Annotated in this window: 54 protein-coding genes, 2 pseudogenes and 1 other annotated feature (2 of these 57 running past the window's edge); of the genes and pseudogenes, 48 read left to right on the top strand and 8 right to left on the bottom strand. The window is 35.0% G+C overall.

Annotated elements, in window-relative coordinates; all coding sequences use genetic code 11:
• A protein-coding gene (locus tag C7K42_RS02450) for a ClC family H(+)/Cl(-) exchange transporter (protein ID WP_014124847.1) crosses the window boundary here: on the bottom strand, positions 1–1,187 show its 5' portion. It extends 349 nt beyond the left edge of the window; only the first 1,187 of its 1,536 coding nucleotides appear in the window; it begins with the start codon at positions 1,185–1,187; its stop codon lies off the left edge, out of view.
• A 191-nt stretch (positions 1,188–1,378) separates the two neighbouring features.
• On the opposite strand from C7K42_RS02450, the gene pcrA reads away from it, so the two are divergent.
• The 18 genes from pcrA to holA all read left to right on the top strand — a co-directional run bounded on the left by pcrA (position 1,379) and on the right by holA (position 22,698).
• Complete coding sequence (gene pcrA, locus C7K42_RS02445; protein WP_014124846.1) at positions 1,379–3,628, top strand: DNA helicase PcrA; 2,250 nt, start codon at positions 1,379–1,381, stop codon at positions 3,626–3,628.
• 14 nt (positions 3,629–3,642) lie between these two features.
• A complete protein-coding gene (gene ligA, locus C7K42_RS02440; protein WP_014124845.1) occupies positions 3,643–5,685 on the top strand; it encodes an NAD-dependent DNA ligase LigA in 2,043 nt (680 codons plus the stop codon).
• Between the two features lie 88 nt (positions 5,686–5,773).
• Entirely contained in the window at positions 5,774–6,079 is a 306-nt protein-coding gene (gene gatC, locus C7K42_RS02435; protein WP_103099536.1) for an Asp-tRNA(Asn)/Glu-tRNA(Gln) amidotransferase subunit GatC, read from the top strand.
• On the top strand, positions 6,079–7,548 hold the full coding sequence (gene gatA / locus C7K42_RS02430; RefSeq protein ID WP_103091698.1) for an Asp-tRNA(Asn)/Glu-tRNA(Gln) amidotransferase subunit GatA: 1,470 nt from the start codon (positions 6,079–6,081) through the stop codon (positions 7,546–7,548). Before gatC ends, gatA begins: the two co-directional genes overlap by 1 nt.
• Positions 7,549–8,979 carry an Asp-tRNA(Asn)/Glu-tRNA(Gln) amidotransferase subunit GatB gene (gene gatB, locus C7K42_RS02425; protein WP_061840261.1) on the top strand — a complete coding sequence of 477 codons (1,431 nt, stop codon included), beginning with the start codon at positions 7,549–7,551 and terminating at the stop codon, positions 8,977–8,979.
• Between the two features lie 9 nt (positions 8,980–8,988).
• Positions 8,989–10,023 (top strand): diacylglycerol kinase, encoded by a 1,035-nt coding sequence (locus C7K42_RS02420; protein WP_014124841.1) that lies wholly within the window; start codon positions 8,989–8,991, stop codon positions 10,021–10,023.
• Positions 10,024–10,158: 135 nt separating this feature from the next.
• Entirely contained in the window at positions 10,159–11,526 is a 1,368-nt protein-coding gene (gene rlmD, locus C7K42_RS02415; protein ID WP_103096828.1) for a 23S rRNA (uracil(1939)-C(5))-methyltransferase RlmD, read from the top strand.
• A gap of 434 nt (positions 11,527–11,960) precedes the next feature.
• Positions 11,961–12,629, top strand: a complete 669-nt coding sequence (locus C7K42_RS02410) for an SDR family oxidoreductase (protein ID WP_069028950.1) — start codon at positions 11,961–11,963, stop codon at positions 12,627–12,629.
• 113 nt (positions 12,630–12,742) lie between these two features.
• Positions 12,743–13,243, top strand: a complete 501-nt coding sequence (locus C7K42_RS02405) for a GNAT family N-acetyltransferase (RefSeq protein ID WP_103083509.1) — start codon at positions 12,743–12,745, stop codon at positions 13,241–13,243.
• Between the two features lie 13 nt (positions 13,244–13,256).
• A complete protein-coding gene (locus tag C7K42_RS02400; protein ID WP_069028948.1) occupies positions 13,257–13,817 on the top strand; it encodes a DNA-3-methyladenine glycosylase I in 561 nt (186 codons plus the stop codon).
• A gap of 257 nt (positions 13,818–14,074) precedes the next feature.
• Positions 14,075–15,544 (top strand): ABC transporter substrate-binding protein/permease, encoded by a 1,470-nt coding sequence (locus C7K42_RS02395; protein WP_069028947.1) that lies wholly within the window; start codon positions 14,075–14,077, stop codon positions 15,542–15,544.
• Positions 15,537–16,259: an amino acid ABC transporter ATP-binding protein gene (locus C7K42_RS02390; RefSeq protein ID WP_014124830.1), complete on the top strand. Its 723-nt coding sequence runs from the start codon at positions 15,537–15,539 to the stop codon at positions 16,257–16,259. The genes C7K42_RS02395 and C7K42_RS02390 overlap by 8 nt, the downstream gene beginning before the upstream one ends.
• Before the next feature lie 22 nt (positions 16,260–16,281).
• A complete protein-coding gene (locus C7K42_RS02385) occupies positions 16,282–17,433 on the top strand; it encodes a pyridoxal phosphate-dependent aminotransferase (RefSeq protein ID WP_103083510.1) in 1,152 nt (383 codons plus the stop codon).
• Between the two features lie 118 nt (positions 17,434–17,551).
• The gene (locus tag C7K42_RS02380; RefSeq protein WP_103083511.1) at positions 17,552–18,163 is read left to right on the top strand and encodes an HAD-IA family hydrolase; all 612 of its coding nucleotides are present in this window, start codon (positions 17,552–17,554) and stop codon (positions 18,161–18,163) included.
• Between the two features lie 96 nt (positions 18,164–18,259).
• The gene (locus C7K42_RS02375; RefSeq protein ID WP_103083512.1) at positions 18,260–18,868 is read left to right on the top strand and encodes a helix-hairpin-helix domain-containing protein; all 609 of its coding nucleotides are present in this window, start codon (positions 18,260–18,262) and stop codon (positions 18,866–18,868) included.
• A 30-nt stretch (positions 18,869–18,898) separates the two neighbouring features.
• Positions 18,899–19,384: a ComE operon protein 2 gene (locus C7K42_RS02370; RefSeq protein ID WP_041591822.1), complete on the top strand. Its 486-nt coding sequence runs from the start codon at positions 18,899–18,901 to the stop codon at positions 19,382–19,384.
• Positions 19,385–19,577: 193 nt separating this feature from the next.
• Positions 19,578–21,626 carry a DNA internalization-related competence protein ComEC/Rec2 gene (locus C7K42_RS02365; RefSeq protein WP_180991164.1) on the top strand — a complete coding sequence of 683 codons (2,049 nt, stop codon included), beginning with the start codon at positions 19,578–19,580 and terminating at the stop codon, positions 21,624–21,626.
• Positions 21,627–21,684: 58 nt separating this feature from the next.
• Positions 21,685–22,698 carry a DNA polymerase III subunit delta gene (gene holA / locus C7K42_RS02360; RefSeq protein ID WP_014124824.1) on the top strand — a complete coding sequence of 338 codons (1,014 nt, stop codon included), beginning with the start codon at positions 21,685–21,687 and terminating at the stop codon, positions 22,696–22,698.
• Between the two features lie 52 nt (positions 22,699–22,750).
• Here holA and rpsT read toward each other — a convergent pair whose 3' ends face one another.
• Positions 22,751–23,005: a 30S ribosomal protein S20 gene (rpsT, locus tag C7K42_RS02355; RefSeq protein ID WP_014124823.1), complete on the bottom strand. Its 255-nt coding sequence runs from the start codon at positions 23,003–23,005 to the stop codon at positions 22,751–22,753.
• Between the two features lie 261 nt (positions 23,006–23,266).
• Between rpsT and C7K42_RS02350 the strand changes: the two genes are divergently transcribed.
• Positions 23,267–24,286 carry an inorganic phosphate transporter gene (locus tag C7K42_RS02350; RefSeq protein WP_014124822.1) on the top strand — a complete coding sequence of 340 codons (1,020 nt, stop codon included), beginning with the start codon at positions 23,267–23,269 and terminating at the stop codon, positions 24,284–24,286.
• Between the two features lie 13 nt (positions 24,287–24,299).
• A complete protein-coding gene (locus tag C7K42_RS02345) occupies positions 24,300–24,923 on the top strand; it encodes a DUF47 domain-containing protein (RefSeq protein ID WP_014124821.1) in 624 nt (207 codons plus the stop codon).
• Between the two features lie 47 nt (positions 24,924–24,970).
• On the opposite strand, the gene C7K42_RS02340 is transcribed toward C7K42_RS02345, so the two are convergent.
• The 3 genes from C7K42_RS02340 to C7K42_RS02330 form a co-directional block, all read right to left on the bottom strand.
• Positions 24,971–25,804, bottom strand: a complete 834-nt coding sequence (locus tag C7K42_RS02340; protein WP_014124820.1) for an undecaprenyl-diphosphate phosphatase — start codon at positions 25,802–25,804, stop codon at positions 24,971–24,973.
• Between the two features lie 127 nt (positions 25,805–25,931).
• Positions 25,932–26,627: a histidine phosphatase family protein gene (locus C7K42_RS02335; protein ID WP_014124819.1), complete on the bottom strand. Its 696-nt coding sequence runs from the start codon at positions 26,625–26,627 to the stop codon at positions 25,932–25,934.
• A 20-nt stretch (positions 26,628–26,647) separates the two neighbouring features.
• Entirely contained in the window at positions 26,648–27,268 is a 621-nt protein-coding gene (locus C7K42_RS02330; protein ID WP_014124818.1) for an MBL fold metallo-hydrolase, read from the bottom strand.
• 146 nt (positions 27,269–27,414) lie between these two features.
• Between C7K42_RS02330 and C7K42_RS02325 the strand changes: the two genes are divergently transcribed.
• The 27 genes and pseudogenes from C7K42_RS02325 to C7K42_RS02205 all read left to right on the top strand — a co-directional run bounded on the left by C7K42_RS02325 (position 27,415) and on the right by C7K42_RS02205 (position 54,916).
• Entirely contained in the window at positions 27,415–29,763 is a 2,349-nt protein-coding gene (locus tag C7K42_RS02325) for a helicase C-terminal domain-containing protein (RefSeq protein WP_103091690.1), read from the top strand.
• A 142-nt stretch (positions 29,764–29,905) separates the two neighbouring features.
• Complete coding sequence (locus tag C7K42_RS02320; RefSeq protein ID WP_103091689.1) at positions 29,906–30,241, top strand: metal-sulfur cluster assembly factor; 336 nt, start codon at positions 29,906–29,908, stop codon at positions 30,239–30,241.
• Between the two features lie 427 nt (positions 30,242–30,668).
• Positions 30,669–31,604 carry a dihydroorotate oxidase gene (locus C7K42_RS02315; protein WP_103091688.1) on the top strand — a complete coding sequence of 312 codons (936 nt, stop codon included), beginning with the start codon at positions 30,669–30,671 and terminating at the stop codon, positions 31,602–31,604.
• A gap of 11 nt (positions 31,605–31,615) precedes the next feature.
• Positions 31,616–32,125: a GNAT family N-acetyltransferase gene (locus C7K42_RS02310; RefSeq protein WP_103091687.1), complete on the top strand. Its 510-nt coding sequence runs from the start codon at positions 31,616–31,618 to the stop codon at positions 32,123–32,125.
• A gap of 223 nt (positions 32,126–32,348) precedes the next feature.
• Positions 32,349–33,224, top strand: a complete 876-nt coding sequence (locus C7K42_RS02305; RefSeq protein ID WP_103091686.1) for a coiled-coil domain-containing protein — start codon at positions 32,349–32,351, stop codon at positions 33,222–33,224.
• On the top strand, positions 33,221–34,129 hold the full coding sequence (locus C7K42_RS02300; protein WP_103083515.1) for a hypothetical protein: 909 nt from the start codon (positions 33,221–33,223) through the stop codon (positions 34,127–34,129). The genes C7K42_RS02305 and C7K42_RS02300 overlap by 4 nt, the downstream gene beginning before the upstream one ends.
• Before the next feature lie 55 nt (positions 34,130–34,184).
• On the top strand, positions 34,185–34,925 hold the full coding sequence (locus C7K42_RS02295; protein ID WP_159459065.1) for a methyltransferase domain-containing protein: 741 nt from the start codon (positions 34,185–34,187) through the stop codon (positions 34,923–34,925).
• 9 nt (positions 34,926–34,934) lie between these two features.
• Positions 34,935–36,356, top strand: a complete 1,422-nt coding sequence (locus C7K42_RS02290) for an AcpB/EbpR/MafR family transcriptional regulator (RefSeq protein ID WP_103091684.1) — start codon at positions 34,935–34,937, stop codon at positions 36,354–36,356.
• Between the two features lie 15 nt (positions 36,357–36,371).
• Entirely contained in the window at positions 36,372–37,727 is a 1,356-nt protein-coding gene (locus tag C7K42_RS02285; RefSeq protein ID WP_103091683.1) for an FAD-dependent oxidoreductase, read from the top strand.
• 129 nt (positions 37,728–37,856) lie between these two features.
• On the top strand, positions 37,857–38,885 hold the full coding sequence (locus tag C7K42_RS02280) for a YibE/F family protein (RefSeq protein ID WP_014124808.1): 1,029 nt from the start codon (positions 37,857–37,859) through the stop codon (positions 38,883–38,885).
• A complete protein-coding gene (locus C7K42_RS02275; RefSeq protein WP_014124807.1) occupies positions 38,882–39,640 on the top strand; it encodes a YibE/F family protein in 759 nt (252 codons plus the stop codon). The genes C7K42_RS02280 and C7K42_RS02275 overlap by 4 nt, the downstream gene beginning before the upstream one ends.
• Before the next feature lie 141 nt (positions 39,641–39,781).
• On the top strand, positions 39,782–41,122 hold the full coding sequence (locus C7K42_RS02270) for a TrkH family potassium uptake protein (RefSeq protein WP_014124806.1): 1,341 nt from the start codon (positions 39,782–39,784) through the stop codon (positions 41,120–41,122).
• A gap of 156 nt (positions 41,123–41,278) precedes the next feature.
• Positions 41,279–41,950: a hypothetical protein gene (locus tag C7K42_RS02265; protein ID WP_014124805.1), complete on the top strand. Its 672-nt coding sequence runs from the start codon at positions 41,279–41,281 to the stop codon at positions 41,948–41,950.
• The gene (locus C7K42_RS02260) at positions 41,950–42,804 is read left to right on the top strand and encodes a sce7725 family protein (RefSeq protein ID WP_014124804.1); all 855 of its coding nucleotides are present in this window, start codon (positions 41,950–41,952) and stop codon (positions 42,802–42,804) included. Before C7K42_RS02265 ends, C7K42_RS02260 begins: the two co-directional genes overlap by 1 nt.
• Before the next feature lie 89 nt (positions 42,805–42,893).
• Positions 42,894–43,538, top strand: a complete 645-nt coding sequence (locus tag C7K42_RS02255; protein WP_069028937.1) for a YdhK family protein — start codon at positions 42,894–42,896, stop codon at positions 43,536–43,538.
• Between the two features lie 105 nt (positions 43,539–43,643).
• On the top strand, positions 43,644–45,050 hold the full coding sequence (locus tag C7K42_RS02250; RefSeq protein ID WP_103099537.1) for an aldehyde dehydrogenase family protein: 1,407 nt from the start codon (positions 43,644–43,646) through the stop codon (positions 45,048–45,050).
• Between the two features lie 120 nt (positions 45,051–45,170).
• Positions 45,171–45,566, top strand: a pseudogene (locus tag C7K42_RS13015) (FAD-dependent oxidoreductase); the annotation flags it as partial.
• Positions 45,567–45,817: 251 nt separating this feature from the next.
• Positions 45,818–45,863: a sequence feature (sodium ion sensor (DUF1646 type); this cis-regulatory element may regulate processes involved in with the transportation of sodium ions), on the top strand.
• 57 nt (positions 45,864–45,920) lie between these two features.
• Positions 45,921–48,683, top strand: a complete 2,763-nt coding sequence (locus C7K42_RS02240; RefSeq protein ID WP_103083522.1) for a cation-translocating P-type ATPase — start codon at positions 45,921–45,923, stop codon at positions 48,681–48,683.
• Between the two features lie 235 nt (positions 48,684–48,918).
• The gene (locus C7K42_RS13445; RefSeq protein WP_307718636.1) at positions 48,919–49,089 is read left to right on the top strand and encodes a hypothetical protein; all 171 of its coding nucleotides are present in this window, start codon (positions 48,919–48,921) and stop codon (positions 49,087–49,089) included.
• A 12-nt stretch (positions 49,090–49,101) separates the two neighbouring features.
• A pseudogene (locus C7K42_RS02235) lies at positions 49,102–50,142 on the top strand (catalase); the annotation flags it as partial.
• 33 nt (positions 50,143–50,175) lie between these two features.
• Positions 50,176–50,631 (top strand): catalase-related domain-containing protein, encoded by a 456-nt coding sequence (locus tag C7K42_RS13440; protein ID WP_307718638.1) that lies wholly within the window; start codon positions 50,176–50,178, stop codon positions 50,629–50,631.
• Between the two features lie 156 nt (positions 50,632–50,787).
• A complete protein-coding gene (locus tag C7K42_RS02230; RefSeq protein WP_061840232.1) occupies positions 50,788–51,993 on the top strand; it encodes an NAD(P)/FAD-dependent oxidoreductase in 1,206 nt (401 codons plus the stop codon).
• Between the two features lie 165 nt (positions 51,994–52,158).
• On the top strand, positions 52,159–53,124 hold the full coding sequence (locus C7K42_RS02225; RefSeq protein ID WP_103083521.1) for a D-2-hydroxyacid dehydrogenase: 966 nt from the start codon (positions 52,159–52,161) through the stop codon (positions 53,122–53,124).
• A gap of 140 nt (positions 53,125–53,264) precedes the next feature.
• Positions 53,265–53,564, top strand: a complete 300-nt coding sequence (locus C7K42_RS02220) for a hypothetical protein (RefSeq protein ID WP_014124792.1) — start codon at positions 53,265–53,267, stop codon at positions 53,562–53,564.
• A gap of 37 nt (positions 53,565–53,601) precedes the next feature.
• Positions 53,602–54,072: a YbaK/EbsC family protein gene (locus tag C7K42_RS02215; RefSeq protein ID WP_103099539.1), complete on the top strand. Its 471-nt coding sequence runs from the start codon at positions 53,602–53,604 to the stop codon at positions 54,070–54,072.
• 11 nt (positions 54,073–54,083) lie between these two features.
• Positions 54,084–54,539 (top strand): GNAT family N-acetyltransferase, encoded by a 456-nt coding sequence (locus C7K42_RS02210; RefSeq protein WP_014124790.1) that lies wholly within the window; start codon positions 54,084–54,086, stop codon positions 54,537–54,539.
• 125 nt (positions 54,540–54,664) lie between these two features.
• Entirely contained in the window at positions 54,665–54,916 is a 252-nt protein-coding gene (locus C7K42_RS02205) for a type II toxin-antitoxin system RelB/DinJ family antitoxin (protein WP_041591960.1), read from the top strand.
• Positions 54,917–55,154: 238 nt separating this feature from the next.
• On the opposite strand, the gene C7K42_RS13435 is transcribed toward C7K42_RS02205, so the two are convergent.
• From C7K42_RS13435 to C7K42_RS02190, 3 genes are read right to left on the bottom strand one after another with little or no spacing between them, the layout of a single operon-like run.
• A complete protein-coding gene (locus C7K42_RS13435) occupies positions 55,155–55,382 on the bottom strand; it encodes a GNAT family protein (protein ID WP_157728004.1) in 228 nt (75 codons plus the stop codon).
• Positions 55,352–55,627, bottom strand: a complete 276-nt coding sequence (locus tag C7K42_RS02195) for a GNAT family protein (RefSeq protein WP_061840227.1) — start codon at positions 55,625–55,627, stop codon at positions 55,352–55,354. The genes C7K42_RS13435 and C7K42_RS02195 overlap by 31 nt, the downstream gene beginning before the upstream one ends.
• A gap of 59 nt (positions 55,628–55,686) precedes the next feature.
• Entirely contained in the window at positions 55,687–56,658 is a 972-nt protein-coding gene (locus tag C7K42_RS02190) for a hypothetical protein (RefSeq protein WP_014124786.1), read from the bottom strand.
• 145 nt (positions 56,659–56,803) lie between these two features.
• On the opposite strand from C7K42_RS02190, the gene C7K42_RS02185 reads away from it, so the two are divergent.
• Positions 56,804–57,671: the 5' portion of a cytochrome P450 gene (locus tag C7K42_RS02185; protein ID WP_014124785.1), read on the top strand. It continues 401 nt past the right edge of the window; 868 of the gene's 1,269 nt are visible here — the first part of the coding sequence; it begins with the start codon at positions 56,804–56,806; the stop codon falls past the right edge of the window.

The following is a 57,671-nucleotide window of genomic DNA, read 5'->3' as shown; positions in this document are numbered from 1 at the left end:
AGTGGCATTAAGTGATTGATCGAGCCGACCATTTCCGTGACAAGAATAATCGCTGTAAGAGGTGCTTTTCCAATAGCTGTAAAATAACCAGCCATTGAAATAATAATAAAGTTTTTTAAATAATATTCTTCAACACCTAAATAGCTAATTGAAAATTCCCCAAAGAGTGCTCCTAAAATAGCACCTAATGACAAAATAGGTAAAAATATCCCTCCTGGAAGATTGGAACCATAAGAGATCATGGAAAAGATGTAACGTAATAAAAATAAGAACAAAAGTAGAAGAAGTGGAAAATGATTTTCTTCCAAACTTAAAATAATTTGATTACCCCCACCTAAAAGTTGTGGAAGATAAAAGCCAATTGGAATCACTAGTACTAAAGGGACAATCCCGTAAAAAGCAGCGGGAATAGGTAATTTGTTAAACCACTTTGGCAGATCGAGTAAATTTTTTTGATAGAGTCTGCCTAAAACACCTAAAATTATTCCTAGTATCATGAGTAAACCATAATATTTTAAAGGTAAATCCTGCATATGTCCCAAATACAAAACAGGCTGTAGCCCGAATATATAAAGAGAAATAAAATTAGCAATAATTGCTGAGACAAGAGAAGTTAACCAGATCAGTGGGGAAAAGGTATGATGAATCTCTTCGACAATAAATAATACCGCTGCGATAGGCGCATTAAAAGCGGCCGCTAAACCGGCGCTAGCGCCGCTAGAAATTAAAATCTTTTGCTCGTATTTAGGAGAGTGGTACATATTACTTAATCCTTGTCCCACAGAAGCGCCTAATTGGATCGAAGGACCTTCACGTCCCAGAAATAAACCAGTCCCTACTGAAAGGATACCACCGACAAATTTACGCCAAAGAACTGGAAACCAACGATAATGAACTTCTTCTTCTAACATGCCTTCAACTTGTGGAATTCCACTGCCGGTAATATGAGGTTGTCCCTTAATCAGATAACCTACAAATAATGCGATAACAACAGATATTACGCCCCAAAGAATAAGCCATAGAGGCTCATTCTGCGAAAACACATAGAAATTTTGGACATATTCGGTCATTTTTTCAACCGCTAGACGAAAGATACTTCCTAAAACTCCAGAAATAAGTCCGACGATCACACCCTTTAAAATAAATATCGATCTTGTTTGTTCAATTTTATTAAATTTATTTAACATTTTTTCACCTTCGTTATAAGTTTACCGCGCTTTTTCTTTAAGGACAAATATTTTTTTATAATAACTAAAAAACAAATGGTATCATTTGTTTTTAAACGTTGTCAAAAAGCAGGGAGTGAGCACTGTTCGGTTTATTGAAAGAAAAGAACATGCTATAATTGAATGGATTGAAAAAGAAAGGATGTTTATCGGTGCCATCCCAAAAAGAATTATTAAAAAACATGAATCAAAAACAAGAAGAAGCAATCACAACAACTGAAGGTCCATTACTTTTAATGGCAGGTGCGGGTAGTGGGAAAACACGTGTACTAACACATCGTATCGCTTATTTAATTGAAGAAAAAAGTGTAAATCCTTGGAATGTTTTGGCGATTACTTTTACAAATAAAGCTGCCAAGGAAATGAAAGAACGGGTGAAAGCTTTACTAGATGTTCAAGCAGAAGGTGTTTGGGTCTCGACCTTTCATTCAATGTGTGTCCGTATTTTAAGAAGAGATGTAGATCTTATCGGCTATTCACAAAACTTTACAATAGTGGATCCTGCCGAACAACGCACATTAATGAAAAATGTGTTAAAAACACTCGACATCGATCCTAAAAAATATGATCCGCGAGGGATTTTAGGAAACATCTCCAACGCCAAAAATGCTTTACTTACACCTGAAGAGTATCAACAAACGCAAGGGAGCTATTTTGAAGAGATTGTAGGACGTTGTTATGAAGTATATCAAAAAGAACTACGCAAAAATCAAAGCATGGACTTTGACGATTTAATCATGAATACTATTACATTACTTAAAAATAATGAAGAAGTTTTACAGTATTATCAAAATAAATTTCAATATATCCATGTAGATGAATATCAAGATACCAACCATGCGCAATACATTTTAGTTAACCTTTTAGCTAAACGATTAAAAAATTTATGTGTGGTAGGAGATGCTGATCAAAGTATTTATGGTTGGCGTGGCGCAGATATGCAAAATATTTTGGACTTTGAAAAAGATTATCCTGAAGCACAAACGATTTACTTAGAACAGAATTATCGTTCGACTAAAAATATTTTACAAGCTGCTAATCAAGTCATCACAAACAATCAAAACCGTAAAGATAAAAAATTATGGACAGATAATACAGCTGGACAAACAATCTCTTACTATCGGGGAGATTCTGAGCGAGATGAAGCGCAATTTGTAGTTAAAAATATCCAGCAAACCATTGACACTGAAGGAAAAGAATATGGAGACTTTGCTGTATTATATCGTACAAATGCACAATCTCGTGTCATTGAAGAGATGTTATTAAAAGCTAATATTCCTTACACTATGGTGGGAGGACATAAATTCTACGATCGGAAAGAAATCAAAGATGTCCTAGCTTACTTAAATGCGATTGCTAATCCTGAGGACTCACTGAGTTTAGCGCGTATTATTAATGTACCCAAACGTGGTATTGGACCGGGAACGTTAGAGAAGTTAAATGATTTTGCCGATTTTAACGGCATGCCGCTTTTAGAAGCAACGGAAAATATTGAATTGTCGAATATAAGTGGTAAGGTAATGAAAAAATTAAAAGCATTCGGCGATATGATGGTTAATTTTAATCAAATGATTCCCTATTTGTCCATGACAGAATTAACAGAAGAGGTATTACAAAAAAGCGGGTATTACGATGAGTTAAAATCTCAAAATACACTTGAAGCCCAAGCCCGTCTGGAAAACTTAGATGAATTTCTTACTGTTACACAAGAATTTGATAAGCAGTATGAAAATCAAGCAGAAGAAGACAGAGAATCACCAGAAAATAAGTTGACTGTTTTTCTTAATGACTTATCTTTGCTTTCTGATGTGGATCAATATGAAGAAGAAAGCTCAGAAGTCACTTTAATGACCCTGCATGCGGCAAAAGGTTTAGAATTTCCGGTGGTTTTTCTCATCGGAATGGAAGAAAATATCTTCCCGCTGGCTCGTGCAGCGATAGAAGAAAGCGAATTAGAAGAGGAACGTCGCTTAGCATATGTTGGTATTACACGTGCGGAGGAAAAACTATACTTAACAAATGCTCTTTCTAGAATGTTATACGGAAAACCACAATACAATCGTCCTTCACGCTTTATAGAAGAAATTGATCCAGAATTATTGTCTTCTGATCAACCGGTTATTTACAAAAATCAACGTATTTCTGCAAGGGAGCCTCAAGAGCGCCAAAATTTTGCTGCTAAAAGAAATGCTGGAAGTAAAGCAGTCTCCACTAAAAATCCAACAGTTGCAGAAAATACAGATTGGCAAATTGGGGATAAAGCCAAACATAAAAAATGGGGAGTAGGCACGGTCGTAAAAGTTAGTGGGAATCAAAAAGACGTAGAACTTGATATTGCTTTTCCTAATATGGGAATTAAACGATTATTGGCAGCTTTTGCGCCAATTGAAAAAGTGGAATAAAGGAGACAAGAAAAATGGTTGAAGACTCAGTGGTAAAAAGAGCCAAAGAACTAAGAGAGCAATTAAACCAGTATTCCTACGAATATTATGTAAAGGATGCCCCCAGTGTCGAAGACTTTGTCTATGATTCTTTATATCAAGAGCTTGTTGACATTGAAAATAGGCATCCTGAATTAGTAACCGAAGACTCGCCCACTCAACGCGTAGGCGGTAGGGTATTAGAAGGTTTTGAAAAAGTTGTTCATAATGTTCCTTTGTATAGTTTAAACGATGTTTTCAATAAAGAAGATATTACAGCTTTTGATCAACGTGTACAAAAAGCTTTAGGCCATCAAGTATCTTATACCTGTGAGTTAAAAATCGATGGTTTATCTGTTTCTTTACGCTATGAAGATGGAAAGTTAGTGCAAGGAGCAACTCGCGGCGATGGCTCGGTCGGTGAAGACATTACAGAAAACCTTAAGACAGTGCGCTCTATTCCATTAAAATTAAAAAATTCAGTTACTTTGGAAGCCCGGGGCGAATGTTACATGCCCAAAAAGTCTTTTATGCGTTTGAATCAAAATCGCGAAGAAGAGGGGCAAGATATATTTGCGAATCCCAGAAACGCTGCGGCTGGAAGTCTACGGCAATTAGATACTAAAATAACCGCTAAACGAAATTTAAGTACATTCTTATACTCTGTGGCAGATACCAATTCTCTTTCTTCTTCTTCCCAATACGAGGCCTTACAAGAATTAGAAGATTTAGGTTTTCAAACTAACCAAGAACGCAAGCTTTGTCGCTCCATTGATGAAGTCTGGGATTATATTGAAGACTTCCAAGAAAAACGTGGAGATTTGCCCTATGAGATCGATGGTGTGGTGATTAAAGTAAACGACTTTGATCAACAAGAGACACTGGGTTATACTGTCAAAGCTCCTCGCTGGGCCATTGCTTATAAGTTCCCGCCTGAAGAGGCTCAGACAGTTATCAGAGACATTCAGTGGCCAGTGGGGCGTACAGGCGTTTTAACCCCAACGGCGATCATGGATCCTGTGAAAGTAGCAGGAACGACTGTAAGCCGGGCAAGTCTGCATAATGATGATTATATTCAAGAAAAAGATATTCGAATAAATGATAAAGTCGTCATTTACAAAGCTGGCGATATTATTCCTGAAGTCGCTCACGTAATTTTTGAAGAACGGGACAAAGACAGTGAGCCTTATCAGGCACCGGAAACTTGTCCAGTTTGTGGCAGTAAAGTGGTCCATTTGGATGAAGAAGTTGCACTGCGCTGTATTAATCCAAAATGTCCAGCACAAATCAAAGAAGGGCTTAATCACTTTGTTTCAAGAAACGCGATGAATATCGAAGGCCTAGGTCCGCGAATATTAGATCAGATGTATGAAAATCGCTTGGTTAAAGATGTGGCTGATCTATATTATCTGGAAAAAGAAGATTTACTAGGCCTTGAAAAAATTAAAGATAAATCAGCGAACAATATTTTAAACGCCATTGCAGAAAGTAAAGGTCGTTCAGCTGACCGTTTGATTTTTGGTTTGGGTGTGTGGCATGTTGGAGCTAAGGCAGCTAAAATATTACTTGAGCATTTTAAAACCGTCCGCGCCTTGCAAAAAGCTTCAAAAGAAGAAATCAATTCTCTTTATACCTTGGGAGAAACAATTGCTGATAGCGTTGTGACCTATTTTTCTAAAAAAGAAATGGATGAACTACTAACTAAATTAGAAAAAGCGGGGGTCAATTTTGAATACTTAGGTAAGACTTCTAGTGAATTAGCGGAAGTAGCGTCTGTTTTTAAAGATAAGACGGTTGTATTAACAGGGAAATTAAATCAGTATACTCGCTCAGAAGCTAAAAAACAGATTGAAAATCTGGGAGGTAAAGTCACTGAGAGTGTTTCTAAAAATACAGATATCGTTGTAGCTGGCGAGGATGCAGGGAGTAAATTAACCAAAGCGCAAGATTTAAATGTTACCGTTTGGCAGGAAGATCAGATGGTTGAAGCATTGGAAAATAGTTCGACCAAAAAAAATAATAATGTAAACTTTTTTTGATAATTATTCAATGATTTTCAATAAAGTGATATAATACAGTGAAAATAATTTGTAAAAATATAATGAAGATACAATTGAGGGGGATATTATGGCGATCCGTGAAGAACAAGCAAAACATGTAGCCGCATTAGCAAAACTATCTTTTTCAGAAGATGAATTACATCAGTTTACTGAGCAATTAGGAGAAATTATTGATCTAGTCGAAACGCTAGAAGAAGTAGATACAACTGATGTCGCACTTACTTCTAATGTCAATGATGAAATTAATGTAATAAGAGAAGATCAACCATTAAATGGTACTGATCGCAACGCTTTAATGAAAAATGCACCAGAATCCGAAAATGGTTTTATAAAAGTACCTGCGATTCTTGATGAAAAGGAGAGTGAAGCATAATGTCTAAAATTTACGGTAAAACATTGGAAGAATTACATGCTTTACTCGTGTCAAAAGAAATAACAGTGGTTGAATTAATTCAAGAAACTTTTGATCGTATTAAAGAAGTAGAAACAGATATTGATTCTTTTATCACTTTAAATGAAGAAAAAGCTTTAGAAATGGCAAAAGCAATTGATGCAAAAGGTGTTAGTGAAGAAAATATCCTAGCAGGACTTCCGATCGGAATCAAAGATAATATCGTAACTAAAGATCTTCTGACAACTGCCGCTTCTAAGATTTTATACAATTTTGAACCAATATATGACGCGACTGTCATGGATAAAGTTTATCAATCCGATATGATTCCTGTAGGAAAATTAAATATGGACGAATTCGCTATGGGTGGTAGTACGGAAAATTCTTACTTTAAAAAAACAAAAAATGCATGGGATCAAACAAAAGTTCCGGGGGGTTCTTCAGGCGGTTCTGCTGCAGCGGTAGCCAGCGGTCAAATCCCGCTTTCTTTAGGGACTGATACGGGAGGTTCAATTCGCCAACCAGCAGCATTTAACGGTATTGTTGGTATGAAGCCAACTTATGGACGCGTTTCTCGTTTTGGTCTGATTGCTTTTGGTTCTTCTTTAGACCAAATTGGACCATTGACACGTACGGTTAGAGATAACGCTTTGGCTTTAAACGCAATTAGTGGTTTTGATGAAAAAGATGGAACTTCTTCTGGAAAAAGCGTGCCTGATTTTACAGCCGAACTAGATAGCGGGATCGAGGGGATGAAAATCGCTTTGCCTAAAGAATATTTAGATGAAGGCGTAGATTCTGATATTAAGGAGGCTGTTTTAAAAGCAGCAGACACTTTCCGTAAACTGGGCGCAACAGTAGAAGAAGTCAGTTTACCTCATTCTAAATATGGTGTAGCTGCCTATTATATTATCGCTTCTTCTGAAGCTAGTTCTAATTTACAGCGTTATGATGGTATTCGTTATGGTTATCGCAGTGAAAATGCAGCAACCTTAGAAGATGTCTATGTTAACTCACGTAGTGAAGGTTTTGGCGATGAGGTGAAGCGTCGTATCATGTTAGGAACCTTTTCTTTGAGCGCTGGTTATTATGATGCTTTCTTTAAAAAGGCGGCACAAGTTCGTACGCTGATTAGAGAAGATTTTAAAAATGTATTTGCTGATTATGATTTGATTCTGGGCCCAACTACACCAACAGTTGCTTTTGGCTTAGGTGAAAAGATCGATGATCCAGTGACGATGTATACTAACGATGTCTTGACCATTCCAGTGAACCTTGCTGGTTTGCCAGGTATGTCACTTCCTTGCGGCTTTTCTAATGACTTGCCAATCGGACTACAATTAATTGGAAATCATTTCGATGAAGAAACAATCTACAAAGCAGCGTATTCTTTTGAACAAACAACGGATTTCCATAATAAAAAATCTGAAATATTTGAAAGGAGTAAGTAAATGAACTTCGAAACTGTGATCGGACTTGAAGTCCACGTAGAATTAAAAACCAATACGAAGATTTTTTCTCCTGCTCCTGCTCATTTTGGAGCAGAACCCAATAGCAATACTAATGTTATCGACTGGGGATATCCAGGTGTTTTGCCAGTAATAAATAAATCTGCTTTAGAATATGGCATGAAAGCCGCTTTAGCTTTGAACTGTGATATCTCACAAGAAACCCATTTTGACCGAAAAAATTATTTCTATCCAGATAATCCAAAGGCCTACCAAATTTCTCAACTTGATGATCCTATTGGTCATGATGGCTGGATTGAAATTGATGTTGAAGGTCAAAAGAAAAAAATTCGGATTGAACGTGTCCATCTAGAAGAAGACGCGGGGAAAAATATGCATGGTATCGGTGGCTATTCTTATGTTGATTTAAACCGCCAAGGCACACCGCTTATCGAAATTGTTTCTGAAGCGGATATGCGTTCTCCTGAAGAAGCTTATGCTTATCTAGACGCTTTACGCTCAATTATCCAATTTACCGGTGTTTCTGATGTGAAAATGGAAGAAGGGTCACTACGTTGTGATGCGAATATTTCATTACGTCCTTTAGGCCAAGAAGAATTTGGTATTAAGACTGAATTGAAAAACCTAAATTCTCTAAACTTCGTGCGAAAAGGTTTAGCTTTTGAAGAAAAACGTCAAACCAAACTTTTACTATCTGGCGGTTCTTTACAACAAGAAACACGCCGTTTTGATGAAGCAACAGGCGAAACAGTGTTAATGCGGGTAAAAGAAGGTTCGTCTGATTATCGTTACTTCCCGGAACCAGACATCCCGAATTTTGAAATTGATAATGCTTGGGTAGATAAGATCAGAGAATCACTACCAGAAATGCCTAAAGATCGTCGCCAACGCTATATCAATGAACTGGGCATACCAGAATATGACGCCAAAGTGCTTACGTTATCAAAAGAAATGTCGGATTTCTTTGAAGAAACCATTCAACAAGGCGCGGATGCTAAGCAAGCTTCAAACTGGCTGATGGGAGATGTTTCAGCTTACCTTAATAGCGAAAAACTAGATTTAGCCGATACACAATTGACAGCAAGTAATTTAGCTGGCATGATACAGTTGATCAGTGATGGTACGATAAGTTCTAAAATCGCTAAGAAAGTTTTCCAAGAGTTAATTGAAAAAGGCGGCGAACCTAAAGAAATCGTAGAAGCCAATGGTTGGATACAATTATCAGATCCAGCACAGTTACTGCCAATGATCAATGAAGTTTTAGATAATAATCAACAATCGATTGATGACTTTAAAAATGGAAAAGACAAAGCGATTGGCTTTTTGGTAGGTCAAATTATGAAGTCCACTAAAGGTAAAGCCAATCCAGGTGTAGTCAATAAACTGTTAAAAGAAGAACTAGAGAAACGATAAGAGGTAATCATGGAAAGAGCGCGGGTAATTTATAATCCAACTTCAGGAAAAGAGTCTATGAAAAGAAACTTGGCTGACATTTTAGCTGTTTTGGAAAAAGCAGGCTATGAGGCAAGTGCGTTTGCTACGACTTCGATTCCATATTCTGCAACAAATGAAGCAAGAAGAGCAGGGCAAGCTGGCTTTGATCTCATTGTTGCAGCAGGTGGTGATGGCACAATCAACGAAGTAGTCAATGGAATAGCTCCTTTAGAAAGACGTCCAAAAATGGCGATTATTCCTGGAGGTACAACAAATGACTATGCTAGAGCCTTAAAAATTCCAAGAGACAATATAAAAGCGGCTGCTGAAGTTATTTTAAAAAATCAGACAGTAAAAATGGATGTCGGTAAGACGCCTAACAATTATTTTATTAATATTGCAGCGGGTGGACATTTAACAGAATTAACCTATGAAGTTCCTTCAGAGTTAAAAAGAGTGTTTGGTTATCTAGCTTATTTAGCAAAAGGCGCGGAGTTACTGCCGCAAATTAGACCCATCAAAATGCACTTGAAATTTGATGAAGGAGAATATGATGGCAAAGCTTCTATGTTTTTCTTAGGGTTAACAAATTCTGTCGGTGGGTTTGAACAAATTGTTCCTGACGCTAAACTTGATGATGGCAAATTTTCTTTAATTATCGTAAAAACCGCGAATATCTTTGAAGTTTTACATTTAGTAGCGATTATGCTCAGAAATGGAAAACACATTGAAGACCCCCGAGTGATTTATACGAAGACGACTAAATTAGAAGTTTCCGTACCGCAATCACAAAAACGATTAATGATCAATTTAGATGGAGAATACGGTGGCGATGCACCTATGACTTTTGAAAATCTGCACCAGCACATTGAAATGTTTGCCGATGTAGATGAGATACCAGATAGTGCCGTATCGACTGAAGAAGAGCTGGAAGAAATCAGTGAAGGATTCATCAAAGAAGTCGAACGTTTAAATGATGAAGAAATCGATGATGAAAACAAAGAAAATGATGAAAATAGCTAACTTTAAGCTATTAACGAATATTTGTATTGAAAAAAGGGAGCACATGAAGTGTTTCCTTTTTCTTCATTTATGGATAAATAGGTGCTATAATTTATTTCTGAGCGTTCTAAATGGTTTGAGAAGGAGAAAACATTTATGGAAGAAATGCCTGTTAAAAAAAATCAGGAGTTAGAAGTAACGGTCGTTGATTTATCTCATTTAGGCATGGGCGTTGCAAAGGTCGATGCCTATCCAATTTTTGTCGAAAATGCTTTACCACAAGAAAAAATACTAGTTAGAATTGTTAAAGTAGGTAAAAAGTTTGGTTTTGGAAAGATGCTTTCTATTATCCAGAAAAGCCCTTACCGTCAAGAAGTAGAAAATGAAGATCTATTACGAACAGGTATTGCACCGCTTAGTCATTTAAAGTATGAACAACAGTTGGCATTTAAAAAAGCACAAGTTAAAAATGTTTTAAAAAAGACAGCTAGAATGCCTGAGATCCAAGTTGAAAAAACGATAGGCATGCGGCAACCCTTTGGTTATAGAAATAAAGCACAAATTCCCATTCGTAAAATTGATGGTATTTTACAAACAGGCTTTTATCGTAAGAATAGTCATGAATTAGTACCTATCGATCATTTTTTTATTCAAGATCCAGCAATTGATGCAGCGATTATAGTTATTCGAGAAATTTTACAACAATTTGAAGTAAAAGCCTATAACGAAAAAAATAATAGCGGATTTTTACGACATATTGTTATTCGTCGTGGCTATCAAACACATGAAATGATGGTTGTTTTAGTCACTCGTAAAGAACATTTTGTCCAAGGAGAAAAAATTGCGCAGGCTATTCAAGAAAAACTGCCAGAAGTTGTTTCTATTATGCAAAATGTGAATCCAAAACAAACCAATGTAATTATGGGCACCCAAGAAAAAGTTTTACTAGGACGCAATGATATCTATGATCGTTTATTAGGAAAAACTTTTCGCATTTCAGCTAAATCATTTTATCAAGTAAATACCCCTCAAGCTGAAGTTTTATATCAAAAAGCCTTTGAATTAGCTGATTTAAAAAAATCAGATGTTGTCATTGACGCTTATTCAGGAATCGGAACCATTGGATTGTCACTAGCCAATCAAGTCAAACATGTTTATGGCATGGAAACAATTACACAGGCAGTAATAGACGCCCAAGAAAATGCGAAATTAAATAATATCGACAACGCCGATTATGTTACTGGTAAAGCTGAAGACGTCATGCCAAAATGGCAAAAAGAAGGCATTCAGCCGGAAGTGATTTTTGTCGATCCGCCGCGTAAAGGATTAGATCAATCTTTTATTGAAACTGCCTGTCAGATGAAACCAGAAAAATTTATCTATATTTCATGTAATCCGGCAACGATGGCAAGAGATCTAAAAGTATTTGCAGAACAAGAGTACTTTACAGATAGTATCCAACCCGTTGACTTATTTCCGCAAACGCATCATGTGGAAACAGTGATGATGTTAAAACAGAAATAATTAAAGTAAGAAGAAATGTTTACTTTAGTTTTTAAGTAAACATTTCTTCTTTATAACATAATACTGATATTTAACAAACAATTGCTTAACTTAATCTTTAGTTTCAGCAGTAATATTTAGTTTAAAAATTCGTCTATTCAAATATACGAATGTAGGCATTTTCTCTTTTTAAAAGGCTAACCATATGATATTTACAACAAATGAATTGTAAGGAAAAGTATTTAAAGCAACGACCTTCATGTTTTAATATCAAGCTTACTTAGCTCAGTTCGTGAGTGGATAATGTTTTCACTTTTTATTAGTCCTTCAATGACTCGATAAATGATAAAAACAACTAAGTTCCACTATTTAAATACAAACTTCAAATCAGATCTTGGTAAAAATAATTCACTTGATGTTATGATTAAGTATAGAAGTGAAGAGGAGATGTTTTAATGAAAGTATTAGTTATTGGTGCCCATGGTAGTGTTGGTAAAATCTTGGTAAAAAAACTACAAGAATCCCAAAACCACTTTCCAATTGCCATGGTACGTAAAAAAGATCAGTTAGAAGCCTTCAAAGAGCAAGGTGTAGAAGCTGTTTTGGCAGACTTGGAAGGATCTATTAGTGATATCAGTCAAGCAGCTAAAGATGCTGATGCTATTGCATTTACCGCAGGTTCTGGTGGTAGCACTGGTGCAGATAAGACCATGTTTGTCGATCTAGATGGTACGGTAAAAGCCGTAGAAGCAGCTAAGGATGCTGGTATTGATCGTTTTGTTATTGTTAGTGCACTGGGTAGTCAACAATGGTTAGAAGATCCTCATCCAGACTGGTTAGATCAATTAGGTCCTTATTATCCTGCGAAATTTTACGCCGACCAATGGCTTAAAAATAGCGGCTTAGATTATACAATCGTACGTCCAGGCCTTCTTTCCGATGATGAAGCTGCAGGAAAAGTTAAATTAGCCAAAACACTCGTTGAAAGCGGGAAGATTACTCGCAGTGACGTTGCACAAATTATTGTTGATAGTATAGATAATGATGACACTCGTAAAAAAGAATTCGACGTCATAAATGGTGACACTCCGATCAAAGAAGCATTAAAAGAGTTAGAACAATAAATAAGTACTAAATTAATATGAAAAGCAATTGTGTTCTTTTTAAAAGAGCCTAATTGCTTTTTTTGTCATTCTATAGAATAATAGTGGAATAACTAACTGCTAAGGAGGTATTTATGCAATACAAAATTCGCGCAATGGAAGAAAAAGATTGGTCGTCTGTCTATGATATCTATCGCCAAGGAATGGAAACAAATTTAGCAACTTTCACTGTTGAAAATTTAAGTTATGAAGAATTCGATCACGAGCGTCTAAAAGAAGGCCGTTTTGTACTATTAGATGAACAAAAAGTTGCAGGTTGGACAACTTTGAAACAAGCTTATACGATTCCTCAATACCATGGAGTAGCGGAAGTTAGTATCTATATCGATCAAAATTACCAAGGAAAGGGTGTAGGATCAAGATTATTAAATCATCTAGTTGATTATTCAGAAAGAATCGGTTTGTGGACTTTAGAAGCTGATATTTTTGCTAACAACTATGGCAGCCAGCGTCTACATGAAAAATGTGGCTTTCGTAAAGTTGGTTATCGGGAAAAATTAGGAAAAGATCAATATGGTGTATGGCGTGATTCTGTATTAATGGAGCGCAGAAGTAAAAAAGTAGGTATTGAATGAAAGGAGCTAATGAATGACAGTTCGTTGTGATTGGGCTAAAACAAGTCCTTTAATGCAAGATTATCACGATTATGAGTGGGGAAAAACTACGCAAGATGATAGGAAACTTTATGAATTGCTTCTATTGGAAAGTATGCAAGCAGGCTTGAGTTGGTCAACTATTTTAGATAAAAGAGAGAATTTTCGCTCAGCTTTTGACCAATTTGATTACACAAAAGTTGCAAATTATAATGACAATAAGATTGCGGAATTGTTAACTAATCCCAAAATCATTCGTAATCATTTAAAAATAAACGCTGCAGTGAATAATGCCCAAATGATTTTAAATATGCAGGAAAAATATGGGAGTTTTTCAACTTATATTTGGTCTTTTGTTGAAAATCCTATCATTAACCACTGGCAAAGCATGGAAGAAATACCAGCAAGTAGTAACTTGTCAAAACACATAAGTAAAGAATTAAAAAAAGTAGGATTTAAATTTGTGGGGCCTACCATTATTTATTCTTTCATGCAGGCAATCGGAATGGTCGATGATCATATAGAGACATGTTCATTTAAATACGAAAATAAATAAACATTGCATTTTTATTCACGGATCTTTTTTGTATAATAAATGAATATATGCATTTTTAATAGGATGTATATAAATTTAATGAACATGTAGTTAGCTACTTTATCCAACACATATATACTTTAATATGGGATATTCAGAAAAATGTATAAAAATAAAATAAAAAATACTTTCTCTTTTGTTCAAATTATGATAAGATAAATTGCAATTAATAAATGAATTTTTATGCAATTATTTTAAATAAGAAGGGTAGATAGCAAATGGGAAAGTTTAAAAGGGTATTTTTAGTTTTATTACCGTTGTTTCTATTGTTTGCACAGCTGTTTCCGATAACACAGGTAGCAGCTGAGGAAGAACAAGATGAACATTATGAGGCTATTCAAGATCGTGGGGAGCTAGTTGTTGGCTTGTCAGCTGACTATGCACCTTATGAATTTCATGCTACAGTAAATGGAGAAGATGAAATCGTAGGTTTTGATATTTCTATCGCACAAAAGATTGCGGATGATATGGGCGTAGATTTACGTGTCGAAGAAATGGGCTTTGATGCTTTACTGGGCGCTTTAGATACAGAAAAAATTGATTTGATTATTTCTGGTATGTCGCCAACACCTGAACGTTTACAGGAAGTGGATTTTTCTGAACCATACATGAATTCACAGCAACGTTTAGTGGTAAGAGAAGAAGACCAAGATAAATACACTAGTGGTGAGCAATTTGAAGATGTTCCGGTTAGTGTTCAAAAGCAAACTACTCAAGAAGAACTAGCAAATGATGAATTAAAAGACGCACAAGTCACTTCCTTGCAAAAAATTCCAGATGTTGTAATGAACCTAAAAAACGAGAAAGTAGATGCTGCTATATTAGAAGGTCCGGTGGCTGAAGCTTATGTAGAAGAAAACGACGATCTGGCTTTATCTGATCTAGAATTTGAAGAAGGAGACAAAGAAACAGCGGTCGCCTTTCCTAAAGACTCGCCAGTGTTAGCTGAAAATATTAATGGTTCTATTCAAACAATCAATGATGAAAACTTAATGGAAGGCTATCAAGAAGAAGCTAATGAATTGATGTTTAGTGAGGAAGACCAAGGTTTTTTTGCTAAATATTATCCTTACTATCTTTCAGGAACTGGCTATACTATTCTTTTAGCGATCATTGGCGTAATTTTTGGTATCATTCTCGGTGTCATTTTTGCTTTGATGAAATTGTCTTCTATAAAAATTTTACGAGTATTAGCTTCCATCTATATTGAGTATGTTCGAGGAACGCCTTTATTAGTACAAATCTTTATTGTTTATTTCGGAACAGGAATCTTAGGTCTTGATTTTTCACGTTTTGTGGCTGGCTGTATTGCATTATCGCTTAATAGCGCCGCTTATGTCGCAGAAATTATTCGCGCTGGGATCAACGGTGTAGATAAAGGGCAAATGGAAGCTGCGCGCTCACTTGGTATGGATCGTACAGAGTCTATGCGTTATATTATTTTCCCGCAAGCAATTAAAAATATCCTTCCAGCTTTAGGGAATGAATTAGTTACCGTCATCAAAGAATCTTCAGTGATTTCAGTAATTGGTGTTTCCGAGCTGATCTTTCAAGCTGGGAATGTACAAGGTGCAAGTTTTAAACCCTTCTTGCCTTATCTAATTGTTTCGCTGATTTACTTTGTATTGACGTTTACGCTTTCTCGTTTGTTAGGATTTGCTGAAAGGAGAATGAAGACAAGTGATTAATATTGAAAATTTGCATAAATCATTCGATAAAAACGAAGTGTTAAAAGGAATTGACTTATCAGTTGATGCTGGTGAAGTTGTCGTGGTTATTGGCCCATCCGGTAGTGGCAAAAGTACTTTCTTACGTTGTTTAAATTTATTAGAACAACCCACCGAAGGAACGCTTTTATTTGAAGGTAATGATCTTTTAGCAAAAGAAAATGACATTGATAAATTAAGACAAAAAATGGGGATGGTCTTTCAAAATTTTAATTTATTTCCCCATAAAACGGTTTTAGAAAATATTACGATTAGTCCTATTAAAGTAAAGGGACAAAGTGCAGAAGAAGCAAATAAAAAAGCACATGAATTGTTGGACTTAGTAGGTTTAACTGATAAAGATGACAGTTATCCAGCGAGTCTTTCAGGGGGACAGCAACAAAGAGTAGCCATTGCAAGAGCCCTGGCGATGGATCCTGATGTTATGTTGTTTGATGAACCTACTTCTGCTTTGGACCCAGAGATGGTAGGCGAAGTGTTATCTGTTATGAAGACCTTAGCTGAAGAAGGAATGACGATGATCGTTGTCAGTCACGAAATGGGTTTTGCAAAAGAAGTCGCTGATCGAGTGATTTTCATGGATGATGGTATCGTTCAAGAAGAAGGTTTACCCGAAGAGATTTTTGACCATCCAAGAAACGAACGAACACAAAGCTTTTTGAAAAAAGTATTATAAAGTAAGTGGGAGGAAATTACTCATGAATCGCTATAATTTAGCAAAAAAGTATCAAGAACCAGAAGAAAATATTATGATGGACATTGGGGCATTGGCGAAAAGTCAGGAAGGATTGATCGATTTATCGATTGGTGATCCCGATTTAATTACAGATGAACGTATCATTGAACAAGCAGCCCAAGATGCCAAAGCTGGACATACGCGTTATACCGCATCTGATGGTAGTGCAGCTTTCATTCAAACGGTTATTGATCATTATAAAAGCCGTTATGACCTAGACCTTGCCACTAATCAAGTACGTGCGACTGTAGGAGCGATGCATGGCATGTATTTGACACTTTTGGCGATTACCGATCCTGGCGATGAGATTATTATCCATGAGCCCTATTTTTCTCCTTATAAAGATCAAATTGAATTAGCTGGAGGCACTCCAGTTGTTATACCTACTTATGAAAAAGATGGCTTTCAACTAGAAGCAGATGTATTAGAACAAGCGATTAGCGAAAAGACAAAAGCTGTAGTGATTAATTCGCCTAATAACCCAACTGGAGCGGTTTTCTCAGAGGAAACTTTCCAAAAAATTGCGGATATTGCGATTCAACACGATTTATTTATTCTTTCTGATGAAATTTACGAAGAACTGGCTTTTGATCATTCATTTACACCTATGGCAAAATTTGCGCCAGAAAACACCATAACATTCAGTGGCTTTTCAAAGTCTTTTGCGATGACAGGTTGGCGTATCGGTTATATGATTGCCCCCTCTTATGTTAGTGAAATAGCCAAACTAATCAACGAAAATATTACTTATTCCGCACCATCTATCTCGCAACAAGCGGGTATTTATGCGTTACAACACGCCGATGAGCTTATCCCCGAAGTTGTCAATGTTTTTAAAGAACGTCTCGCCTATGTAAAAAAACGGGTTGATGAGATTGATTTTCTCCACTTAGGAGAAGTGCAAGGAACAATGTACGCATTTATAAATATCGCTGATACACACTTAGATTCTGCTGCTTTTACTAAAAAATTACTGGATGAAACGCAAGTGCTTGTGGTACCGGGTAAGGCATTTGGCGTTACTACTGGTGATCAACATGTTCGTCTAGCTGTCACACAAGAAATCGCTATGTTAAAGGAAGCTTTTGATCGGATTGAACAAATGAAATTTTAAACTTTCAAACCAACAGTTAACTAAAAATTAGCTGTTGGTCTTTTTTAAAATGAATGATACTTTTAGCAAAAATCATGGTAAAATAGTTAGGAAAAATAAAATTAAAGGAGTCATTTCATTGTTTAATACCTTTATTTGGGATTTTGATGGGACGTTGTTTGATACTTATCCGATGATTGTACAGGGTTATTTGCAAGCTTTAAAAGAATATCATATCGATAGTACAAAAGAAGAAGTTTATCAGATTTTAAAAGAATATTCTTCGGCTAAGATCGCTGAAAAATATCAATTAGATTTTGCCGAGTTATCTAAAAGAGCAAAAGTTTATGAAGAAAAACCTGCTTACGAGCCTCAAAGTTTTACAGGAACAAAAGATGTTTTGTCCTTTATTGTTGCAAAAGATAAAATAAATATGATTTTATCTCATCGTAGACAAGCATCAACACAGGCCTTATTAAAAAAAGAACAATTAGCTGATTTAGTTACAGAAGTTGTAGGTCCAGAAAATAATTTTCCCAGAAAACCGGATCCAACTTCACTGAATTATTTGTTAAAGCAGTATGGACTTGATCCTAAAAAAACGGTAATGATCGGCGACCGTGCCTTAGATGTAAACGCTGGTAAAAACGCTGGCGTTGCAACTATATTTTTTGATAATGAGAATTTGCTTACTGATATTCAAGCAGACCATCGAGTCACATCTATGAAAGAAATAGAGAAATTTGTTTAAGCATCAAGACTTTTTAACTTAGGAAAAAAATTTCTTTTGTTAAAAAGTTTTGGTGTTTTTTTGCGTACTTATAGGTGAAAGGAGGAGAGGACACTGATGATAAAAGAACGGCTTAAAAAATTTTTACCTTTAATTTTAGCTACTTTAGTTACAGTTTTTGTGCTTGTCATTTATTTTAGTCAATCAAATAATGAACAAGCTGATGCTTGGGAGGAAAATGAGAGCGCATTTCAACAAGCAACTGAAGATAGTGAAAAAACAACAGAAGAAACAGGAAAAATCATCGTAGATATTAAAGGAGAAATCAATAAGCCTGGCGTTTATGAACTAGAAGGCGATGCGCGAGTAAAAGAGGTCATTTTAGAAGCAGGAGGTTTAACTAAACAAGCAGAAAAAAAGCAATTGAATTTAGCTGAAAAGTTACAAGATCAACAAATGATTTATATACCTAATAAAGAAGAAGCCGAAGAAATGGAGATTGATGGTGATAAAGAAGCAGAAGATAACAATGAGGATATGATCGATATTAATGCAGCAGATATCAATGAATTACAAAAAATAAGCGGCGTAGGACCTGCCAAAGCACAAGCTATCGTTGATTATCGGGAAGAAAATGGTGCTTTTGAGAGTGTCGATGAATTAAATGAAATTTCAGGATTTGGGGAAAAGACAGTTGAAAAATTGCGTGATTCGATTAAAATATAGTATAAGTAAGATCAAGAAAGGAGGAAAATGATGGCAGACAAACGCATTCCATGGGATCAGTATTTTATGGCCCAAGCACTACTTTTATCATTAAGAAGTACTTGTAGCCGTCTGGAAGTTGGCGCGACTTTAGTTAAAGACCGACGGATCATCGCCGGAGGATACAATGGTTCTGTTTCCGGTGATAAGCATTGTATTGACCATGGCTGTTATCTTGTGGATGGTCACTGTATTCGTACGATTCATGCAGAAATGAACGCTATTTTACAATGTGCTAAATTTGGGATTTCTACTGCAGGCGCAGAAATTTATGTGACTCATTTTCCTTGTTTGCAATGTACTAAAGCATTGTTACAAGCAGGTGTTAAGACAATTCATTATCTTAATAATTACCATAATGATTCTTACGCTTTAGAATTGATCAACCAAGTTGGTGGCGCCGTCCACCAAGTCACACTTGAACCTCATTATTTTGAAAAATTATCTTTTGGTCAATTGCATGAACCACAGGATTGATTTTTCCTGGAAAAATCAATTAGTCTTCCCCATAATTATAGCTGCTAGCTTATTAAATGCTTATTTACTGCAACAACCCCTTTTATTGTTGGTTAGTATTTACTTTTCATTTGTTCTCTGCTGCAAAAAGCAAGTTGTCTTAGGGCTATTGTGTATTTTTTGCAGCTTTTTTCTATTGCTAAGGGCCCATACTATGGCTTTACCTCAAGCTCCAGAGGCAGAAAAGGAAGTATCTACAAAAATTAAGATTTATAATGATACGATTAAAGTAAATGGAGACCTAGTTTCTTTTGAAGGAAAAATTGACGATTACAAAATAGACGGACAATATCAAGTTGAAAACAAGCAAGAACAAAAATCTTGGAAAAGACGTGCAAACTGGAGTAAAGAAATCCAAGTATCAGGTACTTTTTTACCCCTAGAAGGTAAACGAAACTTACATGGCTTTGATGCAAAATGGTTTGCTTTTTCCAAGCATAAGCTGGGAACTTATAGAATTGAAGAGATTCAAAATAAACGTCCGCTAAGCGGTATTTCGTTTTTAAGGCAATGGCGAGCTTTCTGTATTGATTGGGTAGAAGCAAATTTTTCTTCCAAAACAGCTACTTATATTCTATCTTTGCTTTTTGGTTATCGCGATACAAGTTTTCAAGAAATTAAAGAAGTCTATAGTAGTGCAGGTATTTTACATTTATTTACTATCTCCGGTATGCATGTCTATCTATTTTATGGTTGGCTTTTTTTCTTTCTTCGTCGCACCAATCTAACTTTTGGTGAGTTTGGTTTGTTTTTCTTTCTACTTATTTTTGTAAGCACTATTTTATTTGGGCAAACAATCAGTGTTTGGCGCGCTTCTTTGATGTATATATTACGTTTGTTTTTCAAAGAAATAAATATTAAACTTGCAAGTCTAGATCGGTTTAGTATTGTATTGTTTCTACTATTATTATACGACCCAAAAACATTGCTACAATTTTCGGGGATTTTATCTCTATGGATGTCCTGGGTAATTTTACTTCATCAAAGTTCCCCCAAAAAATATGGGCAGCGTTTATTACACTCTCAAGAAATCTCTTTATTAGCTGCACCACTCATTATGTATATGTTTTTTGAAGTACCTCTGTTAGCTGGATTGTTAACAGCGTTATTTGTTCCTTTGTTTAGCCGAATCATATTACCCTTGTTAGTTGCTAGCTGTTTTGTAAATTTATTGGGTTTTTCCCATAATATCTTAGAAATAGTATTAGAAAAGTTAATCATTTTTTTTGAAAAAACGCTTAGCTTTACTAAGTCCTTTGTTTTAACAACAGGACAACCCCCTTTATTTTTGACTATACTTGCTTTAATTGCTGGGATTTATATTTATCAAAATCATCGTAAAATTTGTTTGCTTCTTCCTAGTTTTTTATTAATTGTCTTCCAATTATTTTCTTTAGAAACTTCTATTGCTTTTGTTGATGTAGGACAAGGAGATAGTATTGTTATACAAACTCCCTTTAAACAGGAAGTATATGTTATTGATACTGGAGGAAAAATGAACTTTTTTCAAGAAGATTGGCAAAGGCGCAATTACCGCTCAAATGCGGAGTATACGTTAATTCCATACTTAAAAGGAGAAGGTGTCAAGAAAATTGATGGTTTATTTATAACCCATGGTGATATTGACCATATGGGGGATGCACAAGAAGTCATGGAAGCCTTCAATGTCAAGTCGCTTTATCTAGGAAAGGGTAGCTTTCAAAGTGAAAATATAAAAAAACTTTTAAAAAACACACCCAAAAATACAGTGATTGAAGAAATTGGTAGTAAAGATCATGTTGGTAAAAAATTAAAACTTCATATTTTAGGACCTGAACATGTGGGAAAGGGTGAAAACGAAGACTCCTTAGTTATTGCCACTACAATTTATGGTACAAATTTTGTAATGACTGGTGATTTAGGACAAGAAGGTGAAAAAAAGGTGATAAAAGACTATCCTCATTTGCAGGCTGACGTTTTAAAATTGGGTCATCATGGCAGCCATACCTCGTCAGCGCCTGAATTTATTGAACAATTACAGCCTAAACAAGGCATCATCTCTTGTGGTGAAAATAATCGTTTCGGCCATCCACATCCAGAAGTGATGGATACTTTACAAGATTACGGAGTAAAAGCGCTACGAACAGATAAACAGGGAATGCTGCGCTATTCTTGGAGTACTTTAACTCCTAAAATGCAAATTACAACACAAAAACAAGACTAGTCATTCCGTCTGTTTCATGATAGGATTTCTTTTGAGAAGTAAAAAGAGGGGCTATTTTATGAACGTTCAAAATGCTTTACAGATTATTTATGATCAAAAGTTTCAAGCGATTTATTTAGTAGTTGGGACAGAAGAATATCTACAAAAACAAATACACCAAGCTTTTCTTGAAAGTTTACATCTAGGGGTTGATGATTTAAACTTTGCTGCCTTTGATCTAGAGGAAAACACGGTGGATGAAGTACTTGATGAAGCAGAATCTATGCCTTTTTTTGGCGATTATCGTTTGATTTTTGTTGAAAGTCCGTTTATTTTAACAGCTGAGAAAAAAACAAATGCACCAGAACATGATGTTGAACGTCTGGTATCTTACTTGAAAAATCCGGTCGACACCACAATTTTAGTTTTTTTCGCTGATTATGAAAAACTCGATGAACGTAAGAAAGTTACGAAACAATTAAAAAAACAAGCAGAAACGATCGATGTAGAGCCTATGAGTGAAGCACAGCTACGCCGTTTTTTGCAACAGACATTAGATAATGATGGCATTGATATGGACAGAGAAGCTTTTGAGTTATTTATTCGGCTAACGGATGCTAATCTTACAAAAGCTATGAGAGAGTTACAAAAGTTACAATTATTTGCTTCTAAAACAAAACGTATAAGAAAAAATGATGTTGAAAACTTGGTTCCTAAAACGCTCGAAGATAATGTATTTGATTTGACCAATTATGTGTTACAAGGCAAAACAGCTGAAGCTTTACAGTTATATGAAGATCTGCATGTACAAGGAGAAGAGACGATCAAGATTAATGCTATTTTAATTAGCCAAATACGTATTTATTTACAGACAGTGATCCTATTAAAGATGGGCTATCAACAAGGTAATATTACGCGCACTTTAAATGTTCATCCCTACCGCGTGAAGCTTGCGATTCAACAAGTACGTAAGATTGATAGCAAAATCCTAACTCGACTCTATGATGAGCTTATTGAAAATGATTATAAAATCAAAACAGGACAGATGGATAAAGAATACTTATTTCAATTGTTTCTTTTACAAGCGGCTTAATTTTAGCCTAAAAAAAAGATTTGAAGCTTTTAACAAACTTCAAATCTTTTTTTTATTTAGCGGCGATTTTGCTTAAACGTGATTTATCACGCGCTGCTTTATTTTTATGAACTAATCCTTTTGATTCAGCTGTGTCAATTGCGCTTACAGCATCTTTGAACAACGCATCTTTATTATCAGCATTTTCACGGGCTGCTTGTTCTGCTTGTTTGATAGCAGTACGCATAGCACTCATTTGAGCTGAGTTTTTAGGAGTAACTTTATAATTTTGGCGAACTCGTTTGATTGCACCTTTAATTTGTGGCATTTATTTCACCTCCGGATCAGAAAATATTATACGAAAATAACGTATAATGCAACAATAGTCATTATACATAATGCTTCAGTTGTTTGCAATAACAACTTATAAAGAATTTTATTGTTAAAACACTGAAAAGGTTGATACATTTAATGGTAAGATTTTATTTTTTTTTCAAATAAAAAAACTGAATTAAAGCACAAAGCAACTTCCCTAATGACTAACTTTTGTGCTATGATAAGCTCGTACTATGAATGGTGGTGTAAAATTTTGAGCGTTGCATTAGTAGTTACAGTTACACTAGTTATGGGAGTTATTTTTGTCAACGGTTGGACCGATGCACCTAATGCGATCGCTACTGCCGTATCGACTCGGGTACTAAAACCAAATATGGCTATTGGTATCGCAGTTGTAATGAACTTTTTAGGCGCATTAATAATGACCATTTTTAACGCTCAGGTAGCAGAAACAATTAGTAATATCGTATCTTTTGAAGCGCAAGGCCAGGTAGATGTTGCTCATATTGCTTTAGCGGCAGCCTTGTTTTCTATTGTCGTTTGGACAGTGGCCGCCTGGTACTTTGGAATTCCGACAAGCGAGTCGCATGCTTTAATTGCTGGGTTAACAGGTTCTGCTATGGCGTTGAGTGGTTTAGACGCAGTTAATGGTCAAGAATGGCTAAAAGTTATTATCGGTTTGCTTTTTTCAACCATATTTGGTTTTGGCGGCGGCTATCTTGTCACTAAACTTATTAGTTTTTTATTTTATAATTCCTCCAGAAGAAGGGTGAACAAGTTCTTTACTTGGGGGCAAGCTGTTGCGGCAGCTGCAAATGCTTTTTTACATGGGGCACAAGATGGCCAAAAATTTATGGGGGTTTTCATGTTAGGCTTATACTATAATGGTTTAGCTGAAAAATCTGGAAATGGATTTGTTATCCCCATCTGGGTTATGGCACTTTGTTCGCTTACCATGGGAATCGGAACTTCAATTGGTGGAATGAGAATTATCAAATCTGTGGGAATGGATATGGTAAAGCTTGAAACTTACCAAGGCTTTTGTTCTGACTTAAGTACCGCGATTTGTTTATTTTTTGCTTCCATGTTTGGAATTCCAGTTTCCACGACACATACAAAAACGACCGCAATTATGGGTGTAGGTGCTTCAAAGCGTCTTTCTAGTGTGGATTGGTCGATTGTAAAAGATATGATTTCAGCTTGGGTACTGACGTTTCCAGGTTGTGGTTTGATTGCTTATATTATGGCTAAACTTTTTGTGGGAATTTTTTAAGGAGAGATAAAAAGTGGGAAGAAAAAAGCAATATGATTATTTTAAAAAAATGGAACAACTTGCTGAAAATGTACATATTGCAGCAGAAATTTTAGAAGAAATCGTAGATAACTATTCTACAACGGACTTTTCTGAAAGAGCCGAGAAAATCCATGAAATTGAAAAAAATAGTGATCAAATTGTCGAAGAATTAACAAATGAGTTATATGACGCATTTATTACACCGATCGAACGAGAAGACATTTTAGTCGTTTCGGAACGCTTAGATGATATTTTAGATGGGATTAATGCAATGACTTATTTATTTGAAAACCTAGTGATTACTCAGATGCGCGCAGAAACAGATAAACTCGCTGCTTTAGTAACAGAAGCAGCAAAAGGTGTGCATGAAGCAATGAAAGAGTTTCCTAAATTAAAAAATTCTAAAGACTTAAAAAAACTGATCTCAGACGTTAATTACGTTGAATCACAAGGTGATCGTTTGTACAGTCGTTTGAAAAAACACTTATTTAGTAAAGAGCAGGATGTACTGGAAATTGTTAAATGGAAAGAGATTTACGATGGTTTTGAGTTAATTATAAATTATCATGAAGATGCTGTTGATCTTATCGATGGTATGATTATCAAAAATACTTAAATAAAAAACCAAGAGCATATATAAACTCTTGGTTTTTTTAAATGTTTTTACATTGCGACCATCCAGTAAATGATCAATACGATACCCAAAACAATACGATACCAACCAAAAGCGGTGAAGTCATTTTTCTTAAGATAATTCAATAAGAATTTAATAGCTAGGATTGAAACAATAAATGAAATCACTGTTCCAATAAGTAAAATGATCGTTCCGGTAAAGTCAAAACTGTTGCCAGTGCCTAAAAATTTCAAGATTTTAATAAAACTAGCACCAAACATCGTTGGAATACCTAGGAAAAAAGAAAACTCAGTGGAAACAAAACGCGAACCACCAATCAAAATAGCTCCTAATATCGTAGCGCCAGACCTAGATGTTCCTGGAACTAAAGAAAGAACTTGAAACATTCCTACAATTAAAGCAAATTTATAGGTGATTTCATTTAATTGGGCAATTTTAGGTGTCCGATTTTGATTTCTTTTTTCCACTAGAATAAATGCAACACCATAAATAATCAACACAATAGCGACAGGTAAAAATTTATGCAGATGTGCATCTAACCAATCGTCTAAAAAGATCCCTATGATTCCTGAGGGAATGATTGCTACAATTACGCGAAACCATAATTGCCAGGTAGCATTTTTTTGGGTAGTGTTCTTATTTGAAGCAAATGGATTTAACTTATTAAAGTATAAGACGACGACAGCTAAAATCGCGCCTAATTGAATGACTACATTGAACATCGACATAAATGCTTCGCTTGCTTCTAAACGAACAAATTCATCTGCCAAAATAAGATGTCCAGTGCTGCTGATAGGTAACCATTCCGTGATACCTTCAATGATACCTAAAATGATCGCTTTAATGACATTTGTAAAAAACATATTTTCAATCCCTTCTTAAGTAATGCCAAAAATAAGTATACCTTTAAAAAAGAGGATTATAAATAATTTTTGATAAAAAAAGCAAGTTTTTAACTTGCTTTATAATTTTAGCTTTTATTTGTTTTAATTAAGCTTGTTCTAGTTCTTTGCCCTTTTCGATATAAGCTGTTGAACCAACTTCTTGGCAAGTGAAATCGCCATTTTCATAAGTTAAACGAGTGACAGAGCCATTTTCTAAGTCCATACGAACGTTACTTTCTTCATTAATTAAATTCAATAAGAAGGCAATCGTTAAACCATGAGAGACGACCAGCGCTTTACCGCCGCCATTTTTTTCAATACGATGAGCAATATCTTCAAAACCAGTACGTACGCGATAGCTTAGTTCATCGTAGGTTTCGGCCCAGTTTGCTGTATCCGCATCATAGATGGCTTCGCAGATCTGTTTAAAACCGGTTTGTTTATCGATCATTTCATCGTAATTATGAAAATTCAAAACTCTAGGAACAACGCCCCACATTTCAGCGTCGTAACCTCCTTCTAGTGAACCAAAACACCATTCCCGAATTCTTTTATCTACACGAAAAGGAACCTTAGCGCCATTTGGAAGTTGGCTTAAAATAATTCTTGCAGTTTCGATAGCACGACCGGAATCACTAGCATAAGCTTCTTCAAAGTTAATATCTTTAAGTCCTGCCCCTAGATATCGGATACCTTCTTCCCCTGTCTTTGTAAGGGGAGTATCACACCAACCTTGCACTCGTTGTACTGTATTAAACATAGTTTTACCATGTCTTACGATGTATAATTCTGTTTTTGTCATTTTCTTCACTCCTTGGTTAATTAATCAACGAAAAAGGGATTCGTTATTTTTTCATGACCGATCGAAGTTATCGGACCATGTCCTGGATATACTGTATATTCATCGGCTAATTGGAATAATTGCGAATTAACGCTATCAAGCAGCTGTTCGTAGTTTCCCGTGTAAAAATCAGTTCTACCAATGCTGCCATTGAATAAAACGTCCCCAGAAACAACAAAATCATCAAAAATAAAACTTACGCTGCCTATCGAATGTCCCGGAGTAGGAACAACTTTGAAGGAAATACCAGCTAAATTATAATCACGCAGCTCTAATTTATACTCCGCAGGGCGAACGATTACTTGCCTTTTTTCAGGTAATTGTACGGATAAATTTAAAACTGGATCTTGTAGCCAGTCAAATTCTAAAGGATTGAGATAAACAGGAATTTGATATTCATCACGCAATTCATCTACAGCCCCAATATGATCAAAGTGAGCATGGGTTAATAAAATTGCGACGGGCAAGGCATCGGTTTGTTTAATTTGTTGTTTAATATTAAAGGCATCAGCACCTGGATCAATAATTAAAAGCGATTGGTCTTGCCATATTAAGTAACAATTTTCGCCAATATCGCCTGTTACCAATCGATTGATACGCATAAAAGTTAAATCCCCCCTTTATAAAATACTAACTCAAGTATAACTTAAATTATTCCTACAAACAAAGAAGATGAGTGGATTTTTTTAACTTACTGTAAAAATAGCTAAAAGTATTCTATAATAATAGTTTGGAAGAAGGTGGCAACATGTTTTCTGAGAAAATTTCGGTCAGACATCTCGTTGAGTTTATTCTACGTAGAGGAAATCTTAGCAGTCAAAAAAATAGTAATCATACTGCACAAGAAGGAGCAAAGATCCATCGCAAACTACAAAAAGCTGCAGGAGAAAATTATCAAAAAGAAGTATTTTTAAAAGAAGAAATAACTGTTGAAAATGATAAGATCATTGTTGAAGGTCGCGCAGATGGTATTTTTCAAGAAAACGAAGAGTGGATAATTGATGAGATAAAAACTTCGGAAGTACAATTTGAAGAATTAGAAGATGATCAAATTGAAATTTACTTCTATCAAGCAATGGTCTATGCGTATATCTACTCTTTACAAAATCATTTAACAAATATCCAAGTACAGCTAACTTATTATCAAACGATTGAAGAAGAAACCGTCCAAAGAAGACGTTCATATGAATGGAGTTTTTTAAAAGACTTTTTTGATAAGCTGATAAAAGAATATCATAAGTGGTTGGTCTTTCAAAAAAATTGGCGAGATCAACGTAATAAAACACTGCAGCAAATGTCTTTTCCCTATCAAGAGTTTCGTAGTGGACAACGCGAATTAGCCGCCGCAGCTTATAAGACTTTACGTAGCCAGCAAGAGCTATTTATTGAAGCCCCTACCGGAATAGGCAAGACGATTTCTACACTTTTTCCAGCGTTCAAAGCTTTGGGAGAAGACCGCGCGGATCGAATTTTTTATTTAACAGCTAAAACAATCACTAGACAAGTGGCCGAAGATACATTAACCGTTTTAGCGGATAAAGGTGCGCAAATAAAAAGTGTCACCATCACAGCAAAAGATAAAATACGTTTTCCAGAAGAACAAGAGGGCAATCCAGACGATAGCCCTTATTCTATAGGATATTATGATCGAATCAATGAAGCACTATGGGACATTTTGCATCATGAAAACCAAATGACTCGTTCTGTAATTGAAAGTTATGCAAAAAAACATGTCGTTTCTCCTTTTGAATTCTCTCTTGATATTAGTCTATTTTGCGATGTGATTATTGGTGATTATAACTATTTATTTGATCCTACAGTATATTTACGTCGTTTCTTTGAAGATAATAGCGAAGCGTATTACTTTTTGATCGATGAAGCTCATAATCTTGTGAATCGTTCGCGTGAAATGTATTCTGCTTCTATTCATAGACAATCTTTTAACAGTGTTTTTAAAAGTTTTTCCAAAAACGATAAAAAGATTCTCAAAAATCTCAAAAAAATCGATCAAGAATTTGCCGCAATTGAAGAAACTGCGCAGGAATCTGGCTGGACTTTCCATCATCAAAAAGGACAGGCGGATACTTTGCTTAAACTTTTATTTCGTTTTAGCGAATTAGTCAAAGAATGGTTAGCTGCAAATGAAGGAAATCCACAGGAGGAGAAAATCTTAGACCTTTATTTTGATGTTCTACGATTTTTAAAAATGAGTGATTTTTATGATGAAACATACGAAACAACTATTGAAATTATGTATCATGATTTGAAAATCCGACAATTTTGTATGTCACCAGCACCATTTTTAGCGGATACGCTTCATAAAGGGAAAGCTAGTCTACTTTTTTCTGCGAGTTTGACACCCTTGCCTTATTACCAAGAAGTATTAGGAGGGCATCGGGAGGCATTACGTTATCGTCTAGCTAGCCCATTTCCAGAAAAAAACCAACAAGTCTTCATTGCCGATTATATCCAAACAACTTATAAGAAAAGAAATCATAGTTATCAAGCAATAGCTCAAGCTATTGCAGAAGCAGTTTCTGCTCAAAAAGGAAATTACTTAGTATTTTTTCCATCTTATAAATATCTCGATGATTGTTATCAAATTTTTCGTGAACAATTTCCAGAAATCGATACGGTTGTACAAGATACACAAATGAGTGAAAAAGAACGCGAAGATTTTTTGGCAAAATTTGTTGAAAAGCCAGCGCAATCTTTGGTCGGTTTTTGTGTATTAGGCGGTGTATTTTCTGAAGGTATTGACTTAAAAGCTTCACGCTTAGTAGGCAGTATTATCGTAGGTGTTGGGCTGCCTCAAATGAATCATGAACAAGAATTAATTAAAGAATATTTTGATGAAAAAGAGGGAAAAGGCTTTGCGTATGCTTATCAGCTGCCGGGAATGAATAAAGTATTACAAGCCGCTGGTCGTGTCATTCGAGATAGTACTGATAAAGGCATTGTTTTACTTTTAGACCAAAGATTTACGACTAAAGCCTATCGCCAACTCTTTCCTGCCCATTGGCAGAATATGAAAATTTGTCACAATCTTGCACAATTAAAACAAGGAATGGAAAGTTTTTGGCAAGAAGTTGAATAAATCTCCCCATTTAAAATATTGACAAAATAGAATTTAGTTAAAAGATAAAAGATTGTTAACTTATCTACAAATAGCGTTTACAAATGATATAAAACAAGGTATGATTTGCTTGGAGAGAAAAGTAGAGGGGGGATTAGAAAACATGAGTGTCGCACGAACAGAAGAAGAAATTGAAGAAATAAAAGATAATATTTTAATGGCACTAGAAACTGTTATCGATCCAGAGTTAGGAATCGATATTGTCAATTTGGGTTTAATCTATGGCGTAGAGTTCGATGATGCAACAGGAGACACTGAAATCAAAATGACACTGACAACGATGGGATGTCCTCTAGCTGATATTTTGACTGAGTCAATTTTGGATTCACTAAATGAAGTGCCTGAAGTAAATCAGGTAGATGTAAAACTCGTCTGGTATCCACCGTGGACACCGGAAAAAATGAGTCGCTACGCGCGAATTGCATTAGGAATAAGGTAAATAAAAATATTAAATTGTTTATTCAATTTATTAAAACTAAGGAAAGCTTCTTTATTAAAAAAATTAATAAAGAAGCTTTTTTAAGTGATTTTAGATAAATACTTCCATGGGGGATTACTTTAGTACAAAAGACAGGCTAGTGGTCTCTTCTTTATTAAGCTTTGGGACAATTACTCTGTTTATGGCCCCTTCTTTGGCTGACTCAGGTACAAATACTAAATGATTGGTCTCTACTTCGCCATACTCAGGGACAATAGCCAAAGTTTTGGCCTCTTTTTTATTTGACTTTAGGACAAAAAGCTACATAAGTCTTTTCTTATTAGACTTAATTTTATCTGTTTTTATAACTGATTCTTTTATTGCTTTTTGCTTTAAATTTGGATAAACTACTAACAAATATTAATGAGATCATCTAGGAGGTAAGACCATGTTTGAAGTAACTTTCCAGGATTACACATTTCAATCTCCACTAATGAATGCTTCAGGTGTTCATTGTATGACCAGTGAAGAATTAAACGACTTAGTAGACTCAAGGGCGGGGACATTTATAACAAAAAGCGTAACACGGCAGAAAAGACAAGGGAATTCGGAACCACGATATTATGAAACAACGCTAGGTAGTATTAATTCCATGGGTTTGCCTAATTTAGGATTTGATTATTATCTTGATTATGTCAATGAATATCAGGAAAACTTTTCTACTCCGATGTTTTTTTCAGTAGCCAGTATGACTATGCAAGAAAATATCGAAACCTTAAAAAAGCTTGAGGGTAGTGAATTTCAGGGTTTTACAGAATTAAATTTATCTTGTCCTAATGTAGCGGGAAAACCACAAGTTGCTTATGATTTTGCATTGACCGAACAAATTTTAACTGAAATCTTTTCCTTTTATACAAAACCACTGGGTGTCAAACTTCCCCCATATTTTGATATCGCACATTTCGACCAAATAGCTAGCATTTTAAATAAATTTCCTCTGGCTTTTGTCAATTCTATCAACTCAGTTGGTAACGGACTGGTGATTGACCCAGATAAAGAACAAGTGGTGATCAAACCTAAGGAAGGGTTCGGTGGAATTGGTGGCGAATATATCAAGCCCACTGCTTTGGCAAACGTACGAGCTTTTTATACGCGTTTAAATCCAAGCATTCAAATCATTGGAACCGGCGGGATTGCTTCTGGTCAGGATGCTTTTGAACATCTTTTATGTGGCGCTTCAATGCTACAAATTGGTACGCAATTATATAAAGAAGGCACCTCAGTTTTTGCTAGAGTTCTCGACGAACTGGCTGCGATCATGGATGCTAAGGGTTATAGCAATATTCAACAATTTCAAGGAAAGTTAAAAATAATAGAAGAGTAAGAGGTCACAGGATGATTTTTAGAACGGCTGATATCCAAGATATCTCCAGAATTATGACGTTGACTGCACAAGGGATTACAGCATTAAAAAAACAAGGCTCTCCTCAATGGCAAGACGGTTATGGTCCGAGTTGGCAACAAATTGAACAAGATATTAAAGAGGATGCAGGATATGTACTTGAAGATAAGGAGATTGTTGCTTACGCCGCCTTAATTAAAGGAATTGACCCAGTGTATACAGCCATAAAAGAAGGTGCTTGGTTAGAAGAAGGTCCTTATGTATCTATTCATCGAGTTGTTGTTGACACCCAAAAAACGGGGAAGGGGCTGGCGCAAGAACTATTACGTTATTTAATTGATGTCAGTCAGCAATTAGGCTATCGTGATGTTCGTATCGATACTTATCACTTAAACATCGGCATGCAAAAGGCGATAATAAATGCTGGCTTTGTTTATCGCGGCAAAGTTCAATTTCCTATACCTTACGGCGGGCGCTGGGCATATCAATATTTACTAGAATAGGAAAGGGAGTTTTTTCTTACAAACAAATTTGTTTGTAAGAGAATTTTAAAGAAACGAAAATAAAATAGCATATTCGCCCTATTTTTGATATGATTTCTATGAAAGAGTTGTCAAAATTACATCATTTTTGTTTCGAAATAATTTATAAAGTTACTAAGAACAAAGCTTCTTTTTTCTAATAAACATGATAAAATGGTAACAAAGCAACAGAGGAGGTTACACTATGCCTAAACAAACAGGGCGCCAAAATAACGAAGATTCTACAGATAAATTACAAGGGCCAAGTTTTGATGAAATTAAAGAGGTCGCTTTTCAAAATGTAGGCTCGATGCTTAAAGACTTGCAAGCTTTTGAACAAGCGATTCAAAATGAAGATATTGCTGAAATCTATCGTATTTATAAAGGGAAATTACATGAAGAGCTAAAGAAAACATCAAATAAAAACCATGAGATCGATGAATTATTAGCGCAAAAAATCCATGATAGTTTTACCCAGGCTTTTCCTTTTATTCATCACGAACAAAAAATATCTCCCACTATGAATTACTACCGTCTAGGTGATTACTATCGTGAGCGTGCAACGATCGGTATTGATGCGAGTACGCCTGAGATATTTGTTTTACCCAATATTGATAAAGAATGGCGTGAATTTGCGCCAGCTAAGCGTGATGCTTTAAACAAAATTGAAAAGGAAATGGACGAACTCGATGCCAACATTATCACTGCTGAATCAGAGATCTCAAACATCGATGAACAGATAAAAGAGATTGAAAATGAAAAAGCATCGGTGGAAAATACCAAAGGTCTGTTTAATCGAAACAAAACTGAGGAAGAAATTGAAGACTTAGATAACAAATTACAAGCATTGGCAGAAAAAAGAGAAGGTTGGTTACCTTATATAGAAGATAAAAGTAAAACCAATAAAAAAAGAGAGGAATTGATGAAAAATCATCACGATATGCGTCTAAAACAAGCAGTGGTGACGAAAGAATTCCGTTTGATCCAACAATATTTTGGGTCATTAAAAGCAATGAATCAACAGATTCAAGATTTTCTAACAGCTTATCTAGGTTCAGCTAAAGGAGGGAATCACGCATGAGTACAAAAGAAAATAAATCCACAGAATTAAAAAAAACATCGCAAAATAAAGAGGAAACAGATCCTTATTATAAAGAAAAGGCACAAAATCATGCCGAAATGGTTTCCTGGATCGCTTCAGCTGAAAAAGAACTAGCTGATTTACGCTTACGAAAAACTTTACTAGAAGATGATTTTACTGAGTTACTGAAGGAATACAGACGTTTAATTGTAACAGATGCAGCGATCTCAACCGTTGCTAAAACTAGTTTACTGGCCTATCTTACTTATGAATTATTGAAGCCTTTAAATGATGCGACATTAAAACAAACTGATAGCTATAATGTATGGGAAGCAAAATATTTTTCGATAAAATATCAATTGACTGACAAAAGAGATTTAGCGTTAAGTTTTCAAATGAACGTCATTGATACTCGTTTTGAATCGAAATTTATGTCTTTATTTTTACTGGATTTACAAGAGATGTCAGTTACAGTAGATGAACGTCAGGTGTTAGAACTCATTCGTTTGTGGTATTCTGAGAAAATATTTTCTCGTAATCAGTTAACGTTAATTAATTACGACTTGAACCGTTTGTTGGCGAATTTTAAACAATTAGGCTTTACTGTTTCCGCAAGTCTATTAGATAATACTAGAGCACTTTCAGTGGATTTGGAAAGTGACTTTCCTTTAGAAACCAACATTTTAGACGATATTTTTATCACCGCTATGGACGCTACCGAGTATGACTTTGATAAAATTGGCCAAAGGTATTATCAGGTAAAATTAAATCAAGAGCAAAATGTGTATATCCAATCGAAGAAAAATAGAACACACTTATTTATCGATTCCAATAATCGTCGTCGCTCAATTTTGGATTTTTTCACTCATTATCCATTCTTTGTGCCATTGATCGTTCGTGAATAAGTAAGAAAGTCTGGAGTTATTTTCCGGGCTTTTTTCATTAATAAGGATGAAAGTTATGCAAGAAAAATTAAAAGAGATAAAACAGTTTTGGGACGATTTTGCTAGGGAGTATACAGACATTCAAGAAGAATCTCAACTAACAATTCAAAAAGATGTGCTCGATTTTTTTAACAAGCAAGGAATTTTACCGCAAAATAATTTGCTAGATGTAGCGGGAGGAAGTGGGAAATATGTTCCCTACTTTATTTCTCAGCTACAAAATTATGTACTAGTAGATTTATCTTCTGAAATGTTAAAGCTTGCTTCAAATAAGTATCCTTATAAAAACTTAAGCTTGATTGAAAGTAGTCAACAATCTTTTTTACAGCAAACAAAAGATAATGCTTTTGATATTGTTTTTAGTGCTATGAATCCGGCATTGACTTTACAAACGCAATTAAAAGAAATGATAAGGGTTGCTAGAAAATATGTCTGTATTCTACGGCTAGTAAAAGAAGAAGACCAATTATTTTCACCAATTGAAGAAAGACTATACGGTAAAGCAGAGCATTTAGCTTGGATGTCTACTTATAAAAGTTGGTTTAAAAATGCCTACCAAAGCAAAACTTTTCATTATGTAATAAGTGAAACGATCAGTAAACACTTCTTTTATTCGTATTTTAAAGACGAATTGCCTAATGATGAACTAGAAAAAGCAATTGAGAGATTGTTTCAGGATGAAAAAGAAGTTGAAAATACCACCTATTACACTTTTGAATTGCTTTACTGTCGCCTAGAAAAGCAAAAAGCTGAGTGAGGTGAAACAATGCGTTTTGTCGATCTACTAGATAAAGATCAGAAAGTTCAGGTCAGAATTTTGGCGTATTTTTTGCAACATGCAAAAACCATTAAAATGAAAGATCTTAATGATTATATGGATGTTTCCTACCCAACATTACAAAAGGAAATCACAGCTCTTGCTGATAGATTGCATCATTTTGAGATAAGTGCAGCGTTAAGTAGAAAAGATAGTGATTTTTTACAATTAAATTTACCCGATGATTTTTCTGTTAAAAATTTTTTGTATAGCTATTTAAAACAAGCGATAAATTACCGTTTGCTCGTTAGCGTTTATCAAGAAAAAGAGTTAACTGTAACTAAGCTAGCCTTGGATAATAATTTGAGCGAGGCTTCAATTTTTAGACGTTTAAAAGTGATCAATCAGTTGTTAGGGGAATTTAACTTACAGTTTAAAAATAAAAAACTATATGGCAGTGAGCTACAAATTCAATTTTTTTATTTTCAACTTTTTAATGGTGCCATCCCCGAAAAGCGCTTAACCACCTTGATGACGAATCAGGCAATTAAAAATTTGATACACGTTATTGAAAGTCATTTTCAGTTGCAATTTAGCAAAAAACAAAAGCATATGCTCAGCTTACATCTACATATTTTGCAGCAAAGGCTAGACTATAGAAAAATGCCTAAACGTGAAATCTCAGAGGATATGCTAAGACAAATAGAACAAGATCATTTTTATCAAGAGCTAGATAATATTTTCAAACGATTTTTAAGTCGTTTTGCTTTAGCGGCAAGTGGGTATGAAGCGGTTTATTTGTATCTTTTTTTTATTACTGAAGGGCTTTTACCACAAACAAGTCAATGGTGGAAAAAATCATCTTTTATTCAGCATTTTTTAACAATCGATAAACAAATTTATCAAACAATTACCAAAGCAAAAATGTATGATCCTACTTTTGCTAGTTTTCTTTTACAAAATCATGTGAAAGTGACTTTTTATGAGGGAGAAATTAACTTTAACCATAACAATCAATTACTTTTGTCCGATATTGATTTTCAAGCGATGAATCAATGTATGTCGCTTATTGAAAAAAATTTATCCCGTGAAGTTTCAAATGCTCAATGGGAAATGCTTGATCATTCCTATGGTTTGATTTGGGATATCCATCAAAGGCGGCAACAAAAAGAAGTTTTGGTGGGGGTAGTGGATGACGGTTCACTATATGCCGAGGAAGTTTTTCGTTTTACTAAACAGACTTTAGCAGGAATGTCTCATGTTACAGTAAAAAAGGCTAAAAAAAGAACTTACGATTTGCTGATTGCTTCTGATGATTTAGATATACAAGCATTTAATTATCAAAAGCTTTATCTTTTAACAGGCGCTTTATCCTCATTTGAAAAAGAACGTTTAGAACAAGCTGTAACAGCGATTATTCAAAAAAAGTAGAAGGGCGGTAACGCTATGCGTGTTGTTATTATTGGCGGATCTCATGCGGGAATTGCAGCTGCCAGACATTTAAAAAAAGTCAATCCTAATGTTGAAGTGTTGATGCTCGAACGCTCCAATGTTTTAGGCTATATTGGAAGTAGCTTAAATCTTTATTTAGAAGGGACGATTGCTGATTTAGATGAAGCTAAAACCGCCACTGTCTCGCAACTAATGTCTGAAAATATCAATGTATTTATTGATACAGAAGCGATCGATATAGATACTGAAAAAAAAGAAGTCGTGGCTTTAACTAAAATAGAGCAAGAACCAACAAAAGACTATTTTTCTTATGATTATTTGATATTAGCGATGGGATCTAGTCAGTATCAAACGGGACTTTCTTTACAAAGCGATCGTGAAATTACAAATTATAAAACTTTAGAACAAGCGCAACAAGCAATCGACACTTTAAACAAAGTAAATAAAATTGCGATCATTGGTGCAGGTTTAATCGGATTTGAATTGGTAGAGTCCTTAACCAAGTTAAGAAAAGAGATCTATTTGATCGATCGTATGGACAATGTGTTATTTCGTTATTTTGATGAGGAGATTACTCAGAAACTACTGACAAAATTACCGGATAATGTCCATATTATTTTAAATAGTAATGTAAAAGAAGTTCAATTAGACGTCAATGAAAGTGTGTCAGGGATTATTTTGACAAACGGACAAACGCTATCCTGCGATGCAGTTGTTTTTGCTATCAATCCTAGACCTAATGTATCTTTAGTTGAAGATGATCTAGCGATTAACATGGATGGGACGATAACGACTGATGAACACTTACAAACTTCAGATCCTTTTATCTACGCTGTAGGTGATTTGGTTTCTATAAACTTTAACGAAACGGCTGCTTCAATTTATGTTCCGCTTGTCACTAATGCTTACCGTAGCGCTATGATTGCTGCATCTAATATCTTATTGACAGAAAAAATTGCTTTTCCCAAAGTACAACGTACGATAGTGACAGAACTTTTTGGTTCTTATTTTGCTAGTGCCGGTGTCAATGAAGAAGAAGCACCTTATTATGGTCTTAAGGTTGCTTCATTAACTAAAACCTACACTCAACAACACTTATTGGCAGAAAATGGTACTTTCGAGCTCACTTTAAAATTGGTTTTTGATGCTAAGAGTAAACAGATTCTGGGTGGGCAACTGATGACAAATCAACGAGAACAAGTAGAAATGGTTAATACTTTATCTAGTTTGATCACCATGCAAGCTAACTTAAATCAAATTAGTACTATGGACTTTTATTTTAACCCTAAGTTCTCTCTTCCTTTACATTTTTTAAATGATTTGGCAATGGAAGCACTTATCAGGCAATAACTTTATTATTTTTATTAGAAAAATACTCCCGCTGATTATTTTTTCTTAAATTCATCGATTAAAACTTGTTTCGTAAATTTTCTTAGTTTACTATTAAGGATTGAACAAACAAAAGATAGGAGAAAGTCGATGAATAAAAAATTAGTCAGCGGGATCGTTTTTTTTATTTTTTGTGTCATCGTAAGTTTTGGCATACAGCTAAAAAGCAGTACTTTATACAACCAAGCTGTCGCAAAAATCGATCAAGTAGAAATAAGTAATAATCAACAAGAAATTAGCGCAACAAAAATGAATGGAAAGGACAAAGGAGATACTGTTCATTTAACAGCTGACTATCGTAAAAACGAATTAGATACGGTTGATTATTCTAAAGGCGAGCAAGTCTTTTATTCACATAATAAAGTAGACGAAAAAAAGCGTGATGGCTATGTCTTTTTTATGATAGCTTCCTTACTGTTTACCTTAATTTTTGTGGGTGGAAAATCGGGCGTCACTACTTTTATCAGTGTTGTTTTAAATAGTGCAGCCTTATTTTTGATCGTTAATGTGTACCGCAGTTATACAAATATCTCTCTGGTTATTTTTACCGCGATTTATACGGTGCTTTCTATAGCTATTACTTTATTTCTTATTGATGGGATTAAAAAGGATAGTTTACAAAAGTTTTTTGCAACATTTTTAACCGTGTTCAGCGCTTTTTTTATTTGTCTTATCGCAATGGAATTTTACCAGGATGAAGGATTACGCTTTGAAGATATGGGTGTTTTGACTCGACCCTATCGTCCGATATTTTTATCTGGTTTATTGGTAGGGGCAATAGGTGCTTCTTTAGACACTGTAGTTTCTGTGGTTTCGACACTAGAAGAGATCGAACGCAAAAATCCAGCAGTGACGCTTAATCAGTTAGTTCGTTCAGGCAAAAGAGTCGGTCAAGATGTCAGCTCGACCATGGTTAACGTACTCATCTGTTCCTATTTTAGTAGTGCTATCCCGATGATGTTAGTCTATTTGCATAATGGCTGGCTTTTTGGGGAAACCGTTAGTATGCTACTATCTTTAGAAGTTGTACGAGTACTGTGCGGTGGTTTTGGCATTTTGCTTTCTATCCCATTTTCACTTCTTTTCTTTCAAATAAGTAGAAGGGGGGTACGACAATGAATGTAATCTCTAGTTTATTACTTGTATTTATCTTATTAGTTGTTTTAATTTTAGGAAGATCGTCTTTCTTTGTATTGAGCGGCTTGTTTATGAATATTTTGTTGTTTTTTCTTTTGATTTTTTGTCTACATTTGGGTCTTTCAGTTTATCTAGCAGCTCTTGCTTATATTCTTTTAAATAGTTTGATTACCTTAGGATATGTGAACGGGTGGAATGAGAAAACGAAAGCGGCTTTTTATAGCTTGATATTGTTTTCTTTTATCGTATCTTTAATATTTATTCCCTTTATTCAAAAAATATCAATTTCAGGCTTTTCTTCTCAAGAATTAGAAGAGCTTGCAGCGTTTAACTTGAATGTCCCTGTCTCCTTCACTCAATTGAGTGTTTCGGTTATTCTAATTGGTGTTTCAGGAGCATTGATTGATGGAAGTATGTCTATTGCTAGTTCCACCGCGGAAATTTTTCATCAACGCTATCAAAAGCTAGATGTAAAAATGTTGTTTAAATCCAGTATGTCAGTGGTCAGAAGTATCCTAAATTCAACAGTCAATACATTATTATTCGCCTTTATTAGTACAGGATTAGCCCTTATTTTTTGGTATCAAGACCTAGATATCCCTTGGTATGAAATGATGAACTCACAAGCTTTTGTTTTTGAATTTGCCGTGGTTATTCTTTCAAGTATTAGTGTTGCATTCATATTGCCTTTTACAAGTATCATTACTTGTTATTATTTACTAAAAAAATCAAGCTAAGTGTTTCATTCAAATAGACATCAATTGTTTTCGTAAAATTATTCCTTTTTAAGTTGACAAAAGGACATTTTTGTTATATTTATAGGTTAGTTAAATATTATAAATTTAGCACTTATTAAAATCAGAAGAAGTGGTGAATAAATGAGCTACCTGGATCGAGACGTTTTCTTTAAAGCACCTCAACAAATTCTACTAGGATTTGCGGGTATTATTTTAGCAGGGACTTTTATCTTAATGTTGCCTTTTGTTACACGAAGCGGTCATAGTACAAATTTTTTGGACGCGCTCTTTACTGCTACTTCTGCGGTATGCGTTACGGGCTTAACCACAGTTTCGACTATCGGACATTGGAATATGTTTGGTCAAGCGGTTATTTTACTTATGATTGAAATCGGTGGTTTAGGTTTTATGTCTTTACCGTTTCTTTATTTTACGCTCACCAAAAGAAAAATAAATTTAAGTATGCGTATGATTTTAAAAGATACCTTGAACACCTTTGATATTTCTGGGACAGTTAGCTTAATGCTTGCAATTTTTCGGATAGCTTTTATTATTCAATTTTTAGGCTTTCTGTTACTAAGCGTAGACTTTATTCCGCGTTTTGGTTGGGAAAAGGGACTTTGGTATAGCTTTTTTCATGCGGTTTCTAGCTTTTGCAACGCTGGTTTTGATCTTTTTGATAATAGTTTAATCAGTTTTCAAAACGATCCTTGGATTTTAATGGTCATCAGTTTTCTAATTATCGCAGGAGGACTTGGTTTTATCGTATGGCAAGATTTATTAAAGAATAAAACATTAAGAAAATTAAGATTGCACAGTCAGATCACATTAAAAGTAACTGGGTTATTATTAGTGTTAAGTAGTATTTTCTTTTTCTTTACGAATACCGTTGGTTCAAATCCTTTATCGAGGTTATCCAATGTTTTTTTCTTAGCGGTCACGCCACGAACAGCAGGATTTTTTTCTATTGATTATGCAACGATGAGTCATGCGGGTCTTGTATTAACGATGATATTAATGTTTATTGGTGGAAGTTCGGGTTCTACTGCGGGAGGCTTTAAGACCACAACATTAGGCATCATTTTGATTAAATTGTATAGTGTGATAAGGGGACGTTCAAAGGCGCAATATAAAGGACGCACGATTAAAGAAAACACGATTTCACAAGCTTTTATGTTATTTTTTATCTTTTTAATTATGATTATAAGTAGCACAATGATTTTATCTGTTACTGAAACAATCCCTAATGTTGATCAGTTAGGATTAGAATATATTGTTTTTGAAGTAATCTCTGCTATGGGAACAGTCGGATTAAGTTTAGGCCTATCTGCACATCTGACTTGGATCGGAAAGTTAGTGCTTATTTTCTTGATGTTTATCGGTAGAGTTGGGATTTTAACAATGATCTTTTCGACGATTAATCAAACGCATAAAAGAGAAACAAATTATAAATATCCAGAAGAAAATGTGATTATTGGATAAGGGTTAGGAAAAACTAGAGAAGTAACCATTGCTAATAGAAGCATCTGAATTACTCAAAATAGTAAACGAGATGTTTCTATTTATTTTTTACAAATTTCAAAGAAAAGCTTTTGCTATAAAAAATAAACGCTATACTAAAACATAAGGAGGGTTAAAATGAAGACCCCATTAACAACACAAATGGAAGAAACGCTGTATTATTATATTAGAGAAAATGGTGCTGTAGTTGTCGAAGAAGTCACGATGCCTGAAGAACAAGGAATTGTTGATACGCTTAGCTGTCATTTAAACAACCAGCAACAATTCGAATGGCGCTGTTATGAACTAAAAGTGAGTAAATCTGATTTTCGCTCCAAAGCAAAACTTTCATTTATTGGCCATTATAATTATTTTGTTTTACCAGAAAATCTATACGCAATAGTGAGTGAAGAAATCCCTTCTCATATCGGGGCTTTAGTTTATCACCCTTACTTGTTAGATGATCTAGGTGCTCCTGGTTTTTTTACGACTGAGAAAAAGCCACAAAAACAATCTTTGCAGGTCAACGAACAGGAATTACTCTATCGTTTAATCACTTCACAGGCACGAGAAGTAAACAAAGCCAAACAAACAGCACGTGGTTTGCGAGTATTTGGGACAAAACAACTTTATCAAGAGTTGAAAAAACGTCAGCCTGAGTATGATTTGTTTGGAGGCGGTGTAAATTACTATGATCATTTTATTGAAGAAACACAAAATCAAACCGTAGAAGCGCTAAAAGAGGAACTAGAAGCAACCCGAACTGCATATTTTCAATTGGAACAACGCTTTTTTGAGGAGAGTGAATAATGTATTATCCTTATTTCAGAGGAAAGCAATTTGATCTATTAGCCTTGCGAGAACTGATAGAAAAAGGTTTATTATCTGAAAAAATTCAGCCTATCATTGAGCCCGTAAAAAAAACTGCTACTTTTCAAAAATTTTTATTAAGCGCTCAAAACTACCAACATCCTATTTATTTGATTCAAAATCCACAGTTAGGCGAGTTTAATACAGAAACAGGAAATATTAAATTAGAAACTTTTCCAGTAAGAAAAGCCAGTGTTGTTAGCCAGGCACTAGAAACAATGACGCAAAGGTCTGAAATGTTAATTATTGATCAGCCTTCCATTGCTTTAGCCAGTGATTGGGAAAATAATCAAAGAAAAGTATTAGTCCCACCTGAGTTTCGTTTGCTAAATAAAATAAAAGGGGACAAAATTCTTTCCTTAGATCATTTTACTCGCTTACCAAATCTTAATTTTTATCAAGAATGTCCTGATGAATTGTTTTCAACAGATTATTTAAACTACCAAAAAAGAGGGTTTGTAGGATTTAGTGATTTTTCAATCGATAATCGTATCTATTATGAGAGGGTCTATCCCTCTCCGATATTAAGTTTACATCTCGTTTATTTTTTTCAGGATACACTTCGCATCCACCATTTTCTATCGTCAGAAGAAGGAGTAACACAAAAAGAGAAATTTTTAGTATTAATGGAAGAAGTAAAGTCTTGGTGTCATCTCTTAAGCAGTGAACAACTCACTTTAGGGTTAACGATCTTGTTTGATTATGCTGATAAAGAAAAATTTCCTGGTATGGGAGTTATGCGTAAAGCTTCTGTCATGCATCATATGGAATTAATGAGCCGTTATTTGCAATAAGTATAGAAAAATGTTTCAGGCTTTTAAATTTACTTATGTAAACGTCGATGTTATATTGTAGGTGTATAATAAAAAGGGAGATGAAAGAAATGAGAAAGAGGAAAGCATTGCCATTTGTTACTTTATTCACTTCTGTGCTATTGTTAGGTGCTTGTAGTAATAATGAAAATGATCAACAAGAACAACAAGCAGGCAGTACAGCAGAAAGTACCGAAATGAGCCACATGGATGATTCTGGCCATCATATGGAAGATTCAAGTGGACACATGGATCACGGCAGTATGGAAATGGAGCACAACCGCAATGAAGATGAACCAGAAGATATGCAAGATGCAAGCAATCCGCAATATTCAGTGGGGGATAAAGTAGAGGTTACTGATGCGCATATGGATATTATGGAAGGTGTTACAGCGACCATTACTGGTGCTTATGATACCACCTTGTATCAAGTAACATTTACACCTGAAGATAGCGATGAACCGATGGAAGATCATAAATGGGTGGTAGCAGAAGAGATGGCCTCTGATGATGATAATGAAGATTATGAAGAAGGAGACGAGGTAACTCTTACTGCTGATCATATGGCAGGTATGCAAGGACAAAGCGCTGAAATCACTGGGGTTCATGAAGGACCAGCTTATATGATCGATTTTGAACCAGCAGACGGAAGTGAAAAATTTACCAACCATAAATGGGTGACAGAAGACGAGTTAGGACCAGCGGATGAAGAATAATAACCTAGTGAGTGAATGAAATGAATTATTTGTAGCGTTTTTTCTGATTTGTTAGAATATAAGTAGAGCTTAAAACAGCTTAATTTGAGCAAGGAAAAAATAACCATGGAAATATATGATAAATTATTTTATGACGGCAAATGGCAAGATGCACAATCCAATGATTATTCAGATGTTATTAATACGGCAAATGAAGAAGTGATTGCTAAGGTGGTCAAGGCCTCTCATAAAGATGTAGATCAAGCAGTCGCAGCTGCAAAAGCGGCTTTTGAACAATGGAATAATACTTCTCCTGAAACACGTGCGAAATATATTGAAAAAATCAAAAAGGGTATAGAAGATCGTCAAGACGAAATTGCTGATACAATGGTGCAAGAGTTAGGCGCTTCTAAAACATTTGCTCAAAATGGCCAAGTGCCACAATCATTAAATGAAATTCAAGGAACGTTAGATGAATTTAAAGACTTTAATTTTGAAGAAGAAGTCGATAATGCGACAATTATTAAAGAAGGTTATGGTGTAGTTGCTTGTGTGACACCTTGGAATTACCCAATGAACCAAATTCAACGTAAAATTACCCCCGCTTTACTTGCAGGAAATACCGTTGTGGTAAATCCGGCAACGAATACACCACTTACCGCAATTATCTATGCAGAAATTATTGAAGAAGCAGGATTACCAAAAGGCGTCTTCAATTTAGTAACGGGTAGCGGTAGTGATACAGGGGATTACTTGACCAAGCATCCAGATGTAGCTGTGGTCTCCTTTACTGGTTCAACAGCTGTCGGTAAGGGTCTATATGAAAATGCTGCAACTTCAGTGAAAAAATTAGTTCTTGAATTAGGCGGTAAATCTCCTATGGTTTATCTCAAAGGCGGCGATTTACAATTAGCTGTAAGATCAGCTGCAAGTACTGTTTTAGATAATCAAGGTCAAACTTGTTCGGCACTAACTCGCTTATTAGTTCCAAAAGATGAACTTGAAAGAACGAAAGAAGTTATCCAAGATTACTATAAGGATATTAAAGTAGGCGATCCAGCTGAAGATGATACACGAGTAGGACCTATGGTATCTGAAGATCAAATGAATACTGTTTTGGATTACATTCAAATAGGTATAGATGAAGGAGCAAATGTATTCCTTGGAGGCAATCGACTCAATCGCAAAGGATACTTTATTGAGCCAACTGTCTTTACAGATGTTACGAACGATATGACGATTGCCCAAGAAGAAATTTTCGGCCCCGTTTTAGTTGTTATCACTTATGATACACAAGAAGAAGCTGTTAAAATTGCTAATGATTCTTCTTATGGCTTATCCGGCGCTGTAGTAGGCCCTGAAAAAGAAGCGATGGATGTCGCTCGTCAACTAAGAACAGGTAATGTTACAGTTAATGGTGGTGCTCGTTCACCAAAAGCGCCATTTGGTGGATATAAACAATCAGGTATTGGTCGTGAAAACGGACTTTATGGTTTAGAAGATTATTTAGAAGTCAAAGCTTTATTTAAATAATTTCGTTAGCCGAAAATACGCTAAATAACATATTTATTGTTATTTAGCGTATTTTTCTTTTTTTTATATTACAAAAATGTAGTAAATAAAATAAAGAAATTATTTTATGGAAGGAAATGTATGAGTACGTTAGACAATAATAATGAATATGTCATTGTCGATGGCGGTATGGTTGCAGGTTATGCTGTAAACGGTATACGAAAAAAGGATATGAATGGTTCTATTCTTGTCGTTTCAAATGATGCAGATGTGCCTTAAGTAAAAAATTATGGTTAGACGATGAATTTACGGAAGAAAATATAAGGATCAGAGCAGAAGATCAACCCAATGTAACTTTCCGATTTAATATGACAGCGAATAAAATCGATTGCGATAATAAAGAGATTCAACTAGGCAATGATGTCGTTGTCCATTACGATCAATTGTTACTTGCCACAGGTGGTGAAACCAATGACAATTGACGGACCAGATGATCCGCATGTGATTATGATTAGAGGTTGGTCAGATTACCGCAAGTGTTTGTTAAAAGAAGCGATGGAACAATTGTATACTTCTAAAAGAAGAGCAATAGGTTGGCGTTTTAGTAGGGAATGTAGCAGTAGATTTAGACGATATCCGTGATTTATTAGCATATCCACCTGCTAATAAAGAGGATTTAGTTGGTTCGATCAAAGATTAGATCTCAGAAAGTCGCAGCAAAAAAAGAAAGTCTCTAGACAAACAAAAATTTTTTTGCTATAGTATAAAAGAACGCAAATAAAAAAACAGGTTGAGCGCAAGCTTTCAAGACATGTCTTCCAAGGGTGAGGAAGTCTTTGTTTGCTTACGCTTTTTTATGTTTTTATAAATGAACTAGAAAGGATGAAAAAAGTGAAGCTCTATCAACAACCAAAAGAGCAAGTTATGGAGGATTTTCAGGTTGATTTAGAAAATGGGTTAACTGATGAACAGGTAACGCAACAACGTGAAAAATACGGTGAGAATAAACTGCCTGAGAAAAAAGAAGATCCTTATTGGAAAGTTTTTCTTAAAAACTTTAAAGAACCTATCGTAATTGTATTAATGGGGGCAATTGTTTTGTCGCTATTAAATGCTTTTCATGATATTCAGATCCAAGGAAATATGGAAACTGGATATGAGTCCCTATACGAAGCAGCCGCTATTTTTATATTAATTATTATTAATGCCTTTCTAGGGTTTTGGCAGGAAATTAGTGCTCGTAAAAGTTTAAATGCTCTAAAAGAAATGAATAGCCGACATACTACGGTGTTACGTAACGGGAAATGGCAAACTATTCCGGTTAACGAAATGGTTGTAGGCGATGTTGTAAGTAACCAAGTCGGCGATTTTGTAGAAGCAGATATTCGTTGGTTGGACGTCAATGAACTTCAAGTGATTGAATCCCATTTAACTGGGGAGGCTGACGCGATCGAAAAAGACATGGAGGCTATCAGTGAAGACGTCGAACTTGGCGATCGGACTAATATGGGCTTTTCTGGTTCTACAGTTTCTAACGGCCAAGGGGTTGGTGTTGTTGTTGCGGCAGGCGCAAATACCGAATTAGGTAATATCGCGCAAATGATCGAATCTGTTGAAACAAAACCATCTCCACTTCAAAATACCGTTAATAGACTAACAAAAACTCTTATGGTAGTTTCTGGAATTATTGTCATCTTTACCATTATTGCAGGAATTATTCAAGCAGGTGAATTAAGCTTTGAATCGATTGGTTCCGTTCTTTCTACTTCGATCGCGCTGGCTGTTGCATCTATTCCAGATGCGTTACCAGCTGTTTTGTCAATCGTACTAACTATCGGTGCTAGTTCCATGGCTAAAAATAAAGGTTTAATCAAGTCATTAAACAGTGTGGAAACTTTAGGGGCGACTTCATATATTTGCTCTGATAAAACAGGGACCTTAACGAAAAATGAAATGACCGTTGTGCAATATTATGCTAATGGCCATAAATATGAAGTTAGTGGACTAGGGTATAATCCTAATGGTGAAATTAAAAATCAAGATAATGACGATCCAGTCGCTACATCAAAAGCCTTCTTATATGGCGCCGTATTATGTAATGATTCTTCCGTTCAAGAAAATGACAACGGAGAGTATACGCCTCTTGGAACGCCAACGGAAGTTGCTTTGACTGTATTAGGGAAGAAAGTAAATATTAGTCGTGAAAATTTACAACAAGACAAAGAAATTGTCCGCACACTACCATTTTCAAGTAGTCGAAAAATGATGAGTGTCGTTGTAAAAGAAAAAAGTGGTAAGTATACCTTATATATCAAAGGTGCCCCAGATGTTATGATCAATCGAAGCAGTGGCATTCTAAAAGACGGCGAAGTTGATCAAACAGAAGAAGAAAAAAATAACTTTATGTCTATCGTTGATGATTACGCTGATGATGCTTTACGTACATTGGCTGTTGGGCAAAAAGAGATTACCGAAGATGAAGCAATGAATGGTACAACAGACACATTAGAACACTCTTTCGTATTAACTGGGGTTGCAGGAATTATTGACCCATCACGTGAAGAAGTGAAAGTATCTGTGCAAACCTTGCATAATGCTAACGTTGAAGTAGTTATGATTACAGGAGACCACGAGAAAACAGCTCGAGCTATTGCCTATGATTTAGGTATTGTTGATAGTAAATCTGCTCCTGTTGTTAAGGGCGTGGAAATTGAAAAAATGTCCGACGACGAATTGTATGAAACCGTAAAAGAAACAAATGTTTATGCTCGTGTATCGCCAGAACACAAACAACGTATTGTTATACAATTACAAAATTATGGTCAAATTACCGCTATGACGGGTGATGGTGTAAATGACGCTCCTGCATTGCGTGTCGCAGATATTGGTATTGCAATGGGTGTTGCCGGAACAGAAGTAACGAAAGATTCGGCAGACTTGGTTCTATTAGACGATAAATTTACTACCATTGAAAATGCCGTTAAAAGTGGTCGTACCATTTATGGTAATATTAAAAACTTCATTCGTCACGAATTGACAACCAACGTAGCTGAAGTGTTATCTATATTGATTGGTTTACTATTTTTCACTCAAACCATTGGCAATGTACCTGGAGCTACACCTACGCTATCAGCTTTGATGGTTTTATGGGTGAACATGATCAGTGACGCCGTTCCGTCCTTTTCTCTAGGTTATGACGTTCCCGAAGCAAATATCATGGAAGAATCTCCACGTGATCCGAACGAATCTGTATTAGCTAACTATACTTGGTCTCGTGTATTAATTCGTGGTTTCTTTATGGGATTATTGGTATTTATAGCATTCCTTTGGGCTGCGCATCAAGGAATGGGAAGTAGCCAAGCACAAACAGTCGCTTTCTTAACCTTAGTTTATGGTCAACTGTGGCACGTTTTTGATGCTCGTAGTACGAGAACTTTATTTGAACGTAGTCCATTTGAAAATAAATACTTGGTAGCTGCTGTATTGTTTGCTGGAATTACTTCTTTCTTAGTAACAATTATCCCATTCTTTAATACAGTTATGGGAACAGCACCACTTGATGGATACGTTTATCTAATGGTTTTATTTATTCCTGCAATACCTACACTTATTTTGTCAGGAATCAAAGAACTATTTGGCGTAAAGATTTGGTAAAAAAGTTTGCTAAAAAGCATGCGGTGACTAAAATCACTGCATGCTTTTTATTTATAAATAAATAACGAATACGTTTTTAAAAGGTGATATTAATATTAGGATCGTTATAAACAGCTTTTTTCCAAAGGTGTATGAGACACTTTATAAATAAAATTCGTTTTTAAAAGTTGTTGACAGTAGAAATAAAAACTTTGATAATATAATTGTTAAAAAAAAGAGTGGAGGAGATTTTTATATGGAAAAAGACCCTATGGCTAAAAATGGATTAGATTCTTATCAAAGTAGTCGCAATCAAAATGTTGGTAATAATCCAGAACTACAAACAAATGCTGGAGCTCCAGTTTTCAACAATGACAATACGATGACAGCTGGAGAACGTGGTCCTAGTATGCTACAAGACGTTTAGTTACTCGAAAAACTTGCTGATTTTAACCGTGAAGTGATTCCTGAACGTCGTATGCATGCCAAAGGATCGGGTGCCTTTGGAACTTTTACAGTGACACATGATATTACTAAGTATACCAAAGCTAAAATATTTTCTGAAATTGGTAAACAAACGGAAATGTTTGCTCGTTTTTCTACAGTTGCCGGAGAACGTGGTGCTGCAGATGCTGAACGAGACATCCGTGGTTTCGCATTAAAATTCTATACAGAAGAAGGAAATTGGGATTTAGTTGGCAATAATACTCCTGTGTTTTTCCACCGAGATCCAAAGCACTTTATTGACTTGAATCGTGCGATTAAAAGAGACCCTAGAACAAATATGAGAAGTCCTAACAATAACTGGGATTTTTGGACGTCATTACCTGAGTCATTACACCAAGTAACCATTACCATGAGTGATCGAGGAATACCCTCTTCTTACCGCTTTATGCACGGGTTTAGTTCTCATGCTTATAGCTTGATTAATGCAGATAATGAACGAGTTTGGGTAAAATTTTATTTCCGTTCTCAACAAGGAATACAGAACTTAACCGATCAAGAAGCAGATATTGTTAACGCAAATACTCGTGAATCCCATCAAGCAGATCTATACAATGCCATTGAAGAAGGAAAATATCCTAAGTGGAAAATGTACATCCAAGTGATGACCCAAGAAGAAGCGAATCAATTAGACTATAATCCTTTTGATTTAACAAAAGTTTGGTACAAAGAAGATTTCCCTCTAATGGAAGTTGGAGAATTTGAATTAAATAAAAATCCAGATAATTACTTCCAGGATGTGGAAGAAGCATCATTCAACCCGGCAGCACAAGTACCGGGGATTGGCATTTCGCCAGATCGTATGCTACAAACTCGCGTCTTTGCTTATCAAGATGCCGCACGCTATCGGATTGGTGTAAATCATCATCAAATTCCGGTTAATGCTCCGCGAGGTGTAAAAAATCCTCATCCTTATAGTCGCGATGGACAAGGACGGATGGACGGAAATCTTGGTAGTGAAGTTCATTATACCCCTAATAGTTACGGAAATTATACAGATCATAAATTTATGGAAGAACCAACAATGCAAGGTGGAGATGTAAAAAATTATGACTTTAGAGAAGATGATCATGATTATTATACCCAGCCTGGCATGCTTTTCCGCCGTATGACAGAGGAACAACAACTTGTATTATTTGAAAACACGGCTCGTAATATGGGAGATAGTACCTTACAAATTAAACACCGCCATATCAATAATTGCTATCAAGCAGATCCAAACTATGGGGCAGGTGTGGCTAAAGCATTGGGAATCGATCTCAAAGATGTTGATTTAACACCGACACCTCGTGATTCAGAAGAAGCTAACGACAAAGCAAATGCTAGAGGTCACAAAGATTTGAATGTACCCACAGAGCCTGCTATGCCGGAAACTGCAAAAGATTTAGGACCTGAAGGACGCGATACTAACGTAGAAGATCCTTTCTATTTGACTGATCCTATGAACGATCCATTTTTATTATAATGTGAAATAATTTTTGCAAGAGTATAGGCTGCTAATAAAATAGCGCCTATACTCTTTTAGTTTTACTAACTATTATAATGCATAATTTTTTATCTTTATGTACTTTTTTATTACAATAGAAATAGAAACATTAAAGAGAAAATCAGGAGGGTTAAAATGAGTCAATTACAAAATAACAATAGCTATGAATATGTGATTGTTGGTGGCGGTATGGTTGCAGGTTACGCAGTTAAAGGTATACGTCAAGAAGATACAGATGGTTCTATCCTACTTGTCTCAAAAGACGCGGATGTTCCTTATGAACGTCCTGCTTTAAGTAAGAAATTATGGTTAGATGATGAATTTACAGAAGAAGATATTCGAGTAGGCGCAGAAGATTATCCTAATGTTAGTTTTAAATTTAATACAACAGTAAACAAAATCGATCGAGAAAATAAGAGTATACAGTTAGGTGACGATAGCGTCGTTTATTATAATAAATTATTACTAGCAACTGGAGGCGAACCGATAACTATTGATGGAGCAGACGATAATCATGTAATTGTCTTTAGAGACTGGTCCGATTATCGTAAATTGCGTCAATTTAGCGGAAATAATAGACACGTTATTCTTATTGGTGGCGGCTATATTGGAAGTGAAATTGCAGCCGCACTGGCACAAAATGATACACAAGTGACAATGGTCTATCTGGAAAATACTTTAGGTGAAAATCAATTTCCAGAAGAAATTACTGCTGAATATGAAGGTACTTTTAAAAAGAACGGCGTTGAACTAATTAGTGGTAAAAAAGCTGAATCCTATCAACGTGATGGCGAGCAATTGGTGGTTACCTTAGATGATGGTTCACAAATCAAGGGAGATACCATCGTCGTAGGTTTAGGCGTCTCACCAAGAATTGAACTTGCAAAAGCAAGTAGATTAAAATTAGATGGAGATGGCGTTGAAGTAGATGAATATCTACAAACTAGTGATTCTGCTATCTGGTCAGCTGGAGATATTGCTTATTACCCTGATAAAATCTTAGGCTATCAAAGAATTGAACACGTAGACCATGCGAGAAATTCCGGTGAGCAAGTAGGCAGAAATATGGCAGGTGCGCATGAGGCTTATACGCATACCCCTTATTTCTACTCCAATATATTTAATATTTCATGGCAGGCAATCGGTACAATGGATCCAACATTGCCGCAAATCTTTGATAAAAGAGAAAATGGAACGATTGTTTACTTCTTGAAAGATGACCAACTTGTAGGTGTTTTAGTTTGGAATGTTAATGTAGATTTAGATGATGTACGAAATCTATTAGCAAATCCTCCTGCTGATAATGATCAATTGCTTGGATCTATTAAAGAAAAAGCTTAAGAACAAAGGACACAAACAGTTTATCCATTTTTTATTGGATAAGCTGTTTTTTTATCAAAATAAATTGAATGAATAACTTTAAATAATGAAGCTATTGGTTATTAGAAAAGAAATAATTATCATGTTATGATTTAAAGAAGAACAAACTTAGTGGAGGTATAACGAATGAAAATTGTCATTTTAGATGGGTACTCTTTAAATCCTGGCGACATTGATTGGGAACCATTAAAAGAAATAGGCGAATGTGAAATATATGATAGAACGTCATTTACTGATAAAAAAGAAAGCTTGCAACGAATTGGTGATGCGCGGATTGTTTTGACGAATAAAACACCTTTGGATGAAGAGGTCCTTAATGCTGCACCTAATTTAGAGTATATAGGTATCTTAGCTACTGGTTACAATATTATCGATATTGATGCAGCAGCTAAAGCTGGAATTACAGTAACGAATGTTCCAGCATACGGGACAGAGGCGGTCGCTCAATTCACGTTTGCTTTGTTGTTGGAAATCACAAGTCAAGTCGGTTTACACAATCGTCTGGTACATGAAGGACAATGGTCGAGCAATCCTGATTTTAGTTTTTTTGCCACACCGCTGACAGAACTACAAGGAAAAACGCTAGGGCTTGTTGGCTTCGGACGAATTGCTCAAAAAGTGGCTGAAATTGGTCATGCATTTGGCATGAAAGTCATCTTTTATAACCATCGCCCTAAAAATGTTAAAGCTGAATGGTTACAACAAGTGAGCCTAAATGAACTATTAAGCCAGTCTGATGTCGTTAGCTTGCATGTACCGCAGACTCCTGATACAAAAGAGTTGATCAACAGCTCCTCACTGCAAAAAATGAAAAATACTGGGATTTTGATTAATACTGCGCGTGGTGGTTTGATTAATGAAGCAGACCTTGCTGAAGCCTTGAACAACGAACAACTTGCCGTAGCAGCCATGGACGTAGCTCAACAGGAGCCCATCAATGAAGATAGCCCTTTACTAGCAGCTAAGAATTGTTACATTACACCACACATAGCCTGGGCACCACAAGAAACAAGAAAACGATTATTAGATATTGTCGCTAGTAATTTAACAGAATTTCTAGCAGGTCGAAAGCAAAATACAGTGACTAGTTAAGAAATAACTTTAAATCACCAAGAAAGTTGAAGTACTTTCTTGGTGATTTTTATTGAATTTTTAATTGAATTATCAACATTTTTATTGTAATGTAGTCATTAAATTAAGTTTTGGTGATAGTAAGTAGAGGAGTGAATTTTGTGTTTCAAAAAAGAAAAGAGGTCTCTTTTAAGCAAGTTTTTTGGACAAGTACATTTCTAATAATGATTTATTTTCTTTTTCAACCATTTCATTGGATAAACTTAATAGAAGCATTATTTATCTTATTAGTTATCATTCCAACTGTTTATTATTTTAGTAACAGCCATAGTTTTAAAGCCATTTCTTTTGAAAATGAAACATATTTTGCTGGTGTTAGTACTTTTTTTATTTTGTTAACCACTGTATTGACCATTTTAATTACGGTGTTAATTAGTGCTTTTGCTCCTAATTTACTTTGATAAAATAGAATAAGGCGAGGAAAGGTAGGAATGTCTTATGTCTTTAGAACGGGTAAAAAATTATTTTTCAACACTAGGTTTAGAAAAACGAGTGAAAGTTTTGAACGGGTCTAGTGCTACGGTAGAACAAGCAGCTCAAACATTAGGTTGCAAGCCTGAAAAAATCGCTAAAACAATGTCGTTTTCATTAAACGAAAGTCAAAATATTCTTATCGTGATGCCAGGAGATGCGAGAGTCGATAATAAAAAATATAAGTCCTTTTTTGGCAAAAGAGCAAAAATGATTCCCAAAGAATTTGTCGAAGAAGCTATTGGACATTCACCTGGAGGCGTCTGTCCTTTTGCGATAAATGATGACATAGATGTGTATTTAGATAGATCACTAGAAAATTTTGACTGGATTTATCCCGCGGCAGGAGATAGTCAAAGTGCAGTGAAGCTAACACCTGAGGAACTAGAAAATTATTCATCGGCTAAAGAATGGATTGACGTAGCAAAAGAGCAGTAAAAGGGGATAGAATGGAAATTATTCGATACGAAGAACGTTTTAAGCAAGATTTTATTGAAATGAACAAAGATTGGATTCAAGAATATTTCACCCTTGAAGCGCATGACTTAGAGCAGTTAAACGATATTGATAAATTAATGTCTGATGGCGCTATGATATACTTTGCAATTGAAAACGAAAAAGTATTATCAACATGTATGACCGCTCCTATAAAAAATGATACTTGGGAAATTTGTAAATTTGCAACTAATAAAAATGCTCAAGGTAAAGGCGCTGGAAAGGCCGTTTTTAAAGCCGCTTTAGACTACGCCATTAAAAAAGAAGCAAAAAAGGTGGTTATTTACTCAAATCATTCTTTAAAACCTGCATTACATATCTATCATTCTTTTGGTTTTAAAGAAGTTCCAGTGGATATTGATGATTATGATCGTTGTAATTATCAAGCAGAGTTAGTTGTTGGAAATTAAAAAAATAGAGAGCATCAGAACATAGATAAAATTGAAAAAAGTTTATCTATGTTTCAATTTGTAATCGCTTGTAATATAATCGATTTGAGGTGATGAATTTGAATAAAAAATCAAAAGAACGTAAAGTGATACAAGCTCGATTAGATAAAGAATTAGTTGATAAAGCAGAAGAAATTTTCAAAGATATAGGAATTGATCGTTCGACTGCGCTTAGGATTTTTTATCGACAAGTTGTTTGGAATAATGGTTTGCCTTTTGAACTGAATCGTCCAGAGATTCCAAATGAAGAAACCATTAAAGCATTAAATGAGGATTTAACTAATGCAAAGAGGTATACAGATGTTGATGAATTGTTTAAAGATATTCTAGAAGATTAATTTATAAAAAAGTAATTTATTAATTTCAAAAGAATTAGTTTAAAGCAAAAGGTAGTATTTGTTGTTCGCGGCGACTATTTTAAAATTTATATTCTAGTTTACATAATATATATTATACAAAGTTATAACTGAAGATTAACTTTATATTTGAAATAAATCATTTAACTTTTTACAACTTACTTTTTGTTTTTACGTCCCTTTTATTTACTTTTTTTGTCTTTAACTTTGATTTGTGCAATTATATGGCATATTTATTATTCTCGTTTATTTTTTCCATATAATAGTTTTTGAGTTGTTGTCCTCTTAAATTTACAATATTAGTTCTAATAACCTCATAGCTACATGCTATAAAAAATGGTTTTGCTGTAACTGAAGCAAAAGTTGAGAATTTTCTGCTCTGGATGCTTTTTTCCAGATAACTAATCAGCTTACTAGCTATGGTCTGATTTTGAAAATCCTTGTGCACGAAAATTGATCTAAATAGCCCTTGTTATCCATATCGGCAAAACCAATGATTTTATTATTCCAATCATTGACCATAACGACTGCTGAATAGTCTTTTAAAGAAGCTTTCCATGAATATTCATCTATAGACGACCAGGCAGCTAATTGTTCTTTATTGTAATCGTTTTTATTCACTTCTTGAATTGTTTGTTTGATCATTTTAATTGTCTCTTTTTTATCAGAAAAAGTATAATCTCGAATATACATGATAACCTCCAAATCAAAATATTATTCTACTATATCAAGCAAAGTTGGCAAATGAAAAGCTATAATTTCCATAAGGAAATTGCTGTCTTTTTACGATAATTTCTGGCACCACTTTCAAAAATTGCATATAAATGGGCATCATAGACTGCGATTTGTTCCAAATAAGGCGGTGTCTTGATGATCTTTAAAGCTGTTTTGCTGTTTAATTTACCACTAGAAAGCTGTTCATTTGAAAAAATATAAATTTTAGAGCTAACGGGTCCAAAAGATTGAGATATTAAACAATATTCTTTATAAAAAGCCATGGATTGAGCTCTTTTAGGAATATCAATTGTTTCGTCCAGGTTGTCATTGTTAGTAAAGTCCTCCTCTTTTTCAAATGTCATTTTTATAACCACACCATTTTTTGTTTTATCGAAAGTTCCTGCAAAGAAAGAATTTTCTTTTATTGTGATAAAAGAAGCTTGAGGAATCGTGGGAAAATTAACGCTATGATAATAAGGGATAATTTCAGAATTTGGCATATACTGATAGTTCAATATATCATCTTTGAGAATGGCAGAAACTCGTCCGTGATTTTTTGCAGCAGAACAAACCCATAAGCATTGCCGATTCTTATCATAAACAAGTCCTCCTGCATGTGTCCGATCTTTTAAAACCATTGTTTTTGGCGGGTCGTTTTCTTTTTTATCAAGCATAAAAATAACAGAGTGATGTTCATGACTGTAACAATAAGCAGAAATAAATATGTGATTTTCAGTTACAGCTAACCCTTGCGGCGTTATATCATAACAATCATCCAGTTTTTTACTGTCAGTTTCCAGCGTTTGTGTTTTAAATAAACCGGGAATTGAAAAAGTCATAGGATCTAATGTTGTTTTTTTAAATGCTTTATATAAATCCGGATACCGTTTTAAAATATCTAGCAAAATATTGGAAGAATCCTTTTTTAAAAAGCGGATTTTTTCGGTATAAAATAGAATAAACGCTAAAAAAAATAACAGAATGATGTTTATTAAGACAAATATCACTTTACCTACCTCCCCTTTCTTTTAAATTATAACGTAAAAGGAAAAAAAGAAAAGCGCCTGATAAAATGACAAATGTTTGTTTCCCTTTGCAAAATACGTTAGACTAAAAGTGTAAGGATATTATTACTAAGGAGGAATATTGAAAATGTCATTCAAAGAAATTCCTGAAACAAAAGTAAAGTTAAAGGAAGTAAAAGATTTATATAATGCTGGTTACGAGGTCTTAAGCGAGTTACGTAATGAAGTTAACGCTCCAGTTGTTAAAGCTTCTCTTTTAAATCAAGAAATTATCGCTGTTTACGGACAAAATGCGGCTAAAAAATTCTATGACGCTGATAACTTTAAACGTGATAGTGCTATGCCTACGCCTATTTTAAAAACACTTCAAGGTGAAGGCGGTGTGCAAACATTAGATGGCCAGCAACATTATAAACGTAAAAGTATTTTTATGGACTTAATGACACCTGATCGAATGGAAGATTATCGAAAGATTTTAGAAGAAACATTAAAAGAAACATTAGATGCTCAAACAGGAAAATTTGAGTTATATCATTTGACAAAAAACGTGCTTTTTAAAGCGATTTGTAAATGGGCTGGTGTTAATTTAGGAAATTATACCACAGAAGAAATTGATGAATTAGCAGATACACAAGTGAACATGTTTGAAGGTACAGTAAATTCAGTAAGTGATCACTTACAAGGCTTAGAAGGACGTAAAAAAGCTGAGAAATGGGCGCAAGAATTGCTGGCTGATGCTCGTGAAAACCCAGTTCCTGGAAAAGAAAATGTGGCTTTATACGCTTTTGCTGACGCTCGCGGTGTTGATGGAGAGTTATTACCTCTAAACATTGCTGCAGTAGATTTTCTAAACATCATTCGTCCAACTGTTGCTATTACAGTTTGGGTAAACCTGATGGGACATGCTTTATTTGGTCCTAATAATGTCTATAAAGAACTAAAACAAAATTTTGATCACTTACAAGATTCCTTTATCCAAGAGTTAAGACGTTATT

Source organism: Tetragenococcus halophilus subsp. halophilus DSM 20339 (assembly GCF_003841405.1).
In the GTDB taxonomy this organism is placed as follows: Bacteria; Bacillota; Bacilli; order Lactobacillales; family Enterococcaceae; genus Tetragenococcus; species Tetragenococcus halophilus.
The sequence above is the reverse complement of the archived record's forward strand: the minus strand, read 5'-3'. Positions and strand labels throughout refer to the sequence as shown.

Coding starts and splice junctions, on each gene's coding strand:
- gatC (WP_103099536.1), top strand. CDS start 5,774: ATGGCGATCCGTGAAGAACAAGCAAAACATGTAGCCGCATTAGCAAAA.
- C7K42_RS02320 (WP_103091689.1), top strand. CDS start 29,906: ATGAGTGTCGCACGAACAGAAGAAGAAATTGAAGAAATAAAAGATAAT.
- C7K42_RS02340 (WP_014124820.1), bottom strand. CDS start 25,804: ATGTTTTTTACAAATGTCATTAAAGCGATCATTTTAGGTATCATTGAA.
- C7K42_RS02310 (WP_103091687.1), top strand. CDS start 31,616: ATGATTTTTAGAACGGCTGATATCCAAGATATCTCCAGAATTATGACG.
- C7K42_RS02420 (WP_014124841.1), top strand. CDS start 8,989: ATGGAAAGAGCGCGGGTAATTTATAATCCAACTTCAGGAAAAGAGTCT.
- C7K42_RS02365 (WP_180991164.1), top strand. CDS start 19,578: ATGGCTTTACCTCAAGCTCCAGAGGCAGAAAAGGAAGTATCTACAAAA.
- C7K42_RS02400 (WP_069028948.1), top strand. CDS start 13,257: ATGACAGTTCGTTGTGATTGGGCTAAAACAAGTCCTTTAATGCAAGAT.
- C7K42_RS02260 (WP_014124804.1), top strand. CDS start 41,950: ATGTATTATCCTTATTTCAGAGGAAAGCAATTTGATCTATTAGCCTTG.
- C7K42_RS02295 (WP_159459065.1), top strand. CDS start 34,185: ATGCAAGAAAAATTAAAAGAGATAAAACAGTTTTGGGACGATTTTGCT.
- C7K42_RS02250 (WP_103099537.1), top strand. CDS start 43,644: ATGGAAATATATGATAAATTATTTTATGACGGCAAATGGCAAGATGCA.
- C7K42_RS13445 (WP_307718636.1), top strand. CDS start 48,919: ATGGAAAAAGACCCTATGGCTAAAAATGGATTAGATTCTTATCAAAGT.
- C7K42_RS02330 (WP_014124818.1), bottom strand. CDS start 27,268: ATGCGTATCAATCGATTGGTAACAGGCGATATTGGCGAAAATTGTTAC.
- C7K42_RS02300 (WP_103083515.1), top strand. CDS start 33,221: ATGAGTACAAAAGAAAATAAATCCACAGAATTAAAAAAAACATCGCAA.
- C7K42_RS02275 (WP_014124807.1), top strand. CDS start 38,882: ATGAATGTAATCTCTAGTTTATTACTTGTATTTATCTTATTAGTTGTT.
- ligA (WP_014124845.1), top strand. CDS start 3,643: ATGGTTGAAGACTCAGTGGTAAAAAGAGCCAAAGAACTAAGAGAGCAA.
- C7K42_RS02285 (WP_103091683.1), top strand. CDS start 36,372: ATGCGTGTTGTTATTATTGGCGGATCTCATGCGGGAATTGCAGCTGCC.
- C7K42_RS02305 (WP_103091686.1), top strand. CDS start 32,349: ATGCCTAAACAAACAGGGCGCCAAAATAACGAAGATTCTACAGATAAA.
- rlmD (WP_103096828.1), top strand. CDS start 10,159: ATGGAAGAAATGCCTGTTAAAAAAAATCAGGAGTTAGAAGTAACGGTC.
- gatA (WP_103091698.1), top strand. CDS start 6,079: ATGTCTAAAATTTACGGTAAAACATTGGAAGAATTACATGCTTTACTC.
- C7K42_RS02335 (WP_014124819.1), bottom strand. CDS start 26,627: ATGACAAAAACAGAATTATACATCGTAAGACATGGTAAAACTATGTTT.
- C7K42_RS02215 (WP_103099539.1), top strand. CDS start 53,602: ATGTCTTTAGAACGGGTAAAAAATTATTTTTCAACACTAGGTTTAGAA.
- C7K42_RS02410 (WP_069028950.1), top strand. CDS start 11,961: ATGAAAGTATTAGTTATTGGTGCCCATGGTAGTGTTGGTAAAATCTTG.
- C7K42_RS02290 (WP_103091684.1), top strand. CDS start 34,935: ATGCGTTTTGTCGATCTACTAGATAAAGATCAGAAAGTTCAGGTCAGA.
- C7K42_RS02385 (WP_103083510.1), top strand. CDS start 16,282: ATGAATCGCTATAATTTAGCAAAAAAGTATCAAGAACCAGAAGAAAAT.
- C7K42_RS02230 (WP_061840232.1), top strand. CDS start 50,788: ATGAGTCAATTACAAAATAACAATAGCTATGAATATGTGATTGTTGGT.
- C7K42_RS02210 (WP_014124790.1), top strand. CDS start 54,084: ATGGAAATTATTCGATACGAAGAACGTTTTAAGCAAGATTTTATTGAA.
- C7K42_RS02375 (WP_103083512.1), top strand. CDS start 18,260: ATGATAAAAGAACGGCTTAAAAAATTTTTACCTTTAATTTTAGCTACT.
- C7K42_RS02265 (WP_014124805.1), top strand. CDS start 41,279: ATGAAGACCCCATTAACAACACAAATGGAAGAAACGCTGTATTATTAT.
- C7K42_RS02405 (WP_103083509.1), top strand. CDS start 12,743: ATGCAATACAAAATTCGCGCAATGGAAGAAAAAGATTGGTCGTCTGTC.
- C7K42_RS02395 (WP_069028947.1), top strand. CDS start 14,075: ATGGGAAAGTTTAAAAGGGTATTTTTAGTTTTATTACCGTTGTTTCTA.
- C7K42_RS02195 (WP_061840227.1), bottom strand. CDS start 55,627: ATGTATATTCGAGATTATACTTTTTCTGATAAAAAAGAGACAATTAAA.
- gatB (WP_061840261.1), top strand. CDS start 7,549: ATGAACTTCGAAACTGTGATCGGACTTGAAGTCCACGTAGAATTAAAA.
- C7K42_RS02280 (WP_014124808.1), top strand. CDS start 37,857: ATGAATAAAAAATTAGTCAGCGGGATCGTTTTTTTTATTTTTTGTGTC.
- C7K42_RS02225 (WP_103083521.1), top strand. CDS start 52,159: ATGAAAATTGTCATTTTAGATGGGTACTCTTTAAATCCTGGCGACATT.
- C7K42_RS13440 (WP_307718638.1), top strand. CDS start 50,176: ATGGAAGAACCAACAATGCAAGGTGGAGATGTAAAAAATTATGACTTT.
- C7K42_RS02315 (WP_103091688.1), top strand. CDS start 30,669: ATGTTTGAAGTAACTTTCCAGGATTACACATTTCAATCTCCACTAATG.
- holA (WP_014124824.1), top strand. CDS start 21,685: ATGAACGTTCAAAATGCTTTACAGATTATTTATGATCAAAAGTTTCAA.
- rpsT (WP_014124823.1), bottom strand. CDS start 23,005: ATGCCACAAATTAAAGGTGCAATCAAACGAGTTCGCCAAAATTATAAA.
- C7K42_RS02270 (WP_014124806.1), top strand. CDS start 39,782: ATGAGCTACCTGGATCGAGACGTTTTCTTTAAAGCACCTCAACAAATT.
- C7K42_RS02370 (WP_041591822.1), top strand. CDS start 18,899: ATGGCAGACAAACGCATTCCATGGGATCAGTATTTTATGGCCCAAGCA.
- C7K42_RS02325 (WP_103091690.1), top strand. CDS start 27,415: ATGTTTTCTGAGAAAATTTCGGTCAGACATCTCGTTGAGTTTATTCTA.
- C7K42_RS02255 (WP_069028937.1), top strand. CDS start 42,894: ATGAGAAAGAGGAAAGCATTGCCATTTGTTACTTTATTCACTTCTGTG.